The sequence below is a fragment of the Paracoccus sp. (in: a-proteobacteria) genome (assembly GCF_030536915.1).
In the GTDB taxonomy this organism is placed as follows: Bacteria; Pseudomonadota; Alphaproteobacteria; order Rhodobacterales; family Rhodobacteraceae; genus Paracoccus.
Map to the genome: position 1 here is coordinate 1 of NZ_JAUNPC010000002.1, position 50,680 is coordinate 50,680.

General features: G+C 70.0%; 46 protein-coding genes. 18 read left to right on the top strand and 28 right to left on the bottom strand.

The window, feature by feature from the left end:
• Positions 1–1,945: phenylalanine--tRNA ligase subunit beta (gene pheT / locus Q4F04_RS00715; protein ID WP_303367922.1), on the top strand; the 1,945-nt coding region annotated here is incomplete at its 5' end.
• A 108-nt stretch (positions 1,946–2,053) separates the two neighbouring features.
• Positions 2,054–3,652, top strand: a complete 1,599-nt coding sequence (locus Q4F04_RS00720) for a M10 family metallopeptidase C-terminal domain-containing protein (RefSeq protein ID WP_303367923.1) — start codon at positions 2,054–2,056, stop codon at positions 3,650–3,652.
• Positions 3,653–3,667: 15 nt separating this feature from the next.
• Here the strand turns inward: Q4F04_RS00720 and Q4F04_RS00725 are convergent, their stop codons facing one another.
• The 3 genes from Q4F04_RS00725 to Q4F04_RS00735 are packed head-to-tail and all read right to left on the bottom strand — an operon-like array spanning position 3,668 to position 7,358.
• Positions 3,668–5,881, bottom strand: a complete 2,214-nt coding sequence (locus Q4F04_RS00725) for a xanthine dehydrogenase family protein molybdopterin-binding subunit (protein WP_303367924.1) — start codon at positions 5,879–5,881, stop codon at positions 3,668–3,670.
• Positions 5,881–6,855, bottom strand: a complete 975-nt coding sequence (locus tag Q4F04_RS00730) for a xanthine dehydrogenase family protein subunit M (protein WP_303367925.1) — start codon at positions 6,853–6,855, stop codon at positions 5,881–5,883. The genes Q4F04_RS00725 and Q4F04_RS00730 overlap by 1 nt, the downstream gene beginning before the upstream one ends.
• Positions 6,852–7,358, bottom strand: a complete 507-nt coding sequence (locus tag Q4F04_RS00735; protein WP_182791709.1) for a 2Fe-2S iron-sulfur cluster-binding protein — start codon at positions 7,356–7,358, stop codon at positions 6,852–6,854. Before Q4F04_RS00735 ends, Q4F04_RS00730 begins: the two co-directional genes overlap by 4 nt.
• A 168-nt stretch (positions 7,359–7,526) precedes the next feature.
• Here Q4F04_RS00735 and Q4F04_RS00740 point away from each other — a divergent pair, with 168 nt between their 5' ends.
• Positions 7,527–9,218 (top strand): bifunctional diguanylate cyclase/phosphodiesterase, encoded by a 1,692-nt coding sequence (locus tag Q4F04_RS00740; RefSeq protein ID WP_303367926.1) that lies wholly within the window; start codon positions 7,527–7,529, stop codon positions 9,216–9,218.
• A 32-nt stretch (positions 9,219–9,250) separates the two neighbouring features.
• On the opposite strand, the gene trxA is transcribed toward Q4F04_RS00740, so the two are convergent.
• Genes trxA through Q4F04_RS00770 form a run of 6 tightly spaced genes read right to left on the bottom strand, consistent with a single transcriptional unit; the run spans position 9,251 to position 18,938 of the window.
• Positions 9,251–9,571 (bottom strand): thioredoxin, encoded by a 321-nt coding sequence (gene trxA, locus Q4F04_RS00745; protein ID WP_303367927.1) that lies wholly within the window; start codon positions 9,569–9,571, stop codon positions 9,251–9,253.
• 37 nt (positions 9,572–9,608) lie between these two features.
• Complete coding sequence (gene addA / locus Q4F04_RS00750) at positions 9,609–13,028, bottom strand: double-strand break repair helicase AddA (protein ID WP_303367928.1); 3,420 nt, start codon at positions 13,026–13,028, stop codon at positions 9,609–9,611.
• Positions 13,021–15,960 carry a double-strand break repair protein AddB gene (gene addB, locus Q4F04_RS00755; protein ID WP_303367929.1) on the bottom strand — a complete coding sequence of 980 codons (2,940 nt, stop codon included), beginning with the start codon at positions 15,958–15,960 and terminating at the stop codon, positions 13,021–13,023. Before addB ends, addA begins: the two co-directional genes overlap by 8 nt.
• Positions 15,957–16,640, bottom strand: coding sequence for a nucleotidyltransferase family protein (locus tag Q4F04_RS00760; RefSeq protein WP_303367930.1), 684 nt, complete (start codon positions 16,638–16,640; stop codon positions 15,957–15,959). Before Q4F04_RS00760 ends, addB begins: the two co-directional genes overlap by 4 nt.
• On the bottom strand, positions 16,637–18,070 hold the full coding sequence (gene tsaE, locus Q4F04_RS00765; protein ID WP_303367931.1) for a tRNA (adenosine(37)-N6)-threonylcarbamoyltransferase complex ATPase subunit type 1 TsaE: 1,434 nt from the start codon (positions 18,068–18,070) through the stop codon (positions 16,637–16,639). The genes Q4F04_RS00760 and tsaE overlap by 4 nt, the downstream gene beginning before the upstream one ends.
• Positions 18,071–18,086: 16 nt before the next feature.
• Entirely contained in the window at positions 18,087–18,938 is an 852-nt protein-coding gene (locus Q4F04_RS00770; protein WP_303367932.1) for an IclR family transcriptional regulator, read from the bottom strand.
• A gap of 142 nt (positions 18,939–19,080) precedes the next feature.
• On the opposite strand from Q4F04_RS00770, the gene Q4F04_RS00775 reads away from it, so the two are divergent.
• Complete coding sequence (locus Q4F04_RS00775) at positions 19,081–20,562, top strand: nucleobase:cation symporter-2 family protein (RefSeq protein ID WP_303367933.1); 1,482 nt, start codon at positions 19,081–19,083, stop codon at positions 20,560–20,562.
• Between the two features lie 6 nt (positions 20,563–20,568).
• On the opposite strand, the gene Q4F04_RS00780 is transcribed toward Q4F04_RS00775, so the two are convergent.
• From Q4F04_RS00780 to Q4F04_RS00790, 3 genes are all read right to left on the bottom strand, one after another.
• A complete protein-coding gene (locus tag Q4F04_RS00780) occupies positions 20,569–21,537 on the bottom strand; it encodes a nitronate monooxygenase family protein (RefSeq protein ID WP_303367934.1) in 969 nt (322 codons plus the stop codon).
• Positions 21,538–21,608: 71 nt separating this feature from the next.
• Positions 21,609–22,667 (bottom strand): aldo/keto reductase, encoded by a 1,059-nt coding sequence (locus tag Q4F04_RS00785; RefSeq protein WP_368660692.1) that lies wholly within the window; start codon positions 22,665–22,667, stop codon positions 21,609–21,611.
• Between the two features lie 60 nt (positions 22,668–22,727).
• On the bottom strand, positions 22,728–23,522 hold the full coding sequence (locus Q4F04_RS00790; protein WP_303367935.1) for a quinoprotein dehydrogenase-associated SoxYZ-like carrier: 795 nt from the start codon (positions 23,520–23,522) through the stop codon (positions 22,728–22,730).
• 159 nt (positions 23,523–23,681) lie between these two features.
• Here Q4F04_RS00790 and Q4F04_RS00795 point away from each other — a divergent pair, with 159 nt between their 5' ends.
• The 5 genes from Q4F04_RS00795 to Q4F04_RS00815 all read left to right on the top strand — a co-directional run bounded on the left by Q4F04_RS00795 (position 23,682) and on the right by Q4F04_RS00815 (position 27,760).
• A complete protein-coding gene (locus Q4F04_RS00795) occupies positions 23,682–24,734 on the top strand; it encodes a quinoprotein relay system zinc metallohydrolase 2 (protein ID WP_303367936.1) in 1,053 nt (350 codons plus the stop codon).
• Between the two features lie 61 nt (positions 24,735–24,795).
• Positions 24,796–25,851, top strand: coding sequence for a DNA topoisomerase IB (locus Q4F04_RS00800; protein ID WP_303367937.1), 1,056 nt, complete (start codon positions 24,796–24,798; stop codon positions 25,849–25,851).
• Positions 25,848–26,177, top strand: a complete 330-nt coding sequence (locus Q4F04_RS00805) for a DUF779 domain-containing protein (RefSeq protein WP_303367938.1) — start codon at positions 25,848–25,850, stop codon at positions 26,175–26,177. Before Q4F04_RS00800 ends, Q4F04_RS00805 begins: the two co-directional genes overlap by 4 nt.
• Before the next feature lie 39 nt (positions 26,178–26,216).
• Positions 26,217–27,122, top strand: a complete 906-nt coding sequence (gene argC, locus Q4F04_RS00810) for an N-acetyl-gamma-glutamyl-phosphate reductase (protein ID WP_303367939.1) — start codon at positions 26,217–26,219, stop codon at positions 27,120–27,122.
• A gap of 47 nt (positions 27,123–27,169) precedes the next feature.
• On the top strand, positions 27,170–27,760 hold the full coding sequence (locus Q4F04_RS00815; protein ID WP_303367940.1) for a DUF1003 domain-containing protein: 591 nt from the start codon (positions 27,170–27,172) through the stop codon (positions 27,758–27,760).
• A 47-nt stretch (positions 27,761–27,807) separates the two neighbouring features.
• Here Q4F04_RS00815 and Q4F04_RS00820 read toward each other — a convergent pair whose 3' ends face one another.
• From Q4F04_RS00820 to Q4F04_RS00840, 5 genes are all read right to left on the bottom strand, one after another.
• Positions 27,808–28,317, bottom strand: a complete 510-nt coding sequence (locus Q4F04_RS00820) for a GNAT family N-acetyltransferase (RefSeq protein WP_303367941.1) — start codon at positions 28,315–28,317, stop codon at positions 27,808–27,810.
• Positions 28,318–28,320: 3 nt separating this feature from the next.
• On the bottom strand, positions 28,321–28,479 hold the full coding sequence (locus Q4F04_RS00825; protein WP_303367991.1) for a Trm112 family protein: 159 nt from the start codon (positions 28,477–28,479) through the stop codon (positions 28,321–28,323).
• Positions 28,480–28,505: 26 nt separating this feature from the next.
• Positions 28,506–29,138: an LON peptidase substrate-binding domain-containing protein gene (locus Q4F04_RS00830; RefSeq protein ID WP_303367942.1), complete on the bottom strand. Its 633-nt coding sequence runs from the start codon at positions 29,136–29,138 to the stop codon at positions 28,506–28,508.
• The gene (locus Q4F04_RS00835; RefSeq protein WP_303367943.1) at positions 29,135–30,046 is read right to left on the bottom strand and encodes a tetratricopeptide repeat protein; all 912 of its coding nucleotides are present in this window, start codon (positions 30,044–30,046) and stop codon (positions 29,135–29,137) included. The genes Q4F04_RS00830 and Q4F04_RS00835 overlap by 4 nt, the downstream gene beginning before the upstream one ends.
• A gap of 77 nt (positions 30,047–30,123) precedes the next feature.
• Positions 30,124–30,915 carry an exodeoxyribonuclease III gene (locus tag Q4F04_RS00840; protein WP_303367992.1) on the bottom strand — a complete coding sequence of 264 codons (792 nt, stop codon included), beginning with the start codon at positions 30,913–30,915 and terminating at the stop codon, positions 30,124–30,126.
• A 40-nt stretch (positions 30,916–30,955) separates the two neighbouring features.
• Here Q4F04_RS00840 and Q4F04_RS00845 point away from each other — a divergent pair, with 40 nt between their 5' ends.
• Positions 30,956–31,930, top strand: coding sequence for a glutathione S-transferase family protein (locus tag Q4F04_RS00845; RefSeq protein ID WP_303367944.1), 975 nt, complete (start codon positions 30,956–30,958; stop codon positions 31,928–31,930).
• Positions 31,931–32,054: 124 nt separating this feature from the next.
• On the opposite strand, the gene Q4F04_RS00850 is transcribed toward Q4F04_RS00845, so the two are convergent.
• Entirely contained in the window at positions 32,055–32,741 is a 687-nt protein-coding gene (locus Q4F04_RS00850; RefSeq protein WP_182791742.1) for a response regulator transcription factor, read from the bottom strand.
• 135 nt (positions 32,742–32,876) lie between these two features.
• Here Q4F04_RS00850 and ribA point away from each other — a divergent pair, with 135 nt between their 5' ends.
• The 3 genes from ribA to Q4F04_RS00865 all read left to right on the top strand — a co-directional run bounded on the left by ribA (position 32,877) and on the right by Q4F04_RS00865 (position 35,235).
• Positions 32,877–33,938: a GTP cyclohydrolase II gene (gene ribA, locus Q4F04_RS00855; RefSeq protein WP_303367945.1), complete on the top strand. Its 1,062-nt coding sequence runs from the start codon at positions 32,877–32,879 to the stop codon at positions 33,936–33,938.
• 47 nt (positions 33,939–33,985) lie between these two features.
• The gene (locus Q4F04_RS00860) at positions 33,986–34,516 is read left to right on the top strand and encodes a L,D-transpeptidase (RefSeq protein WP_303367946.1); all 531 of its coding nucleotides are present in this window, start codon (positions 33,986–33,988) and stop codon (positions 34,514–34,516) included.
• A 101-nt stretch (positions 34,517–34,617) separates the two neighbouring features.
• Positions 34,618–35,235: a rhomboid family intramembrane serine protease gene (locus Q4F04_RS00865; protein ID WP_303367947.1), complete on the top strand. Its 618-nt coding sequence runs from the start codon at positions 34,618–34,620 to the stop codon at positions 35,233–35,235.
• Position 35,236: 1 nt separating this feature from the next.
• Here the strand turns inward: Q4F04_RS00865 and Q4F04_RS00870 are convergent, their stop codons facing one another.
• The 4 genes from Q4F04_RS00870 to Q4F04_RS00885 form a co-directional block, all read right to left on the bottom strand.
• Positions 35,237–36,022 carry a DUF2268 domain-containing putative Zn-dependent protease gene (locus tag Q4F04_RS00870; protein WP_303367948.1) on the bottom strand — a complete coding sequence of 262 codons (786 nt, stop codon included), beginning with the start codon at positions 36,020–36,022 and terminating at the stop codon, positions 35,237–35,239.
• Between the two features lie 20 nt (positions 36,023–36,042).
• The gene (locus tag Q4F04_RS00875; protein ID WP_303367949.1) at positions 36,043–38,658 is read right to left on the bottom strand and encodes a DNA translocase FtsK; all 2,616 of its coding nucleotides are present in this window, start codon (positions 38,656–38,658) and stop codon (positions 36,043–36,045) included.
• A gap of 7 nt (positions 38,659–38,665) precedes the next feature.
• Complete coding sequence (locus Q4F04_RS00880) at positions 38,666–39,850, bottom strand: aminotransferase class I/II-fold pyridoxal phosphate-dependent enzyme (protein WP_303367950.1); 1,185 nt, start codon at positions 39,848–39,850, stop codon at positions 38,666–38,668.
• Positions 39,851–39,938: 88 nt separating this feature from the next.
• On the bottom strand, positions 39,939–41,267 hold the full coding sequence (locus tag Q4F04_RS00885) for an amidase (RefSeq protein WP_303367951.1): 1,329 nt from the start codon (positions 41,265–41,267) through the stop codon (positions 39,939–39,941).
• A 178-nt stretch (positions 41,268–41,445) separates the two neighbouring features.
• Here Q4F04_RS00885 and Q4F04_RS00890 point away from each other — a divergent pair, with 178 nt between their 5' ends.
• Positions 41,446–42,669, top strand: a complete 1,224-nt coding sequence (locus tag Q4F04_RS00890) for a UbiH/UbiF/VisC/COQ6 family ubiquinone biosynthesis hydroxylase (RefSeq protein WP_303367952.1) — start codon at positions 41,446–41,448, stop codon at positions 42,667–42,669.
• Positions 42,670–42,761: 92 nt separating this feature from the next.
• Positions 42,762–43,358, top strand: a complete 597-nt coding sequence (locus tag Q4F04_RS00895; RefSeq protein ID WP_303367953.1) for an outer membrane lipoprotein carrier protein LolA — start codon at positions 42,762–42,764, stop codon at positions 43,356–43,358.
• A 6-nt stretch (positions 43,359–43,364) separates the two neighbouring features.
• Here Q4F04_RS00895 and Q4F04_RS00900 read toward each other — a convergent pair whose 3' ends face one another.
• A complete protein-coding gene (locus Q4F04_RS00900) occupies positions 43,365–43,952 on the bottom strand; it encodes a lytic transglycosylase (RefSeq protein WP_303367954.1) in 588 nt (195 codons plus the stop codon).
• A 159-nt stretch (positions 43,953–44,111) separates the two neighbouring features.
• Here Q4F04_RS00900 and Q4F04_RS00905 point away from each other — a divergent pair, with 159 nt between their 5' ends.
• Positions 44,112–45,296 (top strand): acetyl-CoA C-acyltransferase family protein, encoded by a 1,185-nt coding sequence (locus tag Q4F04_RS00905; protein WP_303367955.1) that lies wholly within the window; start codon positions 44,112–44,114, stop codon positions 45,294–45,296.
• A 307-nt stretch (positions 45,297–45,603) separates the two neighbouring features.
• On the opposite strand, the gene Q4F04_RS00910 is transcribed toward Q4F04_RS00905, so the two are convergent.
• From Q4F04_RS00910 to Q4F04_RS00930, 5 genes are all read right to left on the bottom strand, one after another.
• On the bottom strand, positions 45,604–46,209 hold the full coding sequence (locus Q4F04_RS00910; RefSeq protein WP_303367956.1) for a queuosine precursor transporter: 606 nt from the start codon (positions 46,207–46,209) through the stop codon (positions 45,604–45,606).
• Between the two features lie 181 nt (positions 46,210–46,390).
• Entirely contained in the window at positions 46,391–47,290 is a 900-nt protein-coding gene (locus Q4F04_RS00915) for an esterase-like activity of phytase family protein (protein WP_303367957.1), read from the bottom strand.
• Entirely contained in the window at positions 47,266–48,102 is an 837-nt protein-coding gene (mepA, locus tag Q4F04_RS00920; protein WP_303367993.1) for a penicillin-insensitive murein endopeptidase, read from the bottom strand. The genes Q4F04_RS00915 and mepA overlap by 25 nt, the downstream gene beginning before the upstream one ends.
• 17 nt (positions 48,103–48,119) lie before the next feature.
• Positions 48,120–49,478: an MFS transporter gene (locus tag Q4F04_RS00925; protein ID WP_303367958.1), complete on the bottom strand. Its 1,359-nt coding sequence runs from the start codon at positions 49,476–49,478 to the stop codon at positions 48,120–48,122.
• A gap of 44 nt (positions 49,479–49,522) precedes the next feature.
• On the bottom strand, positions 49,523–50,098 hold the full coding sequence (locus tag Q4F04_RS00930) for an acyl-CoA thioesterase (RefSeq protein ID WP_303367959.1): 576 nt from the start codon (positions 50,096–50,098) through the stop codon (positions 49,523–49,525).
• A 143-nt stretch (positions 50,099–50,241) separates the two neighbouring features.
• On the opposite strand from Q4F04_RS00930, the gene Q4F04_RS00935 reads away from it, so the two are divergent.
• A complete protein-coding gene (locus Q4F04_RS00935) occupies positions 50,242–50,535 on the top strand; it encodes a YggT family protein (protein WP_090751758.1) in 294 nt (97 codons plus the stop codon).
• Positions 50,535–50,680 (top strand): DEAD/DEAH box helicase (locus Q4F04_RS00940; RefSeq protein ID WP_303367994.1); only part of this gene is annotated, 146 nt, incomplete at its 3' end. The genes Q4F04_RS00935 and Q4F04_RS00940, both read left to right, overlap by 1 nt.

Sequence of the window (50,680 nt, forward strand, 5' to 3'; positions counted from 1 at the left end):
GCCCGAAAAGATCGACCCGATGATCCACATCAAGATCACCCCGAACCGCCCCGATGCGCTGGGCGTCCGGGGGATTGCCCGCGACCTCGCCGCGCGGGGGCTGGGGGTGCTGAAGCCGCTGGCGGTGGAAGCGGTCGCGGGCCGCTATGACAGCCCCCTCGGCGTGACGATCGAGCCGGACGTGCTGGACCGCGCCCCGCATTTCGCCGGCCGCCTGATCCGGGGCGTCAGGAACGGCCCCTCGCCGGACTGGCTGCAAAGCCGCCTGCGCGCCATCGGGCTGCGGCCGATTTCCACGCTGGTGGACATCACCAACCTGTTCACCTTCGACCTGAACCGCCCGCTGCATGTCTTCGACGCAGGCAAGGTCCACGGCGACCTGACCGTGCGCGGTGCGGCCAAGGGCGAGAGCCTGCTCGCGCTCGACGGCAAGACCTATGCCCTGCGCGCGGGCGACCTGGTGATCGCGGATGACAACGGGCCCGAAAGCCTTGCCGGGATCATGGGCGGCGAGGCCTCGGGCGTGACCGAGGCGACCACCGACGTGTTCCTCGAAAGCGCCTACTGGCAGCCCATCGGCATCGCGGCCACGGGCCGGGCGCTCAGGATCAACTCGGACGCCCGCTATCGCTTTGAACGCGGCGTGGACCCGGCCTTCACCCGCGACGGGCTGGAACTGGCGACGCGGCTGATCCTCGACCTCTGCGGCGGGGAACCCAGCCATGTGGTCGAGGCGGGCGCCGCCCCGGACCACGCCCGCGCCTACCGGCTGGACCCGGCGCGGACGCAGAGCCTCGTCGGGCTGGACATCCCCGAATCCGAGCAGCGCACCACGCTGGAGGCCCTCGGCTTCCGGCTGGAGGGCGACATGGCCCATGTGCCCTCGTGGCGCCCCGACGTGCAGGGCGAGGCCGACCTGGTCGAGGAGATCGCCCGTATCGCCAGCCTCTCGCGCCTTCAGGGCCAGCCTCTGCCGCGCCCCCGCGCGGGCGTGCCGCAGCCGGTGCTGACGCCACTGCAGCGCCGGGAATCCGCCGCCCGGCGGATGGCGGCGGCGCTGGGCTACAACGAATGCGTGACCTACAGCTTCATCGACCAGCCCTCGGCCGCGCTCTTCGGCGGCGGCTCTGATGCGGTGCGGATCGAGAACCCGATCTCGTCGGAAATGACCCACCTGCGCCCCGACCTGCTGCCCGGCCTGCTGGCCGCGGCCGCCCGCAACCAGGCGCGCGGCTTCACCGACCTGTCGCTGTTCGAGGTCGGCCCCGTCTTCTTTGGCGGCGAGCCGGGCGAACAGGCGGTGCAGCTGTCGGGCCTGCTGGTCGGGGCGAACGCCCCCCGCGATCCGCATGGCTCGCGCCGCGCGGTGGACATCCATGACGCCAAGGCCGATGCCGAGGCGATCCTGTCCGCCATCGGCGCCCCTGCCCGCGCCCAGATCGACCGCAAGCTGGACGGCTGGTTGCATCCCGGTCGCGCCGGCAACATCGCGCTGGGGCCGAAGCGGCTGGCGACATTCGGCGAGGTCCACCCCCGCATCCTCAAGGCGCTGGACGTCAAGGGACCGGCGGTTGCCTTCACGGTGCATCTCGGCAACGTGCCGCTGCCGAAGGTCAAGACGCCCACGCGGCCCGCGCTGGAGATCAGCGACCTGCAGGCGGTGGAACGCGACTTCGCCTTTGTCGTGGACAACCGCGTCGAGGCGCTGACGCTGGTGAACGCCGCGCAAGGGGCGGACAAGGCGCTGGTCGAGCGCGTCACCGTCTTCGACGAGTTCAAGGGTGAGCGGGCCGAGGCACAGATGGGCCCCGGCAAGAAATCCATCGCCCTGACCGTCCGCCTGCAGCCCAAGGGCAAGACCCTGACCGATGCGGACATCGAGGCGGTCGCGGCGAAGATCGTCGAGAAGGTCGGCAAGGCAACCGGCGGAACCCTGCGCGGCTGAGGTCATTCGCGCCCTGGTAGATGATTAACCACAAGAACAATCTCAGGTTGGTGAGCGGGTCCATGCCGATTTAGTCTGGACCTGCCCCCGTTCGGAAGGATTCTGCCCGTGTCGGTTCTATCCCCACAGCAATATGCCCAGCGGCTGATGACCAGCCTCTACAGCGACGGCGTGACCCGGACGATGCGGCCGGGTTCCGACGGCGCGATCAGCGTCAACATCACCGACCTGACGAGGCAGGAAAAATGGTTGGCCCGCGCCGCTCTGGGGGGGATCGGCGAGGTGACGGGGCTGCAGTTCCGCGAGACCACGGGCGCGGCCCAGATCACCTACAGCCATGACGGCTCGGGCGCGAACACGCGCACCACCGCCTCGGGGACGACCATCAACAAGGCCACCGTGCGGATCAGCAATGACCGCGTCAGCGACAGCGACGGCTTCGGCAGCTTCGCCTTCCGCACCTACATGCACGAGACCCTGCATGCGCTGGGCCTGGGCCATCCGCAGGATTATGGCCGGGTGCGCGAGTTCTCGCAGTCGGCCATCCACAACGACAGCTGGCAGATCAGCCTGATGTCCTATTTCGACCAGAACGAGAACACCCGCGTCAACGCGACCAAGGCCTACCAGTTGACGCCGATGGTGGCCGATTACCTTGCGCTGAAGCAGATGTATGGTCCCGCGACGATCCATGCGGGGAACACGGTCTACGGGGTGAACTCGAACGCGGGCGGGTCGCTGGATGCGGTGGCGAGCCTCGGTGCGCGGGCGGCCTTCCTGATCGCGGACAGCGGCGGCAACGACCATGTGAACTTCGCCAGAAGCACGGCGGCGCAGCGGATCGATCTTGCCCCGGGGGCGATTTCGGACGTCATGGGCGCGGTGGGAAACATGCAGATCGCGCCCGACACGCAGATCGAGAATGCGACCGGCGGGCAGGGGGCCGACCGGATCACCGGCAATGCGGCCGCCAACCGGCTGGCGGGGAACGCCGGCAACGACCTGCTTCATGGCCGGGGCGGCAATGACGTCCTGGACGGGGGCGTCGGCAACGACAAGCTTTGGGGCGAGGATGGCAACGACCAGTTGATCGGCGGCGCCGGCAACGATTCGCTTTACGGCGGGGCCGGAAACGACCGGCTGATCGAATCGACCGGAACGAATTATCTGGACGGGGGGGCGGGCAATGACGTGCTGATCGGCGGCAGCGGCGATGACCGGCTGATCGGCGGCGCCGGTTCGGACAGCATCTCGGGCAATGCCGGCAACGACCGGATCGATGGCGGCGATGGCGGCGACCGGCTGTTCGGCCAGGCGGGCAACGACCGGATCGAGGGCGGCGGCGGCCATGACATCATCATCGGCGGCGCGGGCAACGACACGCTTTACGGCGGGCCCGGCAACGACGACCTCGCGGCCGAGGGGGGCAGCGACTTCCTCGACGGCGGCGCGGGCAATGACCTGCTGCGCGGGGGGGCGGGGGCCGACCGCTTCGTCTTCAACCTCGGCTCGGACACCATCCGCAACTTCGACCCCGTTCAGGACAGCATCAACCTCAGCAGCTTTTCCGGGCTGGATTCATGGGCCGATGTCCGCGGGCAATTGACCCAGGCTGGCAACCATGTCGAGTTCCGCCAGGACGGCCACACGCTGCGCATCGAATGGACAAGGCTTTCGGACCTCGCCACCGACGACTTCATCTGGTGATCCGAAGGGACCGGCTCAGGTCATCGGCAGATGCGCGATCAGCTTGTCGGGCGTGGCCGGGAAATCCCTGATCCGCACGCCTGTCGCATTGTGGATGGCGTTCAGGATCGCGCCCGCGGTGCCGCAGATGGCGACCTCGCCGATCCCCTTGGCCTGCATCGGGTTCGCGTAGGGGTCGCGGTCGGGCAGGAAGGTGACGTCGATATGCGGCACGTCGAGGTTCGCCGGAACGTGGTATTCTGCCAGGTCGCGGTTGACGAAATGGCCGTCGCGGGGATCGTGCTGGACTTCCTCCATCAGTGCGGCGCCGATGCCGAAGATCATGCCGCCGATGCATTGCGAGCGCGCGGTCTTCTCGTTGAGGATGCGGCCAGTCGCGAATGTCGCCGAAAGGCGGCGGACCCGCACCTCTCCGGTCAGGGCGCTGACGGCGACCTCGGCGAATTGCGCGCCCCAGCTTGCCTGGCGCACGGTCTTTTCGGCAAGACCCGGCTGGATATGGCCCTTGGCCTTCAGCGAATCGCCGTCAAGGATCTCGGCCAGTGGCAGGATGCGGTTCCCGGCGATAGCCGCGCCGTCCTTCAGCGTCAGTTCCTCGGGGTCTACCTCCAGCCGCCTTGCGATCTCTGCCCGGACCGCCTGCGCCGCCAGCAGGACCGACGATCCCGCGGAAGCCGCCCCGAACGACCCGCCCGAACCCGAGGCAGGCGGCAGTTCGCTGTCTCCCAGCACTGTCGTCACCCGGTCCATGGGCAGGCCCAGCGCTTCGGCCACGATCTGGGTCAGGATCGCGTAGCTGCCGGTGCCGATGTCGGTCATGTCGGTTTCGACCCGCGCGGTGCCGTCGGGGTTGAGGATCACCGTGGCCTCGGATTCCTGCAGCATGTTGACCCGCACCGCGGTCGCCATGCCGATGCCCACCAGCCATTCGCCCTCGCGCCGGCTGCCTGCGGGCTGGCGCTGGTCCCAGCCGAAGGCCTCGGCCCCCGCGCGCAGGCAGTCCGCCATGCGGTGCGAGGAATAGGCGCGACCCGTGCCCGGTTCGTCCTCGGGGATGTTCCGCAGCCGCAGGTCGATGGGATCGATCCCCGTGGCCTCGGCCAGTTCGTCCATCGCGCATTCGATGACCGGCACGCCGATCGCCTCGCCCGGCGCCCGCATGGACCCCGCATTGGTCACGTTCAACGAGGCGACATGGTGGCCGATCACCCGATTCTCGCCCGCATAGGTGAAGGGCGAGGCCTGCGTCACCGGCTCCGAGAACGACTCTCCTGGAAGCGAGGAAACCCAGGCCTCATGCCCGAAGCCGGTCAGCCGCCCCTCGGCATCCGCCGCCAGCCGCACCCGCTGGCGCGATTCCGACCGCCGCGTGGTCGCCTCGCAGACATTGCGCCGGTGCAGCGCGATGGCGACCGGCCGGCCCAGCTTCTTCGCCGCGATGGCCGCCGCCACCGCCTCGTGCGAGATGCCGAGCTTGCTGCCGAAGCCGCCGCCGACAAAGGGCGACAGGATGCGGACATCCTTTGGCCGCACCCCCAGCGCATCCGCCAGCTCGGCCTTGTTGAACTTGAGCATCTGGTACGATCCGCGCACCGTCAGCCTGCCGTCTTCCCACCAGGCGACGGCGGCATGGGGTTCCATTGCGGCATGGGTCATCGAGGGGGTCGTGTAGGTCACGTCCAGCCGATGCGCGGCCTCGGTCATGGCGCGGTCGAGATCGCCCTGCGCCGATTGCTTGGCCTTGGGGGTGGCATAGTCGGAAGGCTCGGCGCTGACCGCGGGCTTGCGCTCGATCAGCTCGGGCCGGGCATTCAGGGCGGCATGGCGGGCCTGCTCGAAGGTTTCGGCCACGACCAGCGCGATGGGCTGGCCGACATAAAGGATCTCGGACGGTCCCCGCATCGGCGCCTTGCCCGCCTGACCCTGCGCCGGGGTCTGCAGCATCCGGTCGTCGCGCAGCACCGCCAGCACGCCGGGCATCGCCATCAGTTCAGCCTTGTTCAGCCCGGTGACGAAGCCCTTGCCGATGGGACTGCGGACGAAGAAGCCGTAGACCGTGCCCGCGGGGTGGTCCTCGTCGGCATAGGTGGCGCGACCGGTGGCCTTCAGCGGCCCGTCGGGACGATCCAACGGCGCATGGATGACCCCCTGCGCCGTGCCGTCGAGGAAGTTCGTCTCGTCCTTCGCATCCATCCGGTGGGACAGCTTCAGTTCGATGGCATCGCGCATCACGCAACCTCCCTGCCGTCAATGGCCTGCCGCATGGCGGCCTGCAGACTCCGCCGCAGCAGCGGGATCTTGAAGTCGTTGTCGCCCTGTCCCCGCGCGTCCCTCAGGATGATGTCGGCGGCTGCGTCCACGGCGGTCGCGTCGCCCGTGGTGCCGGTCAGCGCCGCCTCGGCCTCGGGCACCCGCCAGGGCTTTGCGGCGACCCCGCCGATGGCCAGCGCGACGCGGGCGATGCGTCCTTCCTCGATCGTCAGGTCCAGCGCGACCGAGACCAGCGCAAAGGCATAGCTGCGCCGGTCGCGGACCTTGCGGTAGATCTGGATGCCGCCCGTGGGTGCAGGCAGCAGGACCGCGCGGATCAGTTCGCCCGGTTCCAGCACGGTGTCGCGTTCGGGATGATCTCCCGGCAGGCGGTGGAATTCGGCCACCGGGATCGTCCGCACCCCCGAGGGGCTGGTGATTTCCACCTGCGCGTCCAGCGCCACCAGCGCCACGGCCATGTCGCCCGGAAAGGTGGCAATGCAGTTTTCAGAGGCGCCAAGAATGGCGAGGTTGCGGTTCCGCCCGCCGATGGCATCGCAGCCAGACCCCGGCTCGCGCTTGTTGCAGCGGGCGTCGAGGTCGTAGAAATACGGGCACCTTGTCCGCTGCAGCAGGTTGCCGCCGGTCGAGGCACGGTTGCGGATCTGGGGGCTGGCCCCCGACAGGATCGCGCGGGACAGAAGCGGCCAGTTCAGGCGCACCCGCTCGTCCGCCGCCAGTTCGGCATTGCGGACCATGGCGCCGATCCGCAGGCCCTCGGCTTCTTCGGAAATCCCGGCCAAGGGCAGGGGATTGATGTCCACCAGCGCCGGCGGACGCTCGATTTCCAGCTTCATCAGGTCCAGAAGGTTGGTGCCCCCGGCGATGAAGCGGCCCTGTGCGGCCAGAGCCGCAACCTCGTCGCCCGCGCGCTGGTAGGTAAAGGGGATCATGCCGCATCCTCCGCCACGCTGCGGATCGCATCAACGATGTTTGGATAACAGGAACAGCGGCAGAGGTTCCCCGACATCCGTTCCCTCACCTCCTCCTCGTCGAAGGTCGGTGCGGTCAGATCGGGGCTGACGGCGCTGGGCCAGCCGCGGGCCGCTTCCTCCAGCATGGCGGTGGCCGAGACGATCTGCCCCGGCGTGCAATAGCCGCATTGCATCCCGTCGTGGGTGACAAAGGCGCGCTGCAGGTCCGACATCGCCTCGGGCGTGCCCAGCCCCTCGATGGTGGTGATGGCGGCCCCGTCGTGCATGACGGCCAGCGTCAGGCAGGAATTGATCCGCTGGCCGTCCAGCAGCACCGTGCAGGCGCCGCATTGGCCATGGTCGCAGCCCTTCTTGGTCCCGGTCAGGTCCAGGCGCTGGCGCAGCAGGTCCAGCAGGGTCACGCGCGGGTCGTCGATCTCAAGCTCGCGCGGCTGGCCGTTGATGGTCAGGCTGATCTGCATGGCTGTTCCCCGAAGGTTGGCTGTGTCCCCAACGACGGGCATCCGGACCGGTTCCCTGTGGCGCAGCCGCCGCGGGCCGTGACGCCGCGGACATGGCAAGCAGTTTCCCTTTGACCGGCGGGAATTCGCTTGTAGAAACGAAAGGATTGCTTGTGACGTGTAAAACCCATGGTTGACTGGCACGACGACGGCTTCCTGGGCGATGATACCGCGTCCGCCACGCCCGAGGAGATCCTGCAGCGCAGTTGCGAACGCTACAGCGCGGCGCTGAGGGCGGGGGCTCTGGTCCTGTGGCGTGCGGATCTGTCGGGGCGCATCATCGCGGCCAAGGGCTGGCAGGCGCTGACCGGCCAGCCCGATCACAGCGCGCTGGACCGCGCGGCGATCGCCCGCTTCCACCCCGATGACCGCGCCCGGCTGGATTTCCGCGGGCGCGAGATCGGCAGTTCGGTGCTGGCGGAAGGCCGGGTCCTCGATGCCCAGGGCCGCTGGCGCTGGATGCGCGGGCGCGGGGTGCTGATCCCCGAAAAGCCGGGCTACCCGGCCGAATGGGTCGGCACGCTGGAGGACATGCACGAGGAACGGCTGGCGCTGGAACGCGCCCGCTATCTCGCGGAACGCGATGCGCTGACCGGCCTCGGCAACCGCCGTTCGCTTTACGATCACCTGCACAGGCTGTCGGACAAGGACGCCTCGGCCACGGTGGCGCTGATCGACGTGGACCGCTTCAAGGCGATCAACGACATCCACGGCCACCATGTCGGCGACCGCTTCCTGGTGCGGCTGGCCCGGGCGCTGGCCGCCAGCGCCCCGCCTCATGCCGTCTGCGCGCGGATGGGCGGGGATGAATTCTGCGCCGTGCTGGCCGACGAGGCCGAGGCGCAGGCGCTGTTCGCGCGGCTGTCGGCCATCTGCGCCGGGGGCTTCGCCATCGGCAGCCTGCGCTGCCTGACGGGTATCAGCGCCGGCATCGCCGATGCGGACTGGACCGCGCCCAATCCCGTCTCGACCGTGCTGCGGCGGGCGGACCTGGCGCTTTACCACGCCAAGTCGCAGCCGGGCACGGCGGTCCGCTTCGAAGCCGCGATGCAGGACGAATCGGACGCGCGGCAACTGCTGCTGCACGCCATCGGCTCGGCCTGCCGCAACAACGAGTTCTTTCTGGAATACCAGCCCATCGTGTCGCTGGACAGTGCGCAGGTCTTTGCCTTCGAGGCGCTGCTGCGCTGGCAGCACCCGCAGTTCGGGCGCATCGAGCCATCGACCTTCGTGCGGCTGGCCGAGCAGAACGGCATGATCTCGGAACTGGGGCGCTGGGTCCTGGACCGCGCCTGCGCCGACCTGCTGCGCACGCCGGGGGATGTGCGGCTGAACGTCAATGTCTCGGCCCGGCAACTGGCCGAGCCGGGCTTTGCCGATGCCGCAGCCGCGATCGTCGGCGCCCATGGGGTCGATCCTCGGCGGCTGACGCTGGAGCTGACGGAAAGCGTTTCGGCCAGCGCCGTCGCCTCGGGGGCCGAGGTCGAAAGCCTGCGCCGCCACGGCTTCCGGCTGGTGCTGGACGATTTCGGCACGGAATATGCGGCCCTGTCGCATGTCAGTTCCGGCCGCTTCGACGGGATCAAGCTGTCGCGCGACTTCATCGCCGATTGCTGCACCAGCGACCGCGCCTGGCTGGTGCTGCGCCATGTCGTCAACCTCTGCGACGACCTCGGGCTCACGGTGGTGGCCGAAGGGATCGAGACGGACGCCGAACTGGAATCCCTGCGGGCCGCGGGTGTCCGGCTGGTGCAGGGCTATTACTTCGACCGGCCGCGGCGGTTGGCCGATCTTTACGGGAATCGCCCGGCGGTGGCGTGAACGCCGCCCCGTTCGGGCGGCGTTCAGGGGCGTCAGACGGCTTCGTCGATCCAGGCCTTCAGCGAGGCCTTGGGCGCGGCGCCCATGCGATTCGACACGACCTCGCCGTCCTTGAACATGAACAGCGCCGGGATGCCGCGCACGCCCAGCGTGGCAGGCGTGTCGGGGTTCTCGTCCACGTTGATCTTCACGATCTTCACGCGGCCGGCGTATTCGTCGGACAGCTCCTCCAGCGCCGGGCCGATCTGGCGGCAGGGGCCGCACCATTCGGCCCAGAAGTCCACCACGACGGGGACATCGGACTGACGGACGACGCTGTCGAAATCGGCGTCGGTGGCTTTCATCGTGGCCATTTGGCGAACCTTTCAGGAAATCGGGGTCAGGTCAGAGCTATGGGCGCGCCCCCGCCGGGTCAAGGCCGCGCATCGCAGCCTCCCATGCCGCGTCCAGCAGGGGATCGGGCAGGGTCATGGCGCTTCGCGCCCGCGTCCACAGGATCGCGCATTCCACCTTGCGGCCCGGATAGATCGCCCGCAGCGCGTGGCGATAGGCGGCCATCTGACGCAGGTAGCCCTCGGGGACCGCGTCAACCATCTCGGGCACGGCGGCGTTCGACTTGTAGTCGAGCGCGGTGACACACCCCTCTGTCACGATCAGCCGGTCGATCGTCCCCGACAGCCTGCGCCCGTTCGGCAAGGGCGCGGTCAGCGCCACCTCGCGCAGCACCGTCCCTTGCGGCGAGAACAGCGGCGCAAGCTCCTCGGCCTCGACCAGCGCCGAAAGCTCCTCCAGCAGCGCGGCAAGCTCCGGCTCGGTCGGCAGGCCCCCCTCGGCCCCCGCCAGCAGGTCACGGGCGCGGGCGGGGCGCTCATCAGGAGGCACCCCCGGCAGATGCTCCAGCAGCAGGTGCAGCCTCGTGCCGGCGAGCAGCGCGGCCTCGCGCCCCCCTCCGTTCGCAGGGTCCGAGGCGAGCACCTTGTCACCCCCCAGCGCCGTCGCCGCGATTGGACCGGGCGCGTGCGCGACCGGCGGCGCCTTTTCGTGCAGGCAGTCGGGCAGCGTCACCTCGGGCCGCGCGGCGCGTGTCTCCGCCTCGGCCGAGGCGGGCCAGTCGCCGAAGGAGAGGCGGCGGATGCCGCAATCGCCCCAGTCGCAGGGCAGGTCGGCCTGCGCCAGCCCCTCGGCGCGGGAAAACCCGTCCGCCACCATCGCGTGCCAGCTTTCGCAGCCCGCGCCGGTCTCTCCCGCCGCCGCCACGATCAGCCAGCTTTCCGCCCGCGTGAGGCCGACATACAGAAGCCGCCGCCGCTCCTCCTCCTGCCGCCGCTGGTCGCGAAGGGTCCATTCCTGCACCTGCGGCGTCTGCCAGGCCTTCGCCGCCCGCCAATGCGCGGGCGGGCCGTCGTCGGGCAGGATCGTCGGCGGACTGCGCCCCGGCCCCTTCCGCTTGGCGCAATCGGGCAGGATCACCACCGGGCTTTCCAGCCCCTTGGCGCCATGCACCGTCATCACCCGGATCAGCCCGCCGCCCTCGGCTGCCGCGCCCGGCTGGCGTTTCACCTGCGCCTCGTCATCGGCCAGCCAGACAAGGAAGCCCGTCAGCGAAGGCGTCTCGCTTGTCTCATAGGTCAGCGCCTGCGCCAGCAGTTCGTCGATGCCGTCCTCGGCCTCGGGGCCCAAGCGCCCGATCAGCCGGGCGCGGCCCCCGTGCCGCACCAGCAGGCGCGAGATCAGGTCGTAGGGCCGCAGGAAATCCGCCTGCCCCTGCAGGTCGGACAGGATGTCCTTCACCCGCTCATGCCCCGACCGCCGCAGCGCCTGGATCAGCAGGCCCTTGCGCGGGGCGGCGAGGCGGTAAAGCTCCTCCTCGGACAGCCCGAAGATGGGCGAGCGCAGGGCGGCGGCCAGCGACAGGTCGTCCTCGGGCGTGGCCAGCACCGACAGGACGGCACGGATGTCCTTGACGGCCAGCTCGCCCCCCAGCCGCAGCCGGTCGGCGCCCGCGACCGGCAGCCCGGCCTGCTTCAAGGCCCGGATCAGGTCGTGGAAGATCGCCGACCGCCGCTGGACGAGGATCAGGATGTCGCCCGCTTGCATCGGACGCACCTGACCGTTCCGCAGGGTGATGGGCGTGCCGATCATCCCGGCCGCGGCTTTCGCCACCGCCTCGGCCAGCACCCGCGGCGCGGCATTGGCGGCGACCGTATCGACCGGCGCGTGCCACGGCATCGCTTCGGGCTTTTCCGGGTCGGGCACCGGCGGCCACAGGTCCACGCGGCCGGGCATCCCCTCGTGGAAGGCGATGTGGCTGGGGGTGTCGCCCAGGCCTTGCGCGGCCTCGCCCGAAAATACCGCATCGGTCAGTCGCAGGATTGCGGGGGAGGAGCGGAAGGAATGGCGCAGCGCCGCGTCCTGCATCGGCTGGCCCGCGGCGTCGAAGGCGGCCGAGAACTCGGCATGGCGGGCCTCGAAGACGGCGATATCTGCCCCTTGGAAGGAATAGATCGACTGCTTGGGATCGCCCACCACGAACAGCGTCCGCGCCCGGTCGGCGGCGCCCGCGCCCGCCGTGAACTCGTCCGTCAGCCGCTGGATCACCCGCCATTGCAGGGGCGAGGTGTCCTGCGCCTCGTCCACGAGGATATGGTCGATCCCCCCGTCCAGCCGGAACAGCACCCATTGCGCCATGGTGGAATCGTCCAGGAGCCGCGCCGTCCGCCCGATCAGGTCGTCGAAGTCGAGCCAGCCGCCCGCCATCTTGGCCGCCGCATAGCGGTTGCCGAAGGCATGGCCGAAACGCTGCAGCGCCAGCGTGCGCTGGGCTTGGGCCAGTTGCAGCCGCATCGGGCGGGTTGCTTCGACGCGGGACATCAGCGCGTTCAACCGCGGCATCAGCGGGGCGCAGGAGCCCTTCTGCAGATCCTTGCTGGGGAAGCTGCCCAGCTTGGCCGAGAAAGGAGCCTTCGCTTTCTCGCCGTTCAGCAGCACGGCTTCCAGCGTGATCAATTCCTCCACGCCCGCACGGTCCCAGACCCGCACGGAGAGCTTGGCGGCGGCCTCGCCATCCCGAGTTCCGCCCGCCTGCAGCAGCGGGATCAGCGCCGGGATCAGCGTGGCCTGGTCACCGTCGAAGCATTGCGCCAGCAGCGCGGGTTCGTCGAAGCCATGCGGCAGCCCGCAGGCTTTCCACAGCGTCTCGGGGCAGGGCGGGCGGTCGAAGTCCCTGAGGTTCGCGAGGAAATCGTCCAGCCCGCTGTCGGATTGCAGCGCCAGCAGGTCGGCCATCTCGGGGGCATTGTCGCGGGCCATGCGCTCGATGATCTCGACCCGCAGGTTGGCGGCGCTGCGCTCGTCCAGTTCGGCGAAGCCATGCGGCACCCCGGCCTCCAGCGGAAAGCGCCGCAGCACGCCCGCGCAGAAGCTGTGGATTGTCTGGACCTTCAGCCCGCCCGGCGTCTCGATGGCCTGCGCGAACAGGCGCCGCGCCGCGTTCAGGTCGGCCCCCGCGCCCACGCCCATGCGCGCAAGCCGCCCGGTCAGCGCGGCATCGTCCAGCATCGCCCATTCGCCCAGACGGCGCAGCAGGCGGTTCTGCATCTCGGTCGCCGCGGCCTTGGTATAGGTCAGGCAGAGGATGCGCTCGGGCTTGGTCCCCGCCAGCAGCAGCCGCGCCACCCGGTCGGTCAGCACGCTGGTCTTGCCGGACCCTGCGTTGGCCGTCAGCCAGGTCGAGCGGTCGGGGTCTGCCGCGATGTGCTGGGCGCGGGTCGCGGGGTCCGGCCCCATGCCCTTTACCGAAAGATCATTCATGGCCCAGCCTGATCGGTTGCGGCGGATCGGCCTCGGACCATTCGCCATAGCGGGCGAGGTGGTCGTAGTCGGACCCGAAGCCCATCCGCTCCATCGCGCGGCGGGCGGTGAAGCCGTGCTCGCCCCGCAGATAGGCCGAGATCAGGGCGACGAACTGGTCCCATGTCTGCTGCATCTCGTCGTCCCAGCCGCGCGGCGTGGTCTCGCCCTCGCCGCCAAGGCGGATATAGCGCAGGTCCGCGACCTTCATCTTCTGCCCGAAGGCGCCACGTTCCGCCATCGCCGCTTCCAGCGGAAGCTGCTTGTCGAACGTCAGGATCTGCGGGCGGGTCGGGGGCGTCCCGGACTTGTAGTCATAGATCACCGCGCGACCGTCCCCCAGCCGGTCGATGCGGTCGGGCCTTGCGGTCAGGGTGAAGTCCAGCCCCGCGACCGCCAGCCTGTACTGCCGCTCGACCACCAGCGGCTGGCCTTCCTGCAGGCGCTCGTGCTCCTCGCGCACCAGCCGCCCGGCGATGCCCGCGATCCGTGCCCGCCAGAACATCCGCACCGAGGGCCAGGGCACCTGTTCCGCCAGCACCCGGTCGGCGGCCTCCAGCAGCCGGGCGTGCAGCGCCTCGGGGCCTTCATGCGGCTGCGGGGTGGGCGACAGGAAGCTCTGGATGATCGCGTGCAGCACGTTGCCGCGTTCCGCCGCGTCGGGCTGAGGGCAGAGCGGGTCCAGCGCCCGCAGCCGCAGCACGTGGCGTGCATAGATCGCATACGGATCGCGTATCAACTGTGCGACCGCCGTGACCGACAATTCCCGGATCGCCGGCGCAGGCGGGCGGGGCGAGGGACGCGGGCAGGGGGGCGCCGCATCCTGCGCCCTCGGGGCCGCGATCGCCGCCGCCCGGTCCAGCCACAACTGCCCCCGCGCCCGCATCGCAGCCAGCGCGGCAGGGCCGCCCTGCGCGGGCAGGCCGTTCATCAGGTTCATCAGCCGATTGAGCCAGCGCGAGGGGATCGTCTCGGATTCGTCGCTGCGATGCGCCCGCGAGAGAACCACCTTCGGCGCGGCCACGCTGATCTGGAAGTCATGCGCCGCCAGCCCGATCCGCCGTTCCGGCAGCGTCAGCCCCGCCTGCCGCCGCATCGGGCGGCTGAGCCAGGGGTCCGGGTCCAGCGCCTGCGGCCAGCCGCCCTCGTTCAGCCCGCCGAGGATGACAAGGCCCTGCGCCTCGGTCCGCGCCTCGCGCGGGCCGCGGATGCGGACCAGCGGATGGGCTGCGGCATCCGCCCGCACGGCCTGCCCCTGCAGCAGGTCGGCCAGCAGCCGGGCGAAGTCCCGCGCCGCCATCTGCGGCCCGTGACCTGCGTGCAGCGCGAGGTGATCCAGCACCGCCCGCAGCTTCTCGCCTGCGCTTTCGGCGTAAAGGGCCGAGGCTTCCACCTCGCCCCCCGGTCCCGCCGCCCATAGCTCGGCCAGCCTGCGGTGGCGGGCGGCGCGTTCGGCCAGGGGCAGCGGCCCGCCATCCGCGATCAGCGGCAGGGTGGCGTCCAGCAGCGCCGCGATGCCGTCCGCCCATGCGGCGCGGACCGCGTTGGGCCTGCCGCGACGGCCTTTCTCGCCCCATCTCCGCAGCGCCTCGCCATCCGGGAAGGCGGGGCCGTGGCGGCGCAGGTTCAGTTCCAGCTCGCGCGTCTGCAGCAGGTGCAGGCGGCGCGCGTGGCGGCCGCCCCCCGTCGCGGTCAGCGGGTGCTTGAGCAGGATCAGCGCCGTGTCGATGCCCAGGGGCCGCCCCGGCAGGCTCGCGACATGGCGCACGAACAGCCCCGCGGCGGTCAGCGGCAGCGGCACGCCCGCGCTGTCGTCGGCGATGATGCCCCAGCGGTCCAGCGCCGCCGAGACCCGCCGCGTCAGGCTGCGGTCGGCGGCGATCAGCGTCACCGGCTCGCCCCGGTGGACGGCCTCGCGGATCAGCGCGGCGAGCGCGCCCGCCTCGGCGGCGGGGCTTTCGGCCTCGATCAGCGTCAGGCCTTCGGTCGCCCGTTCCAGATCGCCCAGCGAAGGCCCCTCGGCCACCCACTGGTCGGTCACGGGCGCGGGCCTCAGCGCAAGGCTGACCAGCCGGTTCCGCGCCGGAGCCGGCGCCCGCGCGTCTGTCCAAGGCTGCGGGCTGCCGCAACCGGCGACCAGCGGGCCGAGACGGGCCTGCGGGTGGTCCTCGTTGCCGTCGCGCAGCATCGACCAGACGTGGCCGGGCGTGTCGGGGTCGTGGCCGGGCAGGATCACCGCGCCTTCGGGCAGGCGGGCCACGGCTTCCATGAACAGCCGCGTGGCCCCGTGCGATCCGCTGGAGCCGGCGACGATCACCGGACCTTGCGGCAGGTTCCGCCCCTCGGCCCAGTCGGCGGCCAGCCGCGTGGCGGCGGCATGGGCCTGCGCCTCGCGGTCGATGGGCTGGCCGTCGAGGTGAAAGCCCGCCGCGATCCGCAGGAAGGCCAGCGTGCGCTGCCAGTGGGCGGCGTGATCGGCGGCGTCGATGCCGTCCAGCGCATCCGGTCCCAAGCCCTCGGCCTGCATCTCGGCCATCAGTTCCGCCAGCGAGCGGGTCAGCGCCGGGACCGACTGCCCGGTGTCGTCGCCCGCCATCGCCCGCGCGACCAGATGCGCCAGTTGAAGCTGGCGCGCCAGGGGCGGGGCGGGCGGGGGAAAGCCGCATTCGCTGCCGATCTCGGCGATCAGCCGCAGGCGGGGCAGCAGCAGGGGACCGGCCTCGTGGAAGGCCGCCTCGATGGCGCGCAGGGTGTGGCTGGAGTTGCCGTAGATGGTGACGGCGGCAAGCGCCTCGGGCTGGCGCCCGGCCATGCGGGACAGCAACCCGCGCACGAGTTCGGCCCCGAAATCGACGCCGGGGGGAAGGGCATAAAGGCCCTGCATCGCCGTCATGCGGCTTCCGCCAGCATCGCCTCGGCCAGCGGGATGCAGTCGGGGCGGCCCACGTCGCACCAGCCGCCGGGATGGACGATGCCATGGGCGCGGCCATCCGCGATCATCCGGTCCCAGAGGCGGTTGAGCGAGAAGACGGGTTCCGTGATGGCGGCCAGCCCCCCGGTGCGGATGATCTGGCAGCCGGTATAGACGAAGGGTCCGCCGCGGGTGATCCGGCCCCGGGCGTCCAGCGCGAAGTCGCCGCCGCCGACACGGCCCTGCGCCCGGTCGACCGGGACCAGCATCAGCAGCGCATCCATGCGGTCGTCCCACGCCGCCCGCAGCGCCGCGACGGGGTTCGGCCCGGTCCAAACCACGTCGGGGTTCATCGTCAGCACCGGGCCTTGGCCCAGCAGCGGCAGGGCCTTCTTCAGCCCGCCCCCGGTTTCCAGCAGGGCCTCGGTCTCGTCCGAGATCAGGACATCGCTGCCGGCAAGGTGATCCACGACCTGCTGCCCGAGGTGATGGACATTGACCACGATCCGCCGCGCCCCGCCCGCGCGGGCGAGCGCCAGCGCATGGTCGATCAGCGGCCGCCCCGCCACCGGGATCAGGGGTTTCGGCGTCACGTCGGTCAGGGGCGCCATCCGCGTCCCCTTTCCGGCGGCGAACAGCATCAGCGTATCGGGCGCGCTCATTTCCCTGTCCCGCAGCGGGCGCGGATCGCCGCGACGACCTGGGGCGAGGGCGCGGGCACATCCTTCAGCGCCGCGGCCAACGGGGCCAGCGCCGGATGGGACAGGTTGCGGGTGATCGCCGCCCAGACGCGCGGCATCATGTCGAGGTAGCGGGTCTTGCCGTCCTGCAGGCAGAGGCGGGTGAAGATCCCCATGATCCGCAGGTTCCGCTGCGCCCCCAGCAGGGCATAGGCGGCGCGGAATGCGGCGTAGTCCCCTTCTGTCGCGGTCAGGTAGCGCGCGATCGCGGCTTCCTCGATGTCAGGGGACACGTCGCGGCGGGCATCCTGCAGGACCGAGGCCAGCTCATAGGCCGGATGCGCCGTCACGGCGTCCTGGAAGTCCAGAAGGCCCAAGGGCGCCTCGCCCCGCCAGACGAGGTTTTCCGCATGGAAGTCGCGCAGGGACAGGACCGGCAGGGTGTCGTCGCAGAGGCCCGCATGAAGCGCGGCAATGGTTCGGGACAGGGCGGCCGCATCGATGGGCGCCCCTGCAGCGGCGGCATAGTCAGCAAACAACGCCACCTGTTCCGCCAGCGCCGGACCGTCCAGCGCGGGGACGAACTCGGGCGGGCGGTGGCCGTGCAGGTCTACGACCAGGTCCGCGATGCGGTCGTAGATCGCAGGCGCGGCTTCGGGCTCGCGGTCAAGGACGCGGGCCACGAGGTCGTCGCCCAGGTCCTCGACCACGGCCAATCCGTGGGGTTCGTTATGAGCGACAGGGGCGGGGGCGTGAAAGCCGCGCTGGCGTAGCCAGTCGGTCATCTGCAGATAGCGGGGCATCGCGCCGGTGGGGTCGTCCATTAGGACCGCCGTGCCGTCCTCGCCCCAGAGCCGGAAATAGCGCCGGGCCGAGGCGTCGCCCGCCAGCGGCGCGACCCGCGCGCCTGCCCAGCCGGCGGCCTGCAGGAACTGCGCGATCTCAAGCAGCCTTGGCGCGTCGGACCAGCGGGCGGGGTCGCCCGACAGGACGATCCGGCGGCGGTCCTCGGCCCCGGGCGTCAGCGCCACGGTCAGCGCGCCGGGCGGCGGGGCGCCCAGCCGGTCGGGCCATTCGATCAGGGTGATCGCCTGCGCCATCGCCTCGTCCAGTCCCAGTTCGACCAGTTCCGAAGGATCGGTCAGGCGGTAAAGGTCGGCGTGCCAGATCTCGACCCCCGCCGCGTCGCGGTAGGTCTGGACAAGGGTGAAGGTGGGGCTGGGCACGTCCTCGGGCGCCTCGCCCTGCCGGGCGCGGATCAGGGCGCGGGCGAAATGGGTCTTGCCGGCGCCCACGGGGCCTTCCAGCAGCAGGGTGTCGCCGGGGCGCAGGACAGCGGCCAGCACGCGGGCCAGCGCGGCGGTCAGGTTCTCGTCGGCGTCGCCGATGGCGGCAAGGGCGGGAAGGGTCATGTCCATGGCCGCGAAACTAGCCCCTGCGCGGGGCCGGGGGAAGATGCCCGGCCGGTCCGCCCAGGGCCGCGCCCAGCGCCGCGGCGGCTTCCGCCACCCGGCGCCCCAGCGCGGCCAGCGCCGCGTCGTCCAGCCGCGCCGAGGGGCCGACCAGCCCCAGCGCCGCCACCGGCTCGCCCGCGCCGCCGAAGACGGGCGCGGCGATGCCGTTCTGCCCGAGGGCGGCTTCGCCCCGCTCCGTCAGCCAGCCGCCGTGCCGCAGGGTTGCAAGATCGGCGGTCAGTTCCCCCTGATCGGTCAGCGAACGCGGCGTCAGCGCGGGCAGGGCGGCGCGGCCCAGCAGCGCGCGGACCCGTGCCAGCGGCAGATGCGCGATCAGCGCCTTTCCGGGGGCGCTTGCGTGATAAGGCAGGCGGGTGCCGGGCGGCAGGACGGCGCGCAGGGTTGCGCCGCCCGGCGCCTCGGCCACCACCAGCGCCGAATCCCCGTCCGGCACCGCCAGCACGGCGGTTTCGCCGCTGTCCCCGGCCAGCCGCGCCAGAACCGGGCGGGCGCGCTCGGCCAGACCTCCGCGCCGCAGGAAGGCCGCGCCAAGGCGGAAGGCGCCGGGGCCAACGGTCCAGATCTGCGTTGCCGGATCGGCCTCGGCCAGCCGGCGCGCCGCCAGCGCCGCCAGCAGCCGGTGCACGGTCGAGGGCGCCAGCCCCAGCCGCCGCCCCAGTTCGGACAGGGACAGCCCGTCGCTGTCCGCCAGCACCTCCAGCAGCATCAGCGCCCGGTCCACCACGGGGGAACCGGCGGCCGGTCCCTGTCGCGGGATCCGGGCAGGCAAAGGGGCGGGGCCCTTGCGGATTCGTGCGTCGTCCATGCGCGGGCCAAGCTGCCGCAAACCGCAGGGCCCCGCAATCCGCATCGCGGAAAGCCGCAGGAAAGCCTTTGCGCCGCGCCGCCCCCGTTGCAGTCTGGTCCCGAGGGACCGGGCGCACCGACAGGCCTGGCGGGAGGAGACCATGATCGACCTGACCAACCGGGGGGCTGTGCATCCGGTGGATGCGATGCTGCCCGCGCCGCGCCTGTTCACGCTGGGGCTGCAGCATGTGCTGGTGATGTATGCGGGCGCCATCGCGGTGCCGCTGATCGTCGGCCGCGCCTTGCAGCTTCCGCCCGAGGAAGTGGCCTTCCTGATCTCGGCCGACCTGTTCGTCTGCGGCATCGCCTCGATCATCCAGTCGCTGGGGGCGGGGGCCTGGCTGGGCGTCAGGATGCCGGTGATGATGGGCGTGACCTTCGCCGCCGTGGGCCCGATGGTCGCCATCGCCAGCCAGATGCCGGGGCAGGAGGGCGCGCGGGCGCTTTTCGGCGCGGTGATCGGGGCGGGGGTGATCTCGATCCTGATCGCGCCGCTGGTCAGCCGGATGCTGCGGTTCTTTCCGCCGGTGGTGACGGGGACGGTGATTCTGGTGATCGGGGTCAGCCTGATGCCCATCGGCATTAACTGGATCTTCGGGCTGCAGGCCGGGCCGACCGCGCCGATGCTGGTGGACCCGGCGATGCAGGCCTGGCTGGACGCGCAGGTCGCGGCGGGCGGCGTCCCCGAGGGGCTGCGCCTTGCGCCGAGCGTGCCGAACCCGCTTTACGCCGCCCCCCGCAACATGGTCATCGCCGCCGTGGTGCTGGCGACGATCCTGCTGATCGCCCGCTTCGCGCGGGGGTTCCTGGCCAATATCGCGGTGCTGGTCGGCATCCTCGTCGGCGGCATCCTCGCTACGGCGCTGGGCCTGATGCAGTTCGAGAAGGTCGCGGCCGCCGCCTGGTTCGCGCCGATCCGGCCCTTCCACTTCGGCACGCCGATCTTCGACCCGCTGATGATCCTGACCATGACGATGGTCATGCTGGTGGTGATGATCGAATCGACGGGGATGTTCCTCGCGCTGGGCAACATGGTGGACCAGCGGATCGACCAGCCACGGCTTGCCGCGGGCCTGCGCGCGGACGGGGTCGGCACGCTGCTGGGCGGCATCTTCAACACCTTCCCCTATACCTCGTTCAGCCAGAACGTGGGGCTGGTGGCGGTCACGGGCGTGCGCTCGCGCCATGTCTGCGTGGCGGGGGGCGCGATCATGATCGTCCTCGGGCTGATCCCCAAGATGGGCGCCCTGGTCGAGGCGCTGCCCACGGTCGTCCTGGGCGGCGCCGGGGTGGTGATGTTCGGGATGGTCGCGGCGACCGGCATCCGGGTGCTGTCGCAGGTCGATTTCGCGGGCAACCGGCACAACCTGTTCGTGGTGGCGGTGTCGATCGGCATGGGCATGATCCCGATGATCGCCAACAACTTCGACCAGTGGCTGCCCACGGGGACCAAGGTGCTGACCCATTCGGGCATCCTGCTGGCGGCGCTGTCGGCGGTGTTCCTGAACTGGTTCTTCAACGGCGCGCGCGAAACCAGCCAGGAGGAGATGGCCCGCGCCGCAGCCCAGGCCGACGCGCACTGACAGCGCCTAGGCTTCCAGCAGCGACCGGCGCGTCTCGGCATATTCGCGGGCGAGCCGGTCCACCAAGGCCGCGACGGGAACGACCTTTTTCACCGCGCCGATGCCCTGGCCCGAGCCCCAGATCTGGCTCCATGCCTTGGCCTTGGAACTGCCCTTGCTGAAATCCATCGATTCGGCCGCGGCATGGCCCAGCGCGTCGGGGTCCATCCCCGCCGCCCGGATCGAGGGCTTGAGGTAGTTGCCGTGGATGCCCGTGAACAGCGAGGAATAGACGATGTCCTCGGCCCCCGATTCGACAATCATCCGCTTGTAGTCGGGGACCGCATTCGCTTCCTCGGTGGCGATGAAGGGGCTGCCGACATAGGCGAGATCCGCCCCCATCGCCTGCGCGGCAAGGATCGCGCCCCCCTTGGCGATGGAACCGGAAAGCAGCAGCGGTCCGTCGAAGAACTCGCGGATTTCCTGGATCAGCGCGAAGGGGCTTTGCGGACCCGCGTGGCCGCCAGCGCCTGCCGCGACCGCGATCAGCCCGTCGGCGCCCTTTTCCAGCGCCTTGCGGGCGAAGGTCGCGTTGATGATGTCATGCAGCGCGATGGCGCCGCAGTCATGGGCGGCCTCGTTCACCTCGGGGCGCGCGCCGAGGCTGGTGATCCAGATCGGCACCTTGTGACGGTGGCAGATCTCGATATCGCGATCCAGCCGTGCGTTCGAGCGGTGGACGATCTGGTTCACCGCGAAGGGCGCGGCGGGGCTGTCGGGATTGGCCTGGTTGTGGCGGTCCAGTTCCTCCTGAATCCGGGTCAGCCAGGCGTCGAGCAGCGGCGGCTCGCCGTCACCCTCGCGCGCGTTCAGCGCCGGGAACGAGCCCACGATCCCGGCCTTGCACTGGGCGATCACCAGGTCGGGGGTCGAGACGATGAACATCGGCGCGGCGACGACCGGCAGGCGCAGGTTCGACAGGATCGGCGGCAGCATGGTTTTTCCCCCTTTGACCGGACGCGGCCATGATGCGGGCCGGGGCGGGGGCCGCAACCCCCACCGCTGCGTCAGAAGGGAAGCGGGTGCGCGCGGTGGAAGGTGTCGATGGCGCGCATCGCCTCGGCGTTCAGCCGCAGGTCCAGCCCCGCCAGCAGGTGGTCCAGTTGCGCCATCCGCGTGGCCCCGATGATCGGGATCGCCGGAAAGGGCCGCTGGCGGACAAAGGCGATGGCTGCATGGACAGGGTCCAGCCCCAGCCCGCGCGCCATGTCTGCCCAAGCCTCGGCAGCGACGGTGGCGCGGGGGGTCACGCGCCCGTGCAGGTCGCCCTCGCCGCCCCGCAGACGTTCATTTCCGGCGCGGCTGCCGTCGGGGATCGCACCGCGCGCGTATTTGCCGGTCAGCAGCCCGGCGGCCAGCGGCGAATAGGCCAGCAGCGTCACGTTTTCCTTGTGGCCCACCTCGGCCATGTCGGTGTCGTAAAGCCGGTGCAGGGGACCGTATTCGTTCTGGACCGACACCACGCGCGGGCCGCCCGTGCGTTCGGCGGCGGCAAGCCAGGACATGGTGCCCCAGGCGGTCTCGTTGGAAAGGCCGAACTCGCGCACCTTGCCCGCTGCCACGACCTCGCGCATCGCCGTCAGGATGCCCTCCATGTGGTCCTGCGCCCGCGCCTTTGACGCGCGGCTGGGGTCATAGGTCCAGTTCTGGCGGAATGCGTAGCTGCCGCGCTTGGGCCAGTGAAGCTGGTAAAGGTCGATATGGTCGGTCCGCAGCCGCCGCAGCGATTCGTCCACGGCGCCCGCGATGTTGCCCGGCTCGAAGCCCTTGCCGCCGCGGGTGTGGCCACCATTCGGGCCGCTGGCCTTTGTGGCGATCTGCAGCCGCTCGCGGCCCCGGTGCGAGGACAGCCATTCGCCGATGATCTCCTCGGTCAGGCCGTAGGTCTCGGCGACGGCGGGGTTCACCGGATACATCTCGGCCGTGTCCCAGAAGGTGATGCCGGCGTCCAGCGCCCGGTCCATCTGGGCCAGCGCCTCGTCGCGCGGGGTGTCCCTGCCGAAGGTCATGGTGCCAAGGCAGATGTCGCTGACGGTCAGCCCGCCCAGCTTGCGTGTGTCGATCATGGATGGTCCCGTCGCGGATGCGCGCGCAGCCTGACAGGGTGGCCCCGCGCAGGCAAGCGGTCAGCCGCCCGCCGCCGGGAAGCTTTGCTGGAACACCCGGCCGTCGGTGTCCTCGGCATGGGCCGTGATCGGCTGGCCGTTGGGCTTGTAGCCCAGGCGGAAGACCGGGTTCTCGGAAATCGAGATCCCGCCCTCCATCGTCATCAGCACCTCGTCGCCCTGCTTCAGCACGACCGTCTGGACGAACTCGGCCGGGATGTTCAGCAGCGTCACCTGATCGCGCTGCAGGCCCGAGAAATTGGGATGCCGAATCATCAGCGTCCCCATCGCGCGGCCCTCCACCGGTTCGCTGCGGAAGCGCATCTCGCCCATGCCCTCGCGCGCCTTGTCGCCGCCTCCTGCAGGGGCCGCGCAGCCGCCCGAGGCCTTGACGAAGCGCCCGGCCATCACCTGCCGCCCGTCCTCCAGCGTGGCGATGGCGCGGACGTCGGAATAGGCGTCCACGCGTACCCGGACCTCGAAGTCGAGCGGCGCGGTGGCGGGGCCGAAGGTGAACTCCCCCGCTACAGGCGCGGGGTTCTGGTCGATCACCAGCGCCAGTTTCGTGATGCGTGGGGCGCCGGGCGGCTGGATGATGCGGATCGGGACCAGCGCGGAGTTCTCGGCCCGCATGGGCGCGTCGAGGTCGAAGACGGCAGGGTCGATCGGCGGCTCGCTGTCGGTGCCGATCACGCCCGAGCGCATGTCCTCCCATGCCGGCGAGGGCTGCAGCGGGTTGTCGGCGGCCAGCGCGGGCGCGGCCACCAGGGCCAACGCCAGGGCGGCAAGGCGAAGCGGTGCAAGGGAAAGGGACATGGCTGATCTCCCTCGGCCGGCGACCCGGTCGTGCCGGCGCTGGCCCATGGTGACAAGGCCGGGGCATGTGCGGCGACCCCGACGAAGGTCGTAGAAGTCCGCGCCCGTGATGCACGGACGGGCCTTGCGGGTAACATTCCGGGTCACGGAGACCCGCCGATGCATGTCCTGATCCTGACCGCCTGCCTTGCCGCCGATCCTTCGGCCTGCGCGGACCGCCTGCTGCCCGCAGCGGAAGCGCCGGATGCGGCGGGGTGCGAGGCCAGGGCGGAGGATATCGCGCCTGCCTGGCTGGCCGCCCACCCCGACCTGACCGGGCAGGGCTGGCGCTGCGCGCCCTTGGCCAAGGCGCCCGCGCTGGAACTTTCCGGACTCGCCCCCGGTCTCCATGTCCATCGCGGCGCCGATGCGCAGCTTTCGCCTGAAAACCGGGGCTGGATCGCCAATCTCGGCGTTGTCATCGGCGAGGACCGCGTAGCGGTAATCGACCCCGGCGGCTCGCGGGCGCAGGGGGAGGCGCTTTATGCCGCCATCCGCCGCCTGACCGACCTGCCCATCGAGCCGGTGATCCTGACCCACATGCATCCCGACCATATCGCGGGTGCCGAGGTCTTCGCCGAGGCAGGCGCCGAGATCATCGCCGACGCCCGCCTGCCCGAGGCGCTGGACCTGCGCCGCGACACATGGGCCGAAAGCATCCCCGCCCAGATCGGCGCGGATGCCTGGACGGGCACGGTCCTGATCGGGCCGACGCGGACCATCGCGGGGCCGGAAACGCTCGACCTCGGGGGGCGGACGCTGGAACTGACGCCGGCGCCCCCGGCCCATACCGACAGCGACCTGACCGTGCGCGACAGCGCGACGGGCGCGCTGTTCACCGGCGATCTGGTGTTCCGGGGACTGACGCCGGTGGTGGACGGCTCGCTCAAGGGCTGGCTCGACTGGCTTTCCCGACCGCATGAGGGCGCGCCGGTGATCCCCGGCCACGGTCCGGTCGCCGCGTCCTTCACCGAGGTCAGCGCCGCGCAGCAAGCCTATCTCGCTGCGCTGCGGGACGCCGTGCGGGCGGCGCTGGACGCGGGTCAGGGCCTTTCGGCGGCGGTGCCGGTGGTCGGCAAAGCGATGGCTCCGCTGGCAGATGGCTGGGCCGACTTCCCCGCGACGACCGCGCGGAACGCCGCCGCGGCCTACGCCGAGATGGAATGGGACTGAGCCGCCCGCGAACCGGAACGGCCCGGCCCGCGTTCGTCGCCACAGCCGCAAGGGATGAATGATGGCGACAGGCAGCATCGTCGATCCGCAGGATGCCGCCGAAAGCGCGGGGCTGGTCCATGTCAGCGACTCGGAACCCGGCATCACCCGCCGCCGCGCGGGCAAGGGCTTCAGCTACCGTGACGCGCAAGGCAAGACGGTCAAGGACAAGGACAGGCTGGCCCGCATCCGCGCACTGGCGATCCCGCCCGCCTATACCGATGTCTGGATCTGCGCCGACCCGAACGGTCATCTTCAGGCCACGGGGCGCGATGCGCGCGGGCGCAAGCAGTACCGCTATCATCCCCGCTTCCGCGAGGCCCGCGACAGCACGAAATACGAACGGATGCTGGACTTCGCCGCCGCCCTTCCTGCCCTGCGCGCCCGCGTGAGCGAGGACATGAGCCGCCGGGGGATGCCGCGCGAGAAGGTTCTGGCAACGGTCGTGCACCTGCTGGAAACCACCATGATCCGGGTCGGCAACGCGGATTACGCCAAGCAGAACAAGTCGCACGGGCTGACCACGCTGAATGACCGCCATGTCAAGGTGGAGGGTTCGCAGGTGCGCTTCCGCTTCAAGGGGAAAAGCGGCAAGGAATGGAACCTCGGCATCCGCGACCGCCGGGTGGCGCGGATCGTCAAGGCCAGCCAGGACCTGCCGGGGCAGCACCTGTTCCAGTATCTCGACGAGGACGGCGAGCGGCGCAGCGTCACCTCGGGCGACGTGAACGCCTATCTGCGCGAGATTTCCGGCACCGACATCACCGCCAAGGACTTCCGCACCTGGACCGGCACGGTGCTGGCGGCGCTGGCGCTGGCCGAATACGAAAAGGCCGACAGCCAGACGGCCGCCAAGCGCAACGTCCGCGAGGCGATCGAGCAGGTGGCCGCGCGCCTCGGCAACACCCCCACGATCTGCCGCAAGTGCTATGTCCACCCGCAGGTGATCGACAGCTACCTGTCAGACGACCTCGCGCTGGAAATCAGCGAGGAGATCGCCGAGGAACTGGACGAGCCCGACCTGCGTCCCGAAGAACGGCAGGTGCTGGACTTCCTGCAGAAAAGGCTTGCCGCATGAACCGCATCACCGCGACCGCAGCCGCGCTGGACCTGCTAGCCGAGATCGAGGCCGCGCATGGCCCGGTCATGTTCCACCTGTCGGGCGGCTGCTGCGACGGGACCGCGCCGATGGTCTACGCGCAGGGCGACTTCCGCATCGGCAGCAATGACGTGCAGCTTGGCACCGTCGGCGCGGCGCCCTTCTGGACGGGCGGCGCGCAGGCGGAGGTCTGGGCAGATACCGACCTGACGGTGGATGCGGTGCCGGGACGCGGGGCGGGGTTCAGCCTCGACAACGCGCTGGACCGCCATTTCGTGCTGCGCCCGCCCACTTGCGCCGCCTGACCTGACAGGCCACATCGCGGGGCAACGAAAGGGGGCGACATGGCGCACAAGGTGTTCATCGACGGCGAGGCCGGGACCACGGGGCTGCAGATCCGCGAGCGTCTGGCGCCCCGCCGCGACATCGAGCTGGTCCAGCTCGACCCCGCCCGCCGGAAAGACCCGCAGGCGCGGCGCGAGGCGCTGGCCGAGGCCCAGATCGCCATCCTCTGCCTGCCCGACGCCGCCGCGAAGGAAGCGGTCGCGCTGGCCGAGGGGCTGGAGGTGCGCTTCATCGACGCCTCGACCGCGCATCGGGTGGACGCGGCTTGGGTCTTCGGCTTCCCCGAACTGACCCCCGGCGCGCGGGACGCCATCGCCGCCGCCCGCCATGTGTCGAACCCCGGCTGCTATTCCACCGGCGCCATCGCTTTGGCTGCCCCTCTGGTCGCGGCGGGACTGGTAGCACCGGACGAGATCGCCTCGATCAACGCCGTCTCGGGCTATACCGGCGGCGGCAAGGAACTGATCGCCGAGATGCAGGCCAAGGGCGCGCCTGCCCATTTCGTCTATGCGCTGGGCCAGGGCCACAAGCACCTGCCCGAGATCATCAAGCATTCAAAGCTGACCCGCCGCCCGGTCTTCTCGCCCTCCGTGGGCCAGTTCGCGCAAGGGATGGCCGTGCAGATCCCGCTGCAACTGCAGGGCCGCAAGCTGTCGGACCTGCGGGACGCTCTGGCCCGCCACTATGAGGGGTCGCGCTTCGTCCAGGTCGTCGAGCCCGCAGGCCGGGTGATCCCCACGGTCCTGAACGACACCAACGAGATGCACCTGTCCGTCCACGGCAGCGAGGACAACGGCTGCGCGGTGCTGGTCGCGGTTCTGGACAACCTCGGCAAGGGTGCGTCGGGCGCGGCGGTGCAGAACCTCAACCTGATGATCGGGGCGGACGAGGACGCGGGGCTCTGACCCCTTCGGCCGGCCCCCGATCCCGATGATGGAAAGGAGGACCGGCCATGAACAGGACAGTCGAGGATCTGGCGCATCGCTGGCTGAGCCGCGCGCCCGAGGGACTGAGCGGGTCCGAGCACCGCGTCCTTGAAAGCTCGGTCAGGCGCCGGCCGATCGCACGGGACACCGCCGGGGAATACGGGACCGGGCTGACCTTCGGGCAGCGTCTCGCGGACGGGGTCGCCCGCTTCGGCGGCTCATGGCCCTTCATCCTGTGGTTCGCGGGCCTGCTGCTGCTCTGGATCGTCGGCAACAAATTGCTGCTGGGGCGCGCGGCCTTCGGCCCCTACCCCTTCATCTTCCTGAACCTGATCCTGTCGATGCTGGCCGCGATCCAGGCGCCCGTCATCATGATGAGCCAGAACCGGCAGGCGCAACGCGACCGCATCGACGCGGCCCATGACTACGAGGTGAACCTCAAGGCCGAGATCGAGATCATGGCGCTGCACGAGAAGCTGGACGAGCTGCGCCACAGCGAACTTCTGGCGATGCGGGAGGACATCGCCCGGATGGCGTGGCGGCTGGATGACCTCGCCCGAAATCTTGAGGGCAGCAGCGGGGATCTTCCGGTGCAGGGCCTGCAGCCGGACAGGTGAACTCCGGCGGGTGACGGTGAGCAACCATCATGACGGCAGAGCCGGGTTCAGCCCCCCAGCCCGAAGGCCGCATGAAAGCCGACGTGGCCCCGCGCGGCCCGGCTGAAAGGCAGCGCCAGCACATATTCCACCGGGATTCCATCCACGGAAACACCCGGATCGGCGGCGAAGCCGAAGCGCGCGTAATAGGCCGGATCGCCCACCAGCACCACGCCCTGCGCGCCTTGCGCCCGCAACCGCGCCAATGCCCCCTGCATCAGCGCCGTGCCAATGCCCTGCGACTGCCGGTCGGGCCTGACCGCAAGGGGGCCGATGCCGAACCAGCCCGGCGCATCCCCGATGCCGACGGGCGAGGCCGCGACATGGCCGAGGATGCCCCTGTCCTCCTCTGCCACCAGCGACAGGGTCAGGGCGCCCGCCGCGCGCAGGCCGTCCACGATCTGCGCCTCGGTCCCGCTGGCATGGGCCGCGTCCCGGAATGCCTCGGTGATCAGGCTGCGGATCGCATCCGCATCGCCAAGGGCCTCGTCGCGCAGGGTGACGCCGGGACCGGGCATGGCTCAGTCCGCCTTGATCTGGCGGGCCTCGGTCACCAGCATGATCGGGATGCCGGCGCGGATCGGGAAGGCCAGCCCGGCGGCATGGGACACCAGTTCCTGCCGGGCCGCGTCATAGGACAGGGTGGCGTGGGTCACCGGGCAGACCAGCGCTTCCAGCATGTGCCGGTCGAAGGCGGGGGCGGTGGTCAATGCAGCATCTCCTCGTCATCGCCGCCGCCGTGCAGGGCGTATTCCAGCAAGCCGTCCAGCATCTCGCGCCGGGCGGGCAGGTCGGGGGCCTCCAAAAGCGCCTGCTTTTCCTCGACGCCCAGCGGCAGCAGCATGGACAGGCTGTTGACCAGCAGTTCGTCGTCGGCCTCCTCGGCGGCGTTCCAGTCGGTGGAGAGTTCACGCTCGTCCATGTAGCGGCGCAGTCGCTCGATGAAACCGGGGCGGTCGAAGGCGGGATCGGGCGGCACCGAGCCGGCGCGGTCCGACCGGAACTCGCTCCACTCGATCCGGCCGCGCAGGTAGGGGGTGAAGCCCTCGATCCGTTCCACCAGCCGGAAGCGCGACACCGCCCTGAGCGACATCATCAGCCGCCCGTCGTCGGCCTCGGAGAACATCGTGATCCGCCCGGCGGTGCCGACGGTGGCCAAGCCGTCGCCGACGGGCTGGATCATCCCGATCATCCGGTCGCCCGTCTTCAGCACGTCATCCACCATCTGCAGGTAGCGCGGCTCGAAGATGTGCAGCGGCAGGCGGGTGCGCGGCAGCAGCACCGCGCCCGGCAGCGGGAACAGCGGGATCGTGTCGGGCAGGGTGCCGCGCAGGCTCACGCGAAGATCAGCGACGACAGCCGCCGGCGCCCCTTCTGCACCAGAGGGTCGGCAGGGGGCAGCGCGTCGAAGATCGTCAGCAACTGCGCCTTGGCGGCGCCGTCGTTCCAGTCCCGGTCGCGGCGGAAGGATTCGAGCAGCTGGTCGATCGCCTCCTCGACCCGGCCCGCGGCGTGCAGCGCGGTCGCATAGTCGAAGCGGGCCTGGCTGTCCGAAGGGTCGGCCATCACGCGAGATTCCAGATCCGCCAGCGGCCCGGCCTTGGCGGCCTGCCGGGCCAGCGCCAGTTGCGCGCGGGCGGCCTCGACCGGGGCGGCAGTCGCCGCAGCAGGGGGAACCTGCGCCAGCGTCGCCTCGGCCGCGTCGGTATCACCCGCCGCAAGCTGCGCCCGGATCAGCCCGCCCCAGGCCTGCGGGTTCTCGGGTTCCTCGCCGAGGATCGCGGCGAAGGTCTCGGCGGCGTCGGCGGCAGCGCCTTCGGCCAGCATCGCCTCGGCGGCCTCCAGCGCGGCGCCAAGCCCGCCGTCATCACCGCCCAAGGTCGCCAGCTTGTCCACGAAGGCCTTGACCTGGCTTTGCGGGATCGCGCCCTGGAAGGCATCCACCGGCTGGCCCTGGAAGAAGGCATAGACGGTCGGGATCGACTGCACCCGCAACTGCTGGGCGATCATCTGGTTCTTGTCCACATCGACCTTGGCCATCCTGACCCGGCCCTTGTGGCGGGCGACCTCGGCCTCAAGCTGCGGACCCAGCGTCTTGCACGGCCCGCACCACGTCGCCCAGAAATCGACGATCACCGGCACCTGCATCGAGGCGTCGATCACCTCGGCCATGAAATCGGCCTCGGTCACGTCCTTGATGAAATCGGTGGTGTTCGGCGGCGTCTCGCCCGAGCCTTGCAGCAGCATCGTCCTGATCCCCGGAGTGTTTCTTCGATTGGCCGCAATATGGGTGCTGCCGCGCAGGACCGGAAGGGGCCTTGCGGTCACACGCTCAGGTCGAAGCTGGCGAAGACCGGGACGTGGTCGCTGGGCTGATCCCATCCCCGCACGGGGCGCAGGATGCGGCTGGCGTGGCCTGCCTGCGCGATGTCGGCGGTCGCCCAGATGTGGTCGAGCCTGCGCCCCTTGTCGGCCGCGTCCCAGTCGCGGGCGCGATAGCTCCACCAGGAATAAAGCTTGCCCTTGGGGATGTCCTTGCGGGTGACGTCCACCCATCCGCCCGCGTCCTGCGTCTGGGAAAGGTGCTCGATTTCGACCGGCGTGTGGCTGACGATCCTCTGCATGGCCTTGTGGGACCAGACGTCGTCCTCCATCGGCGCGATGTTGAGGTCGCCGACGAGGATGGATCGCGCGGGCCTGTCCGCATGGAAGCTGTCGCGCATATCCGTCAGGTAGTCGAGCTTCTGGCCGAACTTGACGTTGACCTCGCGGTCAGGGACATCGCCGCCTGCGGGCACATAGACGTTGTGGATGGCGACGCCGTTTTCCAGCCGCGCGGCGACATGGCGGGCGTGGCCCAGCCCCGCGTGGTCCTGATCGCCCGCGTCGGTGATCGGCAGGCGCGACAGGATGGCGACGCCGTTGTAGCCGCGCTGGCCGCGAGCCACGATCCAGCGATAGCCGAGATCGTGGAACAGGTCGAAGGGCATCTTCTCGACCGGCGACTTGCATTCCTGCAGGCAGAGGATGTCCGGGGCTTCCTCGCCCAAGAGACGGGTGACGAGACCGGCCCGCAGGCGGACCGAGTTGATGTTCCAGGTGGCAATGGTGAACATGGGGGGCGACTTAACGCGCAGCGCGGAAAAGGGGAAGCCGATGAACCAGCTTGTGGACGGGGTCTGGACCAAGGGCAGCATCGGGGCGTCGAAAAAGGACGGCGCCTACAAGCGCCAGAACGCGGGCTTCCGCAACTGGTGCACGCCGGACGGCGAGGCAGGGCCATCGGGGCAGGGGGGCTTTCAGGCGGAAAGCGGGCGCTATCACCTTTACGTCTCCTACGCCTGCCCATGGGCGCACCGGACGCTGATCTTCCGCGAACTCAAGGGTCTGACACCGCATATAGATGTCTCGGTGGTCCATCCCGTGATGGGGGACGAGGGCTGGACCTTCGCCACGGACTTCGACGGAGCCACCGGGGACCCGCTGTTCGGGGCGGACTACCTGCGTCAGATCTATCTGCGCGCCGATCCGAAGATGACCGGCAAGGTCACGGTGCCGGTCCTCTGGGACAAGCGGCAGAACACCATCGTGTCCAACGAATCGAGCGAGATCATCCGCATGTTTGACAGCGCATTCGACGCGCTGACCGGGAACGACGCGCATTACTGGCCCGAGGAATTGCGCGACAAGATCGAGGCGGTGAACGAGCGCGTCTACCCGAACTTCAACAACGGCGTCTATCGCGCCGGCTTCGCCGCCACGCAAGCCGCCTATGACGAGGCCATCGGCCCCGTCTTCGAGACGATGGCATGGGTCGACGATACCCTTGCCCGCCAACGCTATCTGACCGGGGACTGGCTGACCGAGGCCGACTGGCGCATGTTCACCAGCGCCGTCCGCTTCGACACGGTCTATCACACCCATTTCAAGTGCAACCGCCAGTGGCTGCGCGACTATCCGAACCTCTGGGCCTGGACACGCGAGCTTTACCAGGTGCCCGGCATCGCCGCGACGGTGCGGCAGGACCACATCACCCACCACTATTACCGCAGCCACCCCGACCTGAATCCGCACGGCCTGATCCCGATCAACCCGGTGATCGACTGGGACGAGCCGCACGGACGCGTCTGAGCGGCGCAGAAAAAAACCCCGGCGCAATGCCGGGGCCAGTAAGACAGGGAGGGAGGAATGTGGCCGCGTCCCCGGCCACTGGGCTTCGTCCGTTCAACGCACGGGGTGCGGTGCGGTTCCCGCGTCAGGCCACCAGCCGGTAGCCGCCGCTTTCCGTCACCAGAAGCCGCGCGTTCGACGGCTCCGGCTCGATCTTCTGGCGCAGGCGGTAGATGTGGGTTTCCAGCGTGTGGGTGGTGACGCCCGCATTGTAGCCCCAGACCTCGTGCAGCAGCACGTCGCGCGGCACGACGCCGTCCTGCGCGCGGTACAGGAACTTGAGAATGTTGGTTTCCTTCTCGGTCAGGCGGATCTTGCGGTCCTTGCCGTCGATCAGCATCTTCATCGAGGGTTTGAAGGTATAGGGGCCAAGCTGGAAGATCGCGTCCTCGGACTGCTCATGCGTGCGCAACTGGGCGCGCAGGCGGGCCAGAAGGACCGGGAACTTGAACGGCTTGGTGATGTAGTCGTTGGCACCTGAATCGAGGCCGAGGATCGTGTCGGCGTCGGTGTCGTGGCCGGTCAGCATGACGATGGGGCATTTCACGCCCTGCTTGCGCAGCCGCTTGCAAAGCTCGCGCCCGTCGGTGTCGGGCAGGCCCACGTCCAGCACCACGAGGTCGAAGATCGCGCCCTTGGTCTTTTCCACCGCCTCGGCGCCGGTGCCGGCCTCGAAGACGTCGAAATCCTCGGTCGCGACCAGTTGCTCGGCCAGCGCCTCGCGCAGGTCTTCCTCGTCGTCCACCAGCAGGATCTTTTTCAGTCCGGCCATATGTGCCTCCTTCGGTTGCGCTTTGGGGGGAAGATGGCGCAGGCAGGCACGGCGTCCAGCGGGTTGAAACCTTTCTCACAAGCAGTTGTCGCGGGACGCCCTTATGTTACGGAATGTTTCAGGATTTGATCCGCGATGACCCTGCTGCCCACCCTGACCGAGACGATCAGCCGCGCCCGCACCGATCTGCGTGTGGGCCTGCCGGTCGTGATTGACGGCCATCTGGCGGCGGCGGTGGAAACCCTGTCGCCTGCCCGGCTGGCGGCCCTGCGGGGCTTCGGCAAGCCCGTGCTGGCGCTGACCGGTCGCCGGGCCGAGACGCTGAAGGCGCGCGCCTATGACGGCGATCTTGCGCGGGTCGAGGTGCCGGTCGATGCTGACCTGACATGGCTGCGAGCGGTGGCCGACCCTGCGGACGACCTGCGGGTGCCGATGAAGGGGCCGCTGTTCACCCGGCGCGAGGGTGACGCCGCCCCCCACCGCGCCGGTCTTGCGCTGGCCAAGTCGGCGCAGCTTCTGCCCGCCGTGCTGGTGGTGCCGGTTGACGCGCCGCCCCCCGGCCTGACTGTCCTGCCCGCAGGCCCGACGCTGGCGCAGCTTGCCGCCGAGGCCGCGCTGTCGCCGGTTGCCGCCGCCCGCCTGCCCATCACGGCGGCCGAGCAGACCCGCCTGCACATCCTGCGCCCCGACGACGGCGGCGACGAGCATTACGCGGTCGAGATCGGCGAGCCGCCGCGTGACGGCCCTGTGCTGGCGCGGCTGCATTCGGCCTGCTTCACCGGCGACGTGCTGGGCAGTCTCAAATGCGACTGCGGCCCGCAGCTGCACGCGGCGCTGGCGGCGATGGGGGCGGAAGGAGCGGGCGTCCTGCTGTATCTCAACCAGGAAGGTCGCGGCATCGGCCTTGCCAACAAGATGCGTGCCTATGACCTGCAGGCGCAGGGCTTCGACACGGTGCAGGCGAATCACCGGCTAGGCTTCGAGGATGACGAGCGCGACTTTCGCCTGGGCGCGGCGATGCTGCGGCGGCTGGGGTTTGGTGCGGTGCGGCTGATGACCAACAACCCGCGCAAGGTGGCGATGATGGAAAGCCACGGCATCCGGGTGGTCGAGCGCGTCCCCCTGCAGGTCGGCCGCAACCGCTGGAACGACGCCTATCTGTCGGTCAAGCGCGACAAGTCGGGGCATCTGCTGTGAGCGGGTATTTCGAAGCCGGGACTGCCGTAGTCCCGTGCCCGGAAGACATGGTGCTGACTCCATCCGGGCTGCGTTTTGCGGGCCGCGTGATCCCCTGCGCCATCGGCCGCGCCGGCGTCTCGGCCGCCAAGCGCGAGGGCGACGGCGCGACGCCTGCCGGCATCCACCGGATCGTCGGGCTGCTGTATCGCCCCGACCGGATCGCCCGCCCCGCGCCCTGGGCCGAGCCCATCGGTCCCGGCGATCTCTGGTGCGACGACAGCGGCCATCCTGCCTATAACCGCTGGGTGCGGGCGCCCCTTGCCGCCAGCCACGAGCGGCTGCGGCGGCCCGATCCGCTTTACGACCTGGTGCTGGTCACGGACTGGAACTGGCCGGTGGCCCGGGCGGGGCAGGGGTCGGCCATCTTCCTGCACCAGTGGCGGCGCCCGCGCCATCCCACGGCCGGTTGCATCGCATTTTCGCGGCGCGACCTGATCCGGATCGCCGGGCTTGCCCCGCCCGGCACAAGGCTGATCGTGCCCGCCACGCTGGCAGACCGCCTGGGCAGGCGCGGGGCGGTCGCCCAGGACGCCTGAGTCGTGCCGTTCCTGCAGGGGCGGCGATGGAGCGAGGTGAATCGCCTTCCGGCAGGCGGCACCAGGTTTTCCGCCGCGCGATCCGCCCCTATGTTCAGGCCATGACCGACCGGATCGACTCTTTCCCGCGCCCATCCGTCCCCCGCGCCTTCATGGGCGTGATCGTCGCCTGCGTGGCGGTCCATCTGCTGACGCTGTCGCCCGCGCTGCAGGAATGGGCGATGCTGCACGGGGCGCTGTGGCCGCAGCTTCTGCAGGATGTCAGGCCGATGTTTCCCGGCCAGCAGGTGACGATGTTTTTCACCTACGGCTTCCTGCATGGCGGGCTGCTGCACCTCGGGATGAACATGCTGGCGCTTTACGTGCTGGCGCGCTCGCTGTCGGTGGCGATGACGGGGGGCGCGATGGTCGCGCTTTACGTCGTGGCGCAGGTGGCGGCGGGGGTGGTGCAGTTGTGGCTGTCGGACAGCCCCTATCCGGTAGTGGGCGCATCCGGCGCGATCTTCGGGCTGGCGGGGGCCGAGATCGCCATTGCCGCGCGCATCCAGCTTGCAAAGGGCGGCAGCCTGCGCCTGCTGGCCGGGCCGGTCCTGCAGTTCGTCCTGCTGAACGTGGCGCTGACGCTGGCGGTGCCGAACATCGCCTGGCAGGCGCATCTGGGCGGGGCGCTGGCTGGGGTGGCGATCGGAGCGGTTTACCGTCCCCGGCTGCGGCGCTGAATCAGGCCGGGGATTCCCCGCCCGTGTCGGCGGAGGAGCCTTCGGCCTGCGCCGGCGGCGCGTCGCCCATTTCCTGCGCTTCCCCGGCAGGTCCGGGCAGCGGGTCCGTTTCTCTGTCCGATGCGTCGCCGGCGGGTTCCGGCGCTTCATCGGGTTCGGGTGCGCCGCTCAGCCGCCGCATGGCCGGGCGCAGGGTTTCGGCCGGGGCATGGATCAGGTCCAGCGGGTCGAGATCCGGCTCGCGCGCGAGATGCTCGGCCAGCAGCCGGTGGGCAAGGCCGTAGCCTGCCCATTTGCGGATGTTGCCGCGGCCTTCGAACCACAGCCCGCGGTCGAACTCGCGCCAGGCCCATTCCGTCATCGCCCGCTTCGCCAGCCCCGAGGGGGGCGTGGTCACGTCCCAAGGGTCCGGCGGTCCGCCCAGCACGCGAGCGACGAAATGCCCGGCCAGCCCCTCGCTGACCAGCGCCTCGCCCAAAGATCGGCCATAGCCCGGATGTTCCCAGCGGACGAGGTGGTGAAGCTCGCGCACCATCCGGCGGATCAGCAGGTCGGGGGCGAAGCGCGCGGGCGACAGCGTCAGCTCGATCACGCCCGGCGCGCGGGCGGCGCCGAGGACGCCCCAGTCGGACCCCCCGTCACCCGCCTGCACCACGAGGTCGAAGTCGGGCAGGCCGAGGTGGCCCGCCGCCAGCGCAACCGATTCGGCGACCGCTGCCCTGACCTCGGGCATGATGCCGGTCAGCGCGTGGCGGGCGTTCAGGAAATGGACCTGCCAGTAGGGCATGGCGCGCCGGTGACCGAGGCTCAGACCTCGGGCACCAGGACCTCGCGCTTGCCGACGTGGTTCGCGGGGCTGACCACGCCCTGCTCCTCCATCTGCTCGACCAGACGGGCGGCCTTGTTGTAGCCGATGGCGAGCTTCCTCTGGATGTAGCTGGTCGAACACTTGCGGTCCTTGGCCACGATCGCCACCGCCTGATCGTAAAGCGCGTCGTCCGAGCCGTCGCTGGCAAGGATCTGGTCGATCTCGGCCTCCCGCTCGTCCTCGGGGCTTTCGACCACGGTGGAGACATATTGCGGCGGGCCGAAGGACTTGAGGTGGGTGACGACCTCCTCGACCTCCTCGTCCGAGACGAACGGCCCGTGGACGCGGGTGATGCGGCTTCCCCCGGCCATGTAAAGCATGTCGCCCATGCCCAGAAGCTGCTCGGCCCCCATCTCGCCCAGGATGGTGCGGCTGTCGATCTTCGACGTCACCTGGAAGCTGATCCGGGTCGGGAAGTTCGCCTTGATCGTGCCGGTGATGACATCGACGGACGGCCGCTGCGTCGCCATGACGATGTGGATGCCCGAGGCCCGCGCCATCTGGGCGAGGCGCTGGATGCAGGCCTCGATCTCTTTGCCCGCGACCATCATCAGGTCGGCCATCTCGTCCACGATGACGACGATATAGGGGAAGGTCTCGGGCTGGAACTCCTCGGTCTCGAAGACCGGCTCGCCGGTGTCCTCGTCAAAGCCCGTCTGCATGGTGCGGCGGAACATTTCGCCCCGCTCAAGCGCCTCGCGGACGCGGCTGTTGTAGCCCTCGATGTTGCGCACGCCCATCTTGGACATCTTGCGGTAGCGTTCCTCCATCTCGGAGACGACCCATTTCAGGGCCACGACGGCCTTCTTGGGGTCGGTCACGACAGGAGACAGCAGGTGCGGGATGCCGTCATATACCGACAGTTCCAGCATCTTGGGGTCGATCATGATGAGCCGGCATTCGTCGGGCGTCAGCTTGTAGAGCAGGCTCAGGATCATCGTGTTGATGGCGACGGATTTCCCCGAGCCGGTGGTCCCCGCGATCAGCAGGTGCGGCATCTTGGCGAGGTTCGCCACCACCGGCTCGCCGCCGATGTCCTTGCCCAAGGCCAGCGGCAGCGGCACCGCGCTGTCGGAAAAGGGGCCCGAGGACAGGATCTCGCGCAGCACCACCTTTTCGCGGCGCTGGTTCGGCAATTCGATCCCGATGACGGTGCGGCCGGGCACGGTCGAGACGCGCGCCGACAGCGCCGACATGCTGCGGGCGATGTCGTCGGCCAGCCCGATCACGCGGCTGGCCTTCAGCCCCGGCGCGGGTTCCAGTTCGTAAAGCGTGACCACGGGTCCGGGATGGACGGCGGTGATCTGGCCCTTGACGCCATAGTCGTCCAGCACCGCTTCCAGCATCCGGGCGTTCTCGGCCAGGGCCTCGGGGCTGGCGGTGTGGCGCTCGACCGTGGCGGGGGCGGCGAGCAGCGACAGCGGCGGATGTTCGTAAAGGCTGCTGTCGAAGGACGAGGCGGGCACCGGCACCGGCTCGCGCAGGGATGCGGCCTGTGGCGGGGGCGGCACGGCGGCCCGGACGCTTTCCGTGGGCGAGGCAGGGGGAACCGGTGCGCGGCCCGTCAGGCGCGCGGTCACGGCCGCGAGGGTCGAGCGGCCGTCCTCTGCCGGCTGGCGGGCTTCGGGCTCGGGATCGGCGCGGTGATGGCGGATGGCATCGGTGATGCGGGCGCTGACCTCGCCGGCATCCGGGGCGGCGGCCGCATCGTCGTAATGGGGGTCGGGCTCGACCAGTTCGGGCTGCAGGACTTCGGGTTCCGGCGGATGGCGCAGGCGCGAGAACATGCCCGCGGGCGCAGGCTCGGCCTCGGGCAATGCCTCGGGCGCCTGTTCCCCTGCGGCGGTGCGCTGGCGCCAGGCCTCGGCCCGGCGACGGACCTCGCGGGCGGCGATGACCGAGGCGCTTGCGCCGCGTCCCAGAAGGGTCATCGTCAGGTCATAGGCGGTCGCCAGCCCGGCCGACAGGAACCGGCCGATCCCCATCAGCTCGCGCCGGTCGAAGCCGAGGACGAAGGCCAGGATCGCCACCGTGCCGATCGCGGTCAGGAAGGCCAGGATCTTCAGCCCCGCGGCGGCGCCGACGGGCAGCAGGCCCAGCATCGCCCCCATCAGCATGTCGCCGAGATAACCGCCCAGGCCGAAGCTTTGCGTCCAGCCCTCGGGCGGGACCAGCGCGCTTGCGTGGACCGAGACGACCACCATGGCGATGGGGGTGAAGACCCCGCGCAGCAGCCGCTCCTCGCCCCGGTGCAGCATCAGGCGCAGGCCCCAGAAGATGCCCGAAACGGCCAGCATCCAGCTTCCCTGCCCCACGATCATGAAGAGCGCCGACGCGATATAGGCGCCCAGCCGCCCCAGCAGGTTCTGCGCCGGCTGGTCGGTCGCGGTGCCGATGCCGGGATCGTCGGGAGTGTAGGAAAACAGCATCATCGCGACCAGAACGCCGGCCACGATCAGCCCGGCGCCCAGCAGTTCCTTGCTGCGGCGCTGCAGCGCCACCTGCGTGGTCTGGTCGAACAGCGGGTCGCGCTGTCTCGCGTGCCAGCTCGCCATGCCTGCCTCACCCCTTTCCATAAAGCGTGTCGCGGATGCGGGTCAGCGCATCCCCGGTCTCTGCCGCCGGGCCGACCAGCGCCACCCGGACATAGCCGCGGCCGGGGTTTCCGGCTTCCGTGTCGCGCGACAGATAGGCGCCGGGCAGCACCTGAACCCCGGCCTCGGCCCACAGCCTGCGCGCCGCCGCCTCGCCGTCCTCCGTGGGCAGCCACAGGAAGAACCCGCCCTCGGGCGGCTGGTAGCCGGGCACATTGCCGAAGATCCGGTCGGCGATGGCGTATTTTTCCTGGTAGAGCGCGCGGTTCGCCTGAACATGCGCCTCATCCGCCCAGGCCGCCTCGCTGACGCGCTGGTGGGGCAGGGGAACGGGGGCGCCCGCATAGCTGCGCAGCACCCGCAGGCGGGCGATATGATCCGGCGCCCCGGCGACGAAGCCCGAGCGCAGGCCGGGCAGGTTCGACCGCTTGGAAAGCGAGTTGAACATGATGACGCGATGGCCGAGGCCCATGCCCATGGCGACGGCCAGCGCGCCGGGGGGCGGGGCGGTCCGCCAGATCTCCGAATAGCATTCGTCGGCGAAGATCAGGAAATCATGGCGCTCGGCCAGTTCGACCAGATGCTCTAAATAGTCGCGCGTGGCGACGGTCCCCTGCGGATTCGCGGGCGAGCAGAGATAGCAGTTCGCCGTCGCGTCCAGCACGGCCGCGTCCAGCCCGGCGAAATCGGGCAGGTGGCCAGTTTCGGCGGTGGCATTGACGAAGACCGGCTCAGCCCCCACGGCGGCGGCAGCCACGGCATAGACCTGGTAGAAGGGATTCGGCACGAGGATTCGCGGCACGGCCCCGTTCTTGCGTTCCGGGCAAAGCGCGAGCGCCGCGTTGAACAGTCCCTCGCGGGTGCCGTTGACGCTGGTGATGCCCTCGGGCGGAACATCGATGCCGTGGCGGGTGGAGAGCCAGCCCGAGATTGCCGTGAGCAGTTCGGGCGTGCCCTCGTTCGGCGGGTATTTTCCCAGTTCCGCGACGGTCCGCGACAGGATCGGGGCCACGAAATCGGGGATGCCATGGCGCGGCTCTCCGATCGTCATGACGATCGGGTCGGGGCCGGGGGCCAGGTCGGACAAGAGCTTCCGCAGGCGCGGAAACGCATATTCCGGCAGGTTCGAGAACCGCTCGGGAGGGGATGCCATGCTGCCTCGCAATCACGGGATCTGCCGTCCCGTTTGGCGCAAGACTAGCGGCAAAGCGCCGATGCGTCCAGACAAAGGCCGGGCGGGATCAGTCCCGCAGCGCGGCCTCGACCGCCTGCGCCACCCGCAGCAGCCCGAGGTCGCCCCCCGCCCGGCCCATCAGCATCAGCCCGCATGCGGGACGCGCCGTGGGCAGGCTGATCGCGGGCAGGCCCATGGAATTGCCAATGCGGGTATTCCTCAGCGCCAGCAGGTTCTGGGCGGCGAAATAGGCGGCGTCCTCTTCCAGCCGGGCGATCTCGGGCGGCAGGATCGGGGCGGTGGGCAGGATCACGGCGTCAAAGGGGGCAGTGGCGGCGGCCCAGTCCTCGCGCAGGTGGATCAGCCGTTCCCATCCCGCGACGTAATCGGCGGCGCTGACCCCGCGACCACCGCGGAAGCGTTCCAGAATCGGCGGATACATCAGTTCCGGCGCGGCCTCGATCTGGTCGCGCCAGAGGCCATAGGCCTCGGGGGCGAAGAGCGTGGGCGACAGCGCCGCGGCATCGGCGACGCAGGGCGGGGCCGCGCGGCTGATCGAGACGCCCGCAGCCGCAAGCCGCTGCACCGCGTCCTCGAAACCGGCGACGGGTTCCTCGCGGGCATCCTCGAAGGGCAGGCCGTCCAGCACCATCAGCCGCAATCCGCGGGCAGAGGCTCCGCGCAGGTCGGGGGCGGGAAGGCTCTGGATCATCGCGAAGATCTCGGCGCAATCCTCGACCGTGCGGGCCATCGGCCCCGCGACATCGAAGCGGCGGCAGAGCGGCAGGGTGCCCGTCATGTCCACCGCGCCGGGGCTGGGCTTGAAGCCGACGATGCCGTTCCAGGCGGCGGGCAGGCGGATCGAGCCGCCGGTGTCCGACCCGATCGCCGCCGCCGCAAGCCCCATCGCCACAGCGACCGCCGAGCCGCCGGACGATCCGCCCGCCACGAGGCTTGGGTCATAGGCATTGGGCACGGTGGCGACGGTCGGATTCAGGCCGAGGCCCGAGAAGGCCAGTTCCGTCATATGCGTCTTGCCCAAGCAGACCGCCCCTTGCAGCGTGGCCGTCGCCAGCAGCGCCGCATCGCGGTCCGGGGTCCGGCCTTCCAGCAGCATGGAGCCTGCCTCGGTTGCCACGCCCGCGCTGTCGATGTTGTCCTTCCAGGCCAGCGTCACCCCGTCCAGCAGGCTGCGCCGCAGGCCAGCCCTGGCGCGGTCATGGGCGGCGATGGCCTCGGCCCGGGCACGCCCGGGGGTGGTGCGGGCGAAGACGCGGGGGCTGAGAGGAGAGCGTTCGATGGCGTCGAGGTAACCCTCGGCCAGATCGACGGGGCTGACCAGCCCGGCCATGATCGCGCGCCCCTGTTCCGTCGCCGAGGCTTTCAGCCAGTCCATGCCCTGTCCCTTGAGAGTTCGGCGCCACGCTAGCGGCGCGCGGCCCTGTCGGCAATGCCGGTCCGGGGCGCTGCTCTATCGCCTTGTACGACGATCCCGGGGTCCTCCGGCCATAAAGAAGATGCGCAGGCGCTTGCGCCGCATGGACCGTGGCGGGGCAGGCGGATAGGATGCCACCATGGCTGTGGATCATGATGTCATCATTGCGGGCGGCGGGCTGAACGGCCCGACGCTGGCGCTTGCGCTGGCCCAGGTCGGGCTGTCGGTCGCCGTCATCGACGCGCGGCCCGCGCGGGCAAGGGCCGAGGCGGGCTTCGACGGGCGCGCCTATGCGCTGGCGCTGGCCTCGCACCGGCTGCTGACGGCCCTGGGGCTGTGGAAGGGGCTGGCCGGCAAGGCCCAGCCGATCCTGCGGGTCGAGGCGGCGCAGGGCCAGCCGGGCGAAGGCGCGGGGCCGTTCCACCTGATCTTCGATTCGGCCGAGATCGAGGAAGGCCCCGTCGGCCACATGCTGGAAGACCGCTTCCTTTACGCAGCCCTCGCCCACGCGATGGAGGGCCGCGTCACCCATCTGCCCGGCCGTCAGGTTGTCGCGCAGGACGAGCGCCCCGGCCATGTCGCGGTCACGCTGGACGACGGGCGCGAGATGACGGGGCGTCTTCTGGTGGGCGCGGACGGGCGCGGCTCGGGCGTGGCGGCCCGCGCGGGCATCGCCCGGCGCGGACATGGCTACGGGCAGACGGCGCTGGTCTGCGCGCTCGATCACGACAAGCCCCATGGCGGGGTCGCCTGGCAGTATTTCATGCCCACCGGCCCCCTGGCGATCCTGCCGCTGCCGGGCAACCGCAGTTCCATCGTCTGGTCCGAGACCGACGAGAACGCCCGCGCCATCGCCACCCTGCCCGACGATGCATTCCTTGATGTGCTGCGCCCCCGCTTCGGCGACTACCTCGGCGCGATCCGGCTGGCGGGGCCGCGTTTTTCCTATCCGCTGAGCCTCAGCCTTGCCGAATCCTATGTCGCGCCGCGCATCGCGCTGGTGGGGGACGCCGCGCACGGGGTCCATCCCGTCGCGGGGCAGGGGCTGAACCTCGGGTTGCGCGACGTGGCGGCGCTGGCCGAGGTCGTGGCCAAGGCCGCCCGGCGCGGCGAGGACATCGGCGCGCCGGATGTGCTGCAGCGTTACCAGAGGTGGCGGCGATTCGACGCGACGGCGCTGGGGCTGGGGATGGACCGGGTGAACGCGCTATTTTCCAACGATCTGCCGCTTCTGCGGCAGGCGCGGGGCCTGGGGATGGGGATCGTCACCGCCGTCCCGCCCCTGCGCCGCGCCTTCATGCGGCAGGCGGCGGGGCTGTCGGTCGCGCCGATGCCGCGGCTGCTGGCCGGTCGGCCGCTGTAGCCCGGAACCGTCACCGGAACGCGAGCGTTCGGCGCGGTGCCGTCCCGCTTTCGTGACGTGCAAGTCGTTGGAAAGGCGGTATCAAGTCGCTCATGAACCTTCGCTCTCTCGCTCTTGCGCCCGCCTTCGCCCTGGTCTTCGCGCTGCCCGCCGCGGCCGAGAAGATCTCGCTCAATGAAATCTCGCGCTACCTCAACGGTCTCAAGACGGTGGTGGCGGACTTTACCCAGGTGAACGCCGACGGCTCGGTCACGCCGGGCCGCGTCTATATCCAGCGCCCTGGCCGGGTACGGTTCGAATACCAGGGCGACAGCACGCTGGTCTTGGCCTCGGGCGGGACGGTGGCGGTCTTCGACCGCAAGTCGAACTCGGGCGCGCAGCAGTATCCGCTGGCGCGCACGCCCCTGAACATCATCCTCGCCGACAACGTGAACCTTGCGCGCAGCGGATCGGTCATCGGGCACACGGAACGCAAGAACACGACCGTGGTGACCGCGCAGGACCCCCAGCATCCCGAATACGGCAACATCCAGATGGTCTTCACGGCGAACCCGACCGAGCTGCGCCAGTGGGTCGTCACCGACGACACCGGCAAGAAGACAACCGTGATCCTGGGCGAGATGCAGAAGGGCGTGCAGATCCCGGCCTCGCGCTTTTCGATCACCGCCGAGGCGCAACGCCGGAACTGAGCCCGTTCAGGCGCGGCCGCAGGCCGAAAGCTGCGCCTGGTACATCCCCGCCCGCTGGTGCACCCGCCCGGCGACCCCCAGAAGCCAGGTCTTGGACAGGTGGCTGCCGCGGGCATAGCCCGAGCGCCCCTCGTGATAGGCAAGATACTGGTTCGCGGCGTCGTTCTTTGGGATGCCAAGCCGCTGGGTGGTGCCGTGCATGTACCAGCCCATGAAGTCGGTGGCGTCGCGGATGTCGTCGCGCCGCGCGCGGCGCTTGCCGTTTTCCTTCAGGTATTCCTCCCACGTCCCGTCCAGCGCCTGCGAATAGCCGTAGGCGGAACTTTGCCGCCCGATCGGGATGATCCCCAGCGCGAACTGGTGCGGCGTGCGGGCGTCGCCGATGAACTTCGATTCCTGGTGGATCGAGGCCATCTGCACCGCCACCGGCACGCCCCAGCGCCGCTCGGCCGCCTTCATGGCGCGCAGATAGGCCGGGCGCTGCGCCACGATGGAACAGGCGTTGTCCAGGTCGCGCGGCGCCTTGAAGTTGCCGCCCCCCCCGCCGCAGGACGCGACCAGCATGACGATGGCCAGCTTGAGATAGGTGTTCATTGCCTCTGCCCCCGGTTTTTCTTTTTCGGGCATCTTAGGGATTATGGCCCGCCGGGGAAATCGCCTTTGCGTCAGCACCGGCGGGACGGTGCCCCTTGTCACCCGGCGCGCCGCCTCGTTAAGCTTGGCCCGACAGTTTTGTCCGAGGGGGATTTGAGAATGGCAGACAGCGACATCGTGATCCTGTCGGGCGTCCGCACCGCGATCGGCGGCTTTGGCGGCAGCCTGGCGAGCGTGCCGCCGATCGAGCTTGCGACCACCGTCGCCAAGGAGGCGATGGCCCGCGCGGGCGTCTCGCCCGACCAGATCGGCAACGTGGCCTTCGGCCATGTCATCAACACCGAGCCGCGCGACATGTATCTGTCGCGGGTGGCGATGCTGAACGCGGGCATCCCCGAGACGACCCCGGCGATGAACGTGAACCGCCTGTGCGGTTCGGGCGCGCAGGCCATCGCCTCGGCGGCGCAGTCGCTGATGCTGGGGGATGCCGATTTCGCGCTGGCGGGCGGCGCCGAAAGCATGAGCCGCGGTCCCTTCATCATCCCCTCGATGCGTCATGGCGCCAAGATGGGCGACCAGCAGGCGCTGGACATGATGGTGGGCGCCCTGACCGACCCGATGGGCACGGGCCACATGGGCGTGACCGCTGAAAACGTCGCCTCCGAGCACCAGATCAGCCGCGACGAGCAGGACGCCTTCGCGCTGGAAAGCCAGAACCGCGCCGCCAGTGCCATCGCGGAAGGGCGCTTCAAGGACCAGATCGTTCCTGTCGAGATCAAGACCCGCAAGGGCACCGTCACCTTCGACACCGACGAGCATCCCAAGAAGACTTCGCCCGAGGCTCTGGCAGGCCTGCGCCCGGCCTTCAAGAAGGACGGCGGCAGCGTGACCGCGGGCAATGCTAGCGGCATCAACGACGGCGCGGCCGCCATCGTGCTGGCCCGCGCGGATGCGGCCGAGCGCGCCGGCCTCAAGCCCCGAGCCCGCTTTCTCGGCTATGCCTATGCGGGCGTCCGCCCCGAGGTCATGGGCATCGGCCCGATCCCGGCGGTCCAGAAGCTGCTGGAAAAGATCGGCCTGACCGTGGACGATTTCGACGTGGTCGAGTCGAACGAGGCTTTCGCGGCCCAGGCTCTGGCGGTGAACAAGGGCCTCGGCCTTGACGGGGAGAAGGTGAACCCCAACGGCGGCGCGATTGCCCTTGGCCATCCGATCGGCGCTACCGGCGCGATCCTGACCGTCAAGGCGATGTACGAGCTTGAGCGGACCGGCGGCAAGCGCGCGCTGATCACCATGTGCATCGGCGGCGGGCAGGGCATCGCGCTGGCCATCGAGCGCGTATGACGCCTGTTCTGAAATGGGAAACCCCAGCTGCTGCAAGGCGGCCGGGGTTTTCTCATGCCGCCCCGTACAGGCGGGCGGCCGGAAACTCGAACGGGCCGCCCCTTGGGGACGGCCCGCGAGATCAGGAAGATGGTCCGGTTAGGGATGGATGATCCGTCCCAGACAAGGGTTCTTCACCCTCGGGGCTGCCCTCAGGCGGCGACCCCCCTGGCTGTCCCGGTTCCTCTCTCCAACATCACTCTCGACACTGGACCACCTCCTTTCAATGTTGCACGTGGGGCTGAGGTTGGCACAGGCGGGCGGCAAGTCAATAGCCGCGGGCGGGGCCTGACAATATTTTGCGGACCAGCACCCGGAAAGGCACAAGGGCCAGCGCGGCCAGCGCCATCTTGACCGCCCAGTCGGCCAGGCCCAGCGACACCCACAAGGGCGCCAGCGGGCCTGCGCCCAGCAGCGGCACGGCTTCGTTCGACCAGCCGGTATTGGCGTCGGCGGGCAGGAAGACGGCGAAGGCGATGGTGAAGAACAGCACCGTGTCGAGGATCGACCCCACGACCGAGGACAGGAAGGGCGCCTGCCACCAGTCGCGGTGGCGCAGCCGGTCGAACAGCCACACGTCCAGAAGCTGCGCCAGCAGGAAGGCCGTGCCCGAGGCGAGCGCGATCCTGAGCGTGGTTCCCCCGCCAGCCGCCGCGACCAGCGAGCAGAAGACGCCGATCACGAAGCCCGCGACCACCACCCGGCGCGCGGCCTGCAGCCCGTGGATGCGGTTGGTGATGTCGGTGACAAGAAAGGCCACGGGATAGGTCAGCGCCCCCCAGGTCAGCCAGTCGCCCAGGCGGAACTGCACGAGGATGTTCGACGCAAGGACGGTCGCGGCCATCGCGAGGATGGCGGGAAGGATCGGGCGCATCGGATTATTTCCGTTTTACAAGGTGGCGGAAGAACTCGGCCCCGGAAGAACGGGACGAAAGGCGGCTATGCCTTGCAGGCGGGAAAGTCAAGAAAGAGGGGGCTTTGCCCCCGCGCTTCGTGAACGGCGCCCCACCCCGTTCACCCCCCAGGATACTTGTGCGAAGAAGAACGGGCCGGCCTCAGCGGATGCGGTATTCCACCAGCTCGGTGCGCTGGACGAACAGGAAGTTGTCGTCCGAGATCATGGTGATGCGGATGCCCTGTCCGTCCTGCCACACGGCGATGCCTTCGAGGTTGTCGAACTGCATCAGGCTCGATTCCAGGATCGGCTCGGGCGGGCCGATGCCGGCCTCGTCCATGGCATAGCGGCGCACCCGGCTGGCAAAGCCGCGCAGGCCCCGGAAGTCGCGTTCGAGGACGTAAAGCCTGCCGTCGGGGCCGACATCGGCGCCGACCGGAGCCCATCGCTCGTCGCGGGGCAGGTGGAAGGCGGTGGACCAAGCGCCGTCGCGAAAGCGCCAGACCGGGGTCAGCGGCTCGGGCGAGTTCCAGCGTTCCGGCATGGTCAGCAGGTCGCCCTCGGGCGTCACCGCCAAGGCCTCGAGCCCGGCGTTGCGCTGCAGGGATTCGAACTCGGGCGCGGGGGGGATGCGGATGGCGGGGCCGTCGGGGTCGTCGAAGCGGGCGATGCGGTCCAGCCCCTCGAAGCTGACGAACATCCGGCCTTCCCCGTCGATGGCCAGCCCCTCGGCATCGCCCAGGTAGCCGGGGCGCAGCTTGGTGCCGGTGCTGTCCTGCAGCCGCGCCCGGCCAGCCGTGGACAGCGACCGGATGCGGCCCTGACCGTCGCGCAGGATGCTGCCCCAGCGCACCGTGCCCCGGTCCGACAGCGCCGTGTAGCCAAGGCCGTCGGGGGACACCTCGATCCCCGAAAAGCCGCCGAAATCCTCGTCACCCCCGGTCCAGACATGGGTGCCGAGATATTCGACCGTGATGTCGGCGCAGACCGGGGCCGCCGTCCCTGCCGACAGCCCCAGCCCCAGCGCCGCCGCGATCAGCGCGCGACGAGGGCCTGGCATGTTCCGGGAAGCTCGCTCAGCCGATAGGTGCGGGGATGGCGGTAGTCGGGGTTGGGCGGCGCGGGCGGCGGTGGATCGATGCGGTTGCGGATCCACTGCGCGGCTTCCTCGCAGCCGTCGCCGGGGGGCGGGGCGGCCTGGTTCTCGCAGCCCTGGTTGGGGCAGGACAGGCGGACGTGGAAGTGATAGTCATGCCCGTCGATGGGGCGGATCTTGCGCAGATAGGCGCGGTTGCCGCGCTCGGACTGGCACATCGCCAGTTTCGCCACCGGATCGACGAAGATGCGCGCCACACGCGGGTCGGACGCGGCCGCCCGCAGGATCGCGTGATGGCTGGCCGACCAGAGCGGGCTGAGCTGCGTGCCGCCCCTGGCCACCACCGATTGCGACGAGATGTTTTCCCGCTGCGAGGGCGTCAGTTGCAGCGAGGCGGGCGGCAGCATCCAGATGTCGGCATCCAGCCCGATCTGGTGGCTTGCGTGGCCGGTCAGCATCGGTCCGCCCATCGGCTGGCTCATGTCCCCGATGTAAAGCCCGGCCCAGCCGTGGCGGGTCGCCTGCTGCGACAGGCCCACGAGGAAATCGACAAGCTGCGGATGGCCCCAGTTGCGGTTCCGGGACAGCCGCATCGCCTGCCATGTCGGGCCGGTCTCGGGCAAGGCGACGTTGCCGGTGGCGCAGCCGCGCGAATAGCCGCCGAAGGCGCCCGCAGGGCCGCCGTTCGATTGCCGGAAGGCGCCGAAGACATCCTTGGCCAGCGGGTCGGCGGCGGCAGGCAGGGCTAGGACGGACAAGGCCAGCGCGGCCAGCATGGATTTCAGGTTGCGGATCACTGCTCGGGTTCTCCCTCGGGTTTTACCCAGCTTAGCAGGGCGAGCGACAGAAGGAACATCACGATCAGGGGCGAGATGCCAAGCCGCTGGTTGCCTGTTGCCGTGGTGACAACGGCGATGAGGAAGGGCGCGAGAAAGGCCGTGGCCTTGCCCGACAGCGCGTAAAGGCCGAAGGCGCCCGCCGCGCGTTCCGCCGAGGTGTGGCGCACCATCATCGTGCGGCTCGCCGCCTGCACCACGCCGCCCGCGCCGCCGATGGCGACCCCGCAGGCGAAGAACAGCGCGTCGGGCAGGCGCGATCCGGGGGCGAGGGGGACGCCGAAGATGCTGGTCCGGTCCATGCCCACGACCAGCAGGCAGACGGCGATCAGCACCAGCGTGCAGGCGGCGATGACCGGCCTTGGCCCCCAGCGCCGGTCGGCGCGGCCCCCGAGCCAGCAGATGACGGCTGCCGATACCGCGCTGGTGACGCCGAAGACCCCCGACAGGATCACCGGCCAGCCCAGCACCGTCCCCGCATAGACCCCACCAAAGCCGTAAAGTGCATTCAAGGCGTCGCGCGAGAACATCGACGACAGCAGCCACGCCGCCAGCGAGCGCCGGTGGCGCAGGCTGCGCAGCAAGGCCCCGAGGTCGCGCATCGCGGTCCCCAGCCGCAAGGGGCGTGCGATGCCGCGCGGCTCTCGCACCCAGGCGAAGAAGGGGATCATGAAGACCAGATACCACAGCGCCGTGAAGGGACCGACGAAGCGCGTCCCTTCCCGCGCCGCGCCGTCCAGCCCCAGCGCGGGCGGGTTCCCCAGCAGCGTCAGCCCGGTCACGGCGCTTTCCGCGAACAGCCCCAGCATGATGGCCAGTGAAAGGACGCCGCCCACATAGCCGAAGGCGAAGCCGGATCCCGAGATGCGGCCGATCTCGTCGCGCGTGCCCAGCGTCGGCATCAAGGCGTTGGTGAAGATGGTGGCGAACTCCATCCCGATCAGGCCGAGGCCGAAGAAGACCAGCGCAAGGACAAGGCTGCTGCCGTCGGGCGCCAGGAACCACAGCCCCGCCGCCCCCGCGACATAGAAGCCCGAGAACAGCCATATCCACGGCACCCTGCGTCCCGTGCTGTCGGCCACCGCGCCGAGGATCGGGGCCAACACCGCGATCACCACCCCGGCCAGCGCCAGTCCCCAGCCCCACAGCGCCTGCGCCCGCGCGCCGGCCTGCCGGGGGTCCATGCCTTCGAGGACGAAGCGCCCGCTGGCCACCTCGGCAAAGTAGATCGAGAAGATGAAGGTCAGCAGCAGCGTGGCATAGGGCTGGCTGGCGAAGTCGAAGAACCACCAGCCCCGGATGCGTTTGCGGTTCATTGTGCCCCCGTGCCCCATACGAGGCGCATAAGGACGGAAGCCGCTCAGGCTGGCAAGTCGTCCGTGCGGTCCGTCATCGGGGGCAGGACCGGCGGCCAGGGGCGCCGGGCGTCGGCCTCGATCCAGGCCGCGACCCAGCCGGGCAGGGGCGGGCTGGGGGCGTCGTGGCCCATGGCGGCCATGAACTCGGACGGCGCGATCATGCCACGCCGGGCGGCGCCGCCGACGATGGCCACGCGCAGCAGCATGTGGTTGAGGCAATCTCCCTTGGCCCACATCGACTGTTCCATGTAGACGAAGCGGTCGTCCCAGCCGATCACCCGCGACACCTGCGTGATGCGCTGGAAGGCCCTGATCCGGCGGCGATAGCGCACCGTGTTGCCGGCGACGGTGAAGCCCCAGCCGTTCTTCTTCAGCGTGTCGGTGATCCCCAGCCGGATCGCCATGGGAATCCGGCCGAGGTCATAGATCGTCAGCGTCCGGCCGTTGTTCAGCTCGCGCCACGGATCGAGGTCGAGCAGCGAGATTCGGTGCGTCGAGACATGGGGTTCCAGAGGCCCCAGCCGGGGCGCGCGGCGGGCCGAGGCGACCTCGCCCAGAAAGCGCAGGATGGGATACATGGACCGGCTCCTTTCCCGCACGGGGCTAGAGAGCGGGCAGGCCCTCGTCAATCACGACGCCGCGGTCTTGCGCGCGGGCGCTTGCGCGAAGGGACGCGCTGACCTACCTCGGGCGCGCAAGAGCGAAAGGGCGGGCCACGGGAATGACGACATTGTTTCAGGCGCTGATGCTGATCCTGGATGTGCTGTGGTTCATCATGATCGCGCATATCATCATGTCCTGGCTCATCAACTTCGACGTGCTGAATCTGCGCCAGCCGCTGGTGCGGCAGGTCTGGGACGGGCTGTCGCGCCTGCTGGAACCGCTTTACCGCCCGATCCGCAACATCCTGCCCGATCTCGGGGGCCTGGACCTTGCGCCGCTGGTCGTCTTCATCGGCATCATCATCCTGCAGCGGGCTCTGGTGAACAACGCCGGGTTCTTCCTGGGCTACTGATGCCGGGGGACTTGCTGCGTCAGGTCTGGGGCTTCGACGGATTCCGCCCCGGCCAGCAGGAGATCGTCGAGGCTGTGGCCCATGGCCGCGACGTGCTGGCGATCATGCCCACGGGCGGCGGCAAGTCGCTGTGCTTCCAGTTGCC

What these genes read in the sequence shown, in the direction of transcription:
- Q4F04_RS00845 (WP_303367944.1), top strand. Translation starts at nt 30,956, where the DNA reads ATGAACCAGCTTGTGGACGGGGTCTGGACCAAGGGCAGCATCGGGGCG.
- Q4F04_RS00890 (WP_303367952.1), top strand. Translation starts at nt 41,446, where the DNA reads ATGGCTGTGGATCATGATGTCATCATTGCGGGCGGCGGGCTGAACGGC.
- Q4F04_RS00880 (WP_303367950.1), bottom strand. Translation starts at nt 39,850, where the DNA reads ATGGCATCCCCTCCCGAGCGGTTCTCGAACCTGCCGGAATATGCGTTT.
- Q4F04_RS00910 (WP_303367956.1), bottom strand. Translation starts at nt 46,209, where the DNA reads ATGCGCCCGATCCTTCCCGCCATCCTCGCGATGGCCGCGACCGTCCTT.
- Q4F04_RS00790 (WP_303367935.1), bottom strand. Translation starts at nt 23,522, where the DNA reads ATGTCCCTTTCCCTTGCACCGCTTCGCCTTGCCGCCCTGGCGTTGGCC.
- Q4F04_RS00840 (WP_303367992.1), bottom strand. Translation starts at nt 30,915, where the DNA reads ATGTTCACCATTGCCACCTGGAACATCAACTCGGTCCGCCTGCGGGCC.
- argC (WP_303367939.1), top strand. Translation starts at nt 26,217, where the DNA reads ATGGCGCACAAGGTGTTCATCGACGGCGAGGCCGGGACCACGGGGCTG.
- Q4F04_RS00730 (WP_303367925.1), bottom strand. Translation starts at nt 6,855, where the DNA reads ATGATCCCCTTTACCTACCAGCGCGCGGGCGACGAGGTTGCGGCTCTG.
- Q4F04_RS00875 (WP_303367949.1), bottom strand. Translation starts at nt 38,658, where the DNA reads ATGGCGAGCTGGCACGCGAGACAGCGCGACCCGCTGTTCGACCAGACC.
- ribA (WP_303367945.1), top strand. Translation starts at nt 32,877, where the DNA reads ATGACCCTGCTGCCCACCCTGACCGAGACGATCAGCCGCGCCCGCACC.
- Q4F04_RS00895 (WP_303367953.1), top strand. Translation starts at nt 42,762, where the DNA reads ATGAACCTTCGCTCTCTCGCTCTTGCGCCCGCCTTCGCCCTGGTCTTC.
- tsaE (WP_303367931.1), bottom strand. Translation starts at nt 18,070, where the DNA reads ATGACCCTTCCCGCCCTTGCCGCCATCGGCGACGCCGACGAGAACCTG.
- Q4F04_RS00870 (WP_303367948.1), bottom strand. Translation starts at nt 36,022, where the DNA reads ATGCCCTACTGGCAGGTCCATTTCCTGAACGCCCGCCACGCGCTGACC.
- Q4F04_RS00865 (WP_303367947.1), top strand. Translation starts at nt 34,618, where the DNA reads ATGACCGACCGGATCGACTCTTTCCCGCGCCCATCCGTCCCCCGCGCC.
- Q4F04_RS00795 (WP_303367936.1), top strand. Translation starts at nt 23,682, where the DNA reads ATGCATGTCCTGATCCTGACCGCCTGCCTTGCCGCCGATCCTTCGGCC.
- Q4F04_RS00780 (WP_303367934.1), bottom strand. Translation starts at nt 21,537, where the DNA reads ATGCTGCCGCCGATCCTGTCGAACCTGCGCCTGCCGGTCGTCGCCGCG.
- mepA (WP_303367993.1), bottom strand. Translation starts at nt 48,102, where the DNA reads ATGCTGGCCGCGCTGGCCTTGTCCGTCCTAGCCCTGCCTGCCGCCGCC.
- Q4F04_RS00930 (WP_303367959.1), bottom strand. Translation starts at nt 50,098, where the DNA reads ATGTATCCCATCCTGCGCTTTCTGGGCGAGGTCGCCTCGGCCCGCCGC.
- Q4F04_RS00860 (WP_303367946.1), top strand. Translation starts at nt 33,986, where the DNA reads ATGGTGCTGACTCCATCCGGGCTGCGTTTTGCGGGCCGCGTGATCCCC.
- Q4F04_RS00805 (WP_303367938.1), top strand. Translation starts at nt 25,848, where the DNA reads ATGAACCGCATCACCGCGACCGCAGCCGCGCTGGACCTGCTAGCCGAG.
- Q4F04_RS00785 (WP_368660692.1), bottom strand. Translation starts at nt 22,667, where the DNA reads ATGATCGACACACGCAAGCTGGGCGGGCTGACCGTCAGCGACATCTGC.
- Q4F04_RS00775 (WP_303367933.1), top strand. Translation starts at nt 19,081, where the DNA reads ATGATCGACCTGACCAACCGGGGGGCTGTGCATCCGGTGGATGCGATG.
- Q4F04_RS00900 (WP_303367954.1), bottom strand. Translation starts at nt 43,952, where the DNA reads ATGAACACCTATCTCAAGCTGGCCATCGTCATGCTGGTCGCGTCCTGC.
- Q4F04_RS00850 (WP_182791742.1), bottom strand. Translation starts at nt 32,741, where the DNA reads ATGGCCGGACTGAAAAAGATCCTGCTGGTGGACGACGAGGAAGACCTG.
- Q4F04_RS00835 (WP_303367943.1), bottom strand. Translation starts at nt 30,046, where the DNA reads ATGCTGCTGCAAGGCTCGGGCGAGACGCCGCCGAACACCACCGATTTC.
- Q4F04_RS00725 (WP_303367924.1), bottom strand. Translation starts at nt 5,881, where the DNA reads ATGCGCGATGCCATCGAACTGAAGCTGTCCCACCGGATGGATGCGAAG.
- Q4F04_RS00740 (WP_303367926.1), top strand. Translation starts at nt 7,527, where the DNA reads ATGGTTGACTGGCACGACGACGGCTTCCTGGGCGATGATACCGCGTCC.
- Q4F04_RS00735 (WP_182791709.1), bottom strand. Translation starts at nt 7,358, where the DNA reads ATGCAGATCAGCCTGACCATCAACGGCCAGCCGCGCGAGCTTGAGATC.
- Q4F04_RS00820 (WP_303367941.1), bottom strand. Translation starts at nt 28,317, where the DNA reads ATGCCCGGTCCCGGCGTCACCCTGCGCGACGAGGCCCTTGGCGATGCG.
- Q4F04_RS00885 (WP_303367951.1), bottom strand. Translation starts at nt 41,267, where the DNA reads ATGGACTGGCTGAAAGCCTCGGCGACGGAACAGGGGCGCGCGATCATG.
- Q4F04_RS00760 (WP_303367930.1), bottom strand. Translation starts at nt 16,640, where the DNA reads ATGAGCGCGCCCGATACGCTGATGCTGTTCGCCGCCGGAAAGGGGACG.
- Q4F04_RS00935 (WP_090751758.1), top strand. Translation starts at nt 50,242, where the DNA reads ATGACGACATTGTTTCAGGCGCTGATGCTGATCCTGGATGTGCTGTGG.
- Q4F04_RS00815 (WP_303367940.1), top strand. Translation starts at nt 27,170, where the DNA reads ATGAACAGGACAGTCGAGGATCTGGCGCATCGCTGGCTGAGCCGCGCG.
- addB (WP_303367929.1), bottom strand. Translation starts at nt 15,960, where the DNA reads ATGACGGCGATGCAGGGCCTTTATGCCCTTCCCCCCGGCGTCGATTTC.
- Q4F04_RS00825 (WP_303367991.1), bottom strand. Translation starts at nt 28,479, where the DNA reads ATGCTGGAAGCGCTGGTCTGCCCGGTGACCCACGCCACCCTGTCCTAT.
- addA (WP_303367928.1), bottom strand. Translation starts at nt 13,028, where the DNA reads ATGAATGATCTTTCGGTAAAGGGCATGGGGCCGGACCCCGCGACCCGC.
- Q4F04_RS00800 (WP_303367937.1), top strand. Translation starts at nt 24,796, where the DNA reads ATGGCGACAGGCAGCATCGTCGATCCGCAGGATGCCGCCGAAAGCGCG.
- trxA (WP_303367927.1), bottom strand. Translation starts at nt 9,571, where the DNA reads ATGGCCACGATGAAAGCCACCGACGCCGATTTCGACAGCGTCGTCCGT.
- Q4F04_RS00925 (WP_303367958.1), bottom strand. Translation starts at nt 49,478, where the DNA reads ATGAACCGCAAACGCATCCGGGGCTGGTGGTTCTTCGACTTCGCCAGC.
- Q4F04_RS00915 (WP_303367957.1), bottom strand. Translation starts at nt 47,290, where the DNA reads ATGCCAGGCCCTCGTCGCGCGCTGATCGCGGCGGCGCTGGGGCTGGGG.
- Q4F04_RS00770 (WP_303367932.1), bottom strand. Translation starts at nt 18,938, where the DNA reads ATGGACGACGCACGAATCCGCAAGGGCCCCGCCCCTTTGCCTGCCCGG.
- Q4F04_RS00905 (WP_303367955.1), top strand. Translation starts at nt 44,112, where the DNA reads ATGGCAGACAGCGACATCGTGATCCTGTCGGGCGTCCGCACCGCGATC.